51 protein-coding genes and 2 tRNA genes (1 of these 53 running past the window's edge) are annotated in these 52333 nt (G+C 61.1%); 33 read left to right on the forward strand and 20 right to left on the reverse strand.

Annotated elements, in window-relative coordinates; genetic code table 11:
* Positions 1-1477 carry the 5' portion of an isoleucine--tRNA ligase gene (gene ileS / locus HHL24_RS30680; protein WP_169489080.1) on the reverse strand. 1361 nt of this gene lie to the left of the window's left edge, so 1477 of the gene's 2838 nt are visible here — the first part of the coding sequence; the start codon lies at positions 1475-1477; its stop codon lies beyond the left edge, outside the window.
* Between the two features lie 169 nt (positions 1478-1646).
* Positions 1647-2642: a bifunctional riboflavin kinase/FAD synthetase gene (locus tag HHL24_RS30685; protein WP_169489081.1), complete on the reverse strand. Its 996-nt coding sequence runs from the start codon at positions 2640-2642 to the stop codon at positions 1647-1649.
* A 118-nt stretch (positions 2643-2760) separates the two neighbouring features.
* Here HHL24_RS30685 and purN point away from each other — a divergent pair, with 118 nt between their 5' ends.
* The 6 genes from purN (at position 2761) to nadC (ending at position 9681) form a co-directional block, all read left to right on the forward strand.
* Positions 2761-3414 (forward strand): phosphoribosylglycinamide formyltransferase, encoded by a 654-nt coding sequence (gene purN, locus HHL24_RS30690; RefSeq protein ID WP_169489082.1) that lies wholly within the window; start codon positions 2761-2763, stop codon positions 3412-3414.
* Positions 3411-4670, forward strand: coding sequence for an RsmB/NOP family class I SAM-dependent RNA methyltransferase (locus HHL24_RS30695; protein ID WP_169489083.1), 1260 nt, complete (start codon positions 3411-3413; stop codon positions 4668-4670). The genes purN and HHL24_RS30695 overlap by 4 nt, the downstream gene beginning before the upstream one ends.
* A 74-nt stretch (positions 4671-4744) precedes the next feature.
* Complete coding sequence (locus HHL24_RS30700) at positions 4745-6100, forward strand: mechanosensitive ion channel family protein (protein ID WP_169489084.1); 1356 nt, start codon at positions 4745-4747, stop codon at positions 6098-6100.
* A gap of 203 nt (positions 6101-6303) precedes the next feature.
* Positions 6304-7500, forward strand: coding sequence for a DesA family fatty acid desaturase (locus tag HHL24_RS30705; protein WP_169489085.1), 1197 nt, complete (start codon positions 6304-6306; stop codon positions 7498-7500).
* 142 nt (positions 7501-7642) lie between these two features.
* Positions 7643-8782 (forward strand): quinolinate synthase NadA, encoded by a 1140-nt coding sequence (gene nadA, locus HHL24_RS30710; RefSeq protein WP_169489086.1) that lies wholly within the window; start codon positions 7643-7645, stop codon positions 8780-8782.
* Complete coding sequence (gene nadC, locus HHL24_RS30715) at positions 8782-9681, forward strand: carboxylating nicotinate-nucleotide diphosphorylase (protein WP_169489087.1); 900 nt, start codon at positions 8782-8784, stop codon at positions 9679-9681. The genes nadA and nadC overlap by 1 nt, the downstream gene beginning before the upstream one ends.
* Positions 9682-9765: 84 nt before the next feature.
* Here nadC and nadB read toward each other — a convergent pair whose 3' ends face one another.
* The 4 genes from nadB to radC form a co-directional block, all read right to left on the reverse strand.
* Positions 9766-11364, reverse strand: a complete 1599-nt coding sequence (gene nadB / locus HHL24_RS30720) for an L-aspartate oxidase (RefSeq protein ID WP_169489127.1) — start codon at positions 11362-11364, stop codon at positions 9766-9768.
* Positions 11365-11602: 238 nt separating this feature from the next.
* Entirely contained in the window at positions 11603-11770 is a 168-nt protein-coding gene (gene rpmG / locus HHL24_RS30725) for a 50S ribosomal protein L33 (protein ID WP_006050116.1), read from the reverse strand.
* A 10-nt stretch (positions 11771-11780) separates the two neighbouring features.
* Entirely contained in the window at positions 11781-12014 is a 234-nt protein-coding gene (rpmB, locus tag HHL24_RS30730) for a 50S ribosomal protein L28 (protein ID WP_007180631.1), read from the reverse strand.
* Between the two features lie 238 nt (positions 12015-12252).
* Complete coding sequence (radC, locus tag HHL24_RS30735; RefSeq protein WP_169489128.1) at positions 12253-13092, reverse strand: RadC family protein; 840 nt, start codon at positions 13090-13092, stop codon at positions 12253-12255.
* 200 nt (positions 13093-13292) lie between these two features.
* Between radC and HHL24_RS30740 the strand changes: the two genes are divergently transcribed.
* From HHL24_RS30740 to HHL24_RS30770, 7 genes are all read left to right on the forward strand, one after another.
* Complete coding sequence (locus tag HHL24_RS30740) at positions 13293-13748, forward strand: FKBP-type peptidyl-prolyl cis-trans isomerase (protein WP_169489088.1); 456 nt, start codon at positions 13293-13295, stop codon at positions 13746-13748.
* A gap of 2 nt (positions 13749-13750) precedes the next feature.
* A complete protein-coding gene (gene ispH / locus HHL24_RS30745; RefSeq protein WP_169489089.1) occupies positions 13751-14710 on the forward strand; it encodes a 4-hydroxy-3-methylbut-2-enyl diphosphate reductase in 960 nt (319 codons plus the stop codon).
* Positions 14711-15252: 542 nt separating this feature from the next.
* Entirely contained in the window at positions 15253-16452 is a 1200-nt protein-coding gene (locus HHL24_RS30750; protein ID WP_169489090.1) for a branched-chain amino acid ABC transporter substrate-binding protein, read from the forward strand.
* A gap of 230 nt (positions 16453-16682) precedes the next feature.
* Positions 16683-17633, forward strand: coding sequence for a branched-chain amino acid ABC transporter permease (locus tag HHL24_RS30755; RefSeq protein ID WP_074282431.1), 951 nt, complete (start codon positions 16683-16685; stop codon positions 17631-17633).
* A gap of 13 nt (positions 17634-17646) precedes the next feature.
* A complete protein-coding gene (locus HHL24_RS30760; RefSeq protein WP_169489091.1) occupies positions 17647-18816 on the forward strand; it encodes an ABC transporter permease subunit in 1170 nt (389 codons plus the stop codon).
* A 21-nt stretch (positions 18817-18837) separates the two neighbouring features.
* Positions 18838-19638: an ABC transporter ATP-binding protein gene (locus tag HHL24_RS30765; RefSeq protein WP_169489092.1), complete on the forward strand. Its 801-nt coding sequence runs from the start codon at positions 18838-18840 to the stop codon at positions 19636-19638.
* Positions 19638-20354, forward strand: a complete 717-nt coding sequence (locus tag HHL24_RS30770) for an ABC transporter ATP-binding protein (protein ID WP_063497113.1) — start codon at positions 19638-19640, stop codon at positions 20352-20354. Before HHL24_RS30765 ends, HHL24_RS30770 begins: the two co-directional genes overlap by 1 nt.
* Before the next feature lie 100 nt (positions 20355-20454).
* Here the strand turns inward: HHL24_RS30770 and HHL24_RS30775 are convergent, their stop codons facing one another.
* The 3 genes from HHL24_RS30775 to HHL24_RS30785 all read right to left on the reverse strand — a co-directional run bounded on the left by HHL24_RS30775 (position 20455) and on the right by HHL24_RS30785 (position 23533).
* Positions 20455-20922: a GNAT family acetyltransferase gene (locus HHL24_RS30775; RefSeq protein ID WP_169489093.1), complete on the reverse strand. Its 468-nt coding sequence runs from the start codon at positions 20920-20922 to the stop codon at positions 20455-20457.
* 18 nt (positions 20923-20940) lie between these two features.
* Positions 20941-22125: an acetylornithine transaminase gene (locus tag HHL24_RS30780; RefSeq protein WP_169489094.1), complete on the reverse strand. Its 1185-nt coding sequence runs from the start codon at positions 22123-22125 to the stop codon at positions 20941-20943.
* 376 nt (positions 22126-22501) lie between these two features.
* Positions 22502-23533, reverse strand: coding sequence for a CDP-6-deoxy-delta-3,4-glucoseen reductase (locus HHL24_RS30785; protein WP_169489095.1), 1032 nt, complete (start codon positions 23531-23533; stop codon positions 22502-22504).
* A gap of 94 nt (positions 23534-23627) precedes the next feature.
* Between HHL24_RS30785 and HHL24_RS30790 the strand changes: the two genes are divergently transcribed.
* Positions 23628-24662, forward strand: coding sequence for a Rossmann-fold NAD(P)-binding domain-containing protein (locus tag HHL24_RS30790; RefSeq protein ID WP_169489096.1), 1035 nt, complete (start codon positions 23628-23630; stop codon positions 24660-24662).
* Positions 24663-24776: 114 nt separating this feature from the next.
* Here HHL24_RS30790 and HHL24_RS30795 read toward each other — a convergent pair whose 3' ends face one another.
* Both HHL24_RS30795 and HHL24_RS30800 read right to left on the reverse strand, forming a co-directional pair.
* Positions 24777-24965 carry a hypothetical protein gene (locus tag HHL24_RS30795; protein ID WP_169489097.1) on the reverse strand — a complete coding sequence of 63 codons (189 nt, stop codon included), beginning with the start codon at positions 24963-24965 and terminating at the stop codon, positions 24777-24779.
* 168 nt (positions 24966-25133) lie between these two features.
* Complete coding sequence (locus tag HHL24_RS30800; RefSeq protein WP_169489098.1) at positions 25134-25844, reverse strand: pseudouridine synthase; 711 nt, start codon at positions 25842-25844, stop codon at positions 25134-25136.
* Between the two features lie 94 nt (positions 25845-25938).
* Here HHL24_RS30800 and HHL24_RS30805 point away from each other — a divergent pair, with 94 nt between their 5' ends.
* From HHL24_RS30805 to HHL24_RS30845, 9 genes are all read left to right on the forward strand, one after another.
* Positions 25939-27198, forward strand: coding sequence for an MFS transporter (locus HHL24_RS30805; protein WP_169489099.1), 1260 nt, complete (start codon positions 25939-25941; stop codon positions 27196-27198).
* A gap of 163 nt (positions 27199-27361) precedes the next feature.
* Entirely contained in the window at positions 27362-28327 is a 966-nt protein-coding gene (locus tag HHL24_RS30810; RefSeq protein WP_169489100.1) for a MurR/RpiR family transcriptional regulator, read from the forward strand.
* Entirely contained in the window at positions 28324-29316 is a 993-nt protein-coding gene (locus HHL24_RS30815; RefSeq protein ID WP_169489101.1) for an isoaspartyl peptidase/L-asparaginase family protein, read from the forward strand. The genes HHL24_RS30810 and HHL24_RS30815 overlap by 4 nt, the downstream gene beginning before the upstream one ends.
* 87 nt (positions 29317-29403) lie before the next feature.
* Positions 29404-31326 carry a dipeptide ABC transporter ATP-binding protein gene (locus tag HHL24_RS30820; protein ID WP_169489102.1) on the forward strand — a complete coding sequence of 641 codons (1923 nt, stop codon included), beginning with the start codon at positions 29404-29406 and terminating at the stop codon, positions 31324-31326.
* 135 nt (positions 31327-31461) lie between these two features.
* Positions 31462-33024, forward strand: coding sequence for a glutathione ABC transporter substrate-binding protein GsiB (gsiB, locus tag HHL24_RS30825; protein ID WP_169489103.1), 1563 nt, complete (start codon positions 31462-31464; stop codon positions 33022-33024).
* A gap of 115 nt (positions 33025-33139) precedes the next feature.
* Positions 33140-34060, forward strand: a complete 921-nt coding sequence (gene gsiC / locus HHL24_RS30830; protein ID WP_169489104.1) for a glutathione ABC transporter permease GsiC — start codon at positions 33140-33142, stop codon at positions 34058-34060.
* A gap of 7 nt (positions 34061-34067) precedes the next feature.
* Positions 34068-34973 carry a glutathione ABC transporter permease GsiD gene (gsiD, locus tag HHL24_RS30835; protein ID WP_169489105.1) on the forward strand — a complete coding sequence of 302 codons (906 nt, stop codon included), beginning with the start codon at positions 34068-34070 and terminating at the stop codon, positions 34971-34973.
* Positions 34970-36178, forward strand: coding sequence for a DmpA family aminopeptidase (locus tag HHL24_RS30840; protein WP_169489106.1), 1209 nt, complete (start codon positions 34970-34972; stop codon positions 36176-36178). The genes gsiD and HHL24_RS30840 overlap by 4 nt, the downstream gene beginning before the upstream one ends.
* A gap of 9 nt (positions 36179-36187) precedes the next feature.
* Positions 36188-37021: a M55 family metallopeptidase gene (locus tag HHL24_RS30845; RefSeq protein WP_169489107.1), complete on the forward strand. Its 834-nt coding sequence runs from the start codon at positions 36188-36190 to the stop codon at positions 37019-37021.
* A gap of 32 nt (positions 37022-37053) precedes the next feature.
* On the opposite strand, the gene HHL24_RS30850 is transcribed toward HHL24_RS30845, so the two are convergent.
* Positions 37054-38001, reverse strand: a complete 948-nt coding sequence (locus HHL24_RS30850) for an alpha/beta fold hydrolase (protein ID WP_169489108.1) — start codon at positions 37999-38001, stop codon at positions 37054-37056.
* 214 nt (positions 38002-38215) lie between these two features.
* Here HHL24_RS30850 and HHL24_RS30855 point away from each other — a divergent pair, with 214 nt between their 5' ends.
* Entirely contained in the window at positions 38216-39601 is a 1386-nt protein-coding gene (locus tag HHL24_RS30855) for an amino acid permease (protein ID WP_169489109.1), read from the forward strand.
* Positions 39602-39684: 83 nt separating this feature from the next.
* Here HHL24_RS30855 and HHL24_RS30860 read toward each other — a convergent pair whose 3' ends face one another.
* The 3 genes from HHL24_RS30860 to hemN form a co-directional block, all read right to left on the reverse strand.
* Positions 39685-40206, reverse strand: coding sequence for a PH domain-containing protein (locus tag HHL24_RS30860; protein WP_230417633.1), 522 nt, complete (start codon positions 40204-40206; stop codon positions 39685-39687).
* Positions 40207-40312: 106 nt separating this feature from the next.
* A tRNA-Leu gene (locus HHL24_RS30865) sits at positions 40313-40397 on the reverse strand.
* 106 nt (positions 40398-40503) lie between these two features.
* Positions 40504-41889 (reverse strand): oxygen-independent coproporphyrinogen III oxidase, encoded by a 1386-nt coding sequence (gene hemN, locus HHL24_RS30870; RefSeq protein WP_169489111.1) that lies wholly within the window; start codon positions 41887-41889, stop codon positions 40504-40506.
* A 222-nt stretch (positions 41890-42111) separates the two neighbouring features.
* Here hemN and HHL24_RS30875 point away from each other — a divergent pair, with 222 nt between their 5' ends.
* From HHL24_RS30875 to HHL24_RS30885, 3 genes are all read left to right on the forward strand, one after another.
* Positions 42112-42441, forward strand: a complete 330-nt coding sequence (locus tag HHL24_RS30875) for a YkgJ family cysteine cluster protein (protein WP_169489112.1) — start codon at positions 42112-42114, stop codon at positions 42439-42441.
* A 94-nt stretch (positions 42442-42535) separates the two neighbouring features.
* The gene (locus HHL24_RS30880) at positions 42536-43132 is read left to right on the forward strand and encodes a DUF1439 domain-containing protein (protein ID WP_169489113.1); all 597 of its coding nucleotides are present in this window, start codon (positions 42536-42538) and stop codon (positions 43130-43132) included.
* A gap of 81 nt (positions 43133-43213) precedes the next feature.
* On the forward strand, positions 43214-44050 hold the full coding sequence (locus HHL24_RS30885; protein WP_169489114.1) for an undecaprenyl-diphosphate phosphatase: 837 nt from the start codon (positions 43214-43216) through the stop codon (positions 44048-44050).
* A gap of 95 nt (positions 44051-44145) precedes the next feature.
* Here the strand turns inward: HHL24_RS30885 and trmB are convergent, their stop codons facing one another.
* Positions 44146-44946, reverse strand: coding sequence for a tRNA (guanosine(46)-N7)-methyltransferase TrmB (gene trmB / locus HHL24_RS30890; RefSeq protein ID WP_169489115.1), 801 nt, complete (start codon positions 44944-44946; stop codon positions 44146-44148).
* 384 nt (positions 44947-45330) lie between these two features.
* On the opposite strand from trmB, the gene HHL24_RS30895 reads away from it, so the two are divergent.
* Both HHL24_RS30895 and HHL24_RS30900 read left to right on the forward strand, forming a co-directional pair.
* Positions 45331-45714 (forward strand): aggregation-promoting factor C-terminal-like domain-containing protein, encoded by a 384-nt coding sequence (locus tag HHL24_RS30895; protein ID WP_169489116.1) that lies wholly within the window; start codon positions 45331-45333, stop codon positions 45712-45714.
* A gap of 3 nt (positions 45715-45717) precedes the next feature.
* A complete protein-coding gene (locus tag HHL24_RS30900; RefSeq protein WP_169489117.1) occupies positions 45718-46197 on the forward strand; it encodes a hypothetical protein in 480 nt (159 codons plus the stop codon).
* A gap of 174 nt (positions 46198-46371) precedes the next feature.
* Here the strand turns inward: HHL24_RS30900 and HHL24_RS30905 are convergent.
* Positions 46372-46445 (reverse strand) — tRNA-Gly (locus tag HHL24_RS30905).
* A gap of 227 nt (positions 46446-46672) precedes the next feature.
* On the opposite strand from HHL24_RS30905, the gene HHL24_RS30910 reads away from it, so the two are divergent.
* The 4 genes from HHL24_RS30910 (at position 46673) to HHL24_RS30925 (ending at position 50646) form a co-directional block, all read left to right on the forward strand.
* The gene (locus HHL24_RS30910; protein WP_169489118.1) at positions 46673-48136 is read left to right on the forward strand and encodes a hypothetical protein; all 1464 of its coding nucleotides are present in this window, start codon (positions 46673-46675) and stop codon (positions 48134-48136) included.
* Positions 48137-48232: 96 nt separating this feature from the next.
* Positions 48233-49285, forward strand: a complete 1053-nt coding sequence (locus HHL24_RS30915) for a hypothetical protein (RefSeq protein WP_169489119.1) — start codon at positions 48233-48235, stop codon at positions 49283-49285.
* Between the two features lie 106 nt (positions 49286-49391).
* Positions 49392-49880: a hypothetical protein gene (locus tag HHL24_RS30920; protein WP_169489120.1), complete on the forward strand. Its 489-nt coding sequence runs from the start codon at positions 49392-49394 to the stop codon at positions 49878-49880.
* A 100-nt stretch (positions 49881-49980) separates the two neighbouring features.
* Positions 49981-50646: a RipA family octameric membrane protein gene (locus HHL24_RS30925; protein WP_206003090.1), complete on the forward strand. Its 666-nt coding sequence runs from the start codon at positions 49981-49983 to the stop codon at positions 50644-50646.
* 46 nt (positions 50647-50692) lie between these two features.
* Here HHL24_RS30925 and HHL24_RS30930 read toward each other — a convergent pair whose 3' ends face one another.
* From HHL24_RS30930 to HHL24_RS30940, 3 genes are all read right to left on the reverse strand, one after another.
* On the reverse strand, positions 50693-51544 hold the full coding sequence (locus HHL24_RS30930) for a hypothetical protein (protein WP_169489121.1): 852 nt from the start codon (positions 51542-51544) through the stop codon (positions 50693-50695).
* Positions 51545-51746: 202 nt separating this feature from the next.
* The gene (locus HHL24_RS30935) at positions 51747-52076 is read right to left on the reverse strand and encodes a hypothetical protein (protein ID WP_206003091.1); all 330 of its coding nucleotides are present in this window, start codon (positions 52074-52076) and stop codon (positions 51747-51749) included.
* Between the two features lie 32 nt (positions 52077-52108).
* On the reverse strand, positions 52109-52333 hold a 225-nt coding region (locus tag HHL24_RS30940; RefSeq protein ID WP_230417513.1), incomplete at its 5' end, for an ATP-binding protein.

The raw sequence follows: 52333 nt of genomic DNA on the forward strand, positions 1-52333 counted from the left end.
TCGGCACGCCCCATTGACGCTGACGCGACAGCGTCCAGTCCGGGCGATTCGCGATCATGCTGAACAGGCGCTGCTTGCCCCACGACGGATAGAATGCGGTGTTCTCGATGCCTTCGAGCGCGGTTTCGCGCAGCGTCTTGTCGGTGTCGTTCGGCTTCACGTCCATGCCGGCGAACCATTGCGAGGTTGCACGGTAGATGATCGGCGTCTTGTGGCGCCAGCAGTGCATGTAGCTGTGCGTGTACTTCTCGGTGCGCAACAGTGAGCCGGCTGCCTGCAGGGCTTCGACGATCTGCGGGTTGGCCGCCCAGATCGACAGGCCGCCGAACAGCGCGAGCGATTCGATGTAACGGCCGTCGCCCATCACCGGGTTGATGATGTCCGAATCGGCCATGCCGTGCGCCTTGCAGGACACGAAGTCTTCCACGCCGTATGCCGGCGACGAATGGACTACACCTGTACCCGTTTCGGTTGTCACGTAGTCGCCGAGATAAACGGGCGCCGTGCGCTTGTAGGCCGGATGCGCGGATGCGAGCGGATGATTGAAGCGCAGATTGACCAGCTTCTCGCCCGGCGTGGTCGCGACGATCGACCCTTCCAGTCCGTACAGTTTCAGGCACGCTTCAACGCGTTCTTCGGCGAGGATCAGCAAGCCGCGCGGCGTATCGACCAGCGCGTAGACGATTTCCGGATGCAGGTTCAGCGCCTGGTTGGCAGGGACGGTCCACGGCGTGGTGGTCCAGATCACGATGCCGCCTTCGTTGCGCGGCAGCGCATTCAGGCCGAAGGCCTGCGCGGTCTTTTCCGGTTCGGCGAAGCTGAACAGCACGTCGATGGTCGGATCGGTCTTGTCCTTGTATTCAACTTCCGCTTCGGCCAACGCCGAGCCGCAGTCGAAACACCAGTTGACCGGCTTCAGACCGCGGAACACGTAGCCCTTTTCCATGATCTTCGCGAGCGCGCGGATTTCGCCGGCTTCGTTCGTGAAGTTCATCGTCTTGTACGGGTTGTCCCAGTCGCCGAGCACGCCCAGACGGCGGAAGCCGACCTTCTGCTTCTCGATCTGCTCGGTCGCGTAAGCACGCGCCTTCTGCATCACTTCAGCGGCCGGCAGCGACTTGCCGAACTGCTTTTCGATCTGGATTTCGATCGGCATGCCGTGGCAATCCCAGCCCGGCACGTAGACCGCGTCGAAGCCCGCCAGATTGCGCGCCTTGACGATCATGTCCTTGAGGATCTTGTTCACCGCGTGGCCGAGGTGGATGTCGCCGTTCGCATACGGCGGGCCGTCGTGCAGGATGAACTTCTTGCGGCCTTTGCTGGCTGCGCGGATCGTCTCGTAGACCTTGCGTTCCTGCCATTCCTTGACCCATTGCGGCTCGCGCTTGGGCAGGTCGCCACGCATCGGGAACGGCGTGTCGAGCAGGTTGACCGGGTAGCGTGACTGCGGTTTCGAATCGGCTTTCTTGTTGCTCATGATGAGGTCGCGGTGAATTCTTTCTAAGCGCAGCGAAGCTGCGGTATGCGCATGAAGCGCAGGGCGGGGGGCGCGCCCGGCAGGCATGTCGCGTGATTCACGGACGCCCTTCGATGCGCGCAGCGGTGGGTACATGCAGCACTTGGCGCGCTCGCATGTACCGCGGCGGCTATCTAATTCGGTCGGTGGCCGAGGTGGCGAAGCCGGTGGAGCGGCTGCCCGGCGTGCCGGCGCCGACGGCCGCGAACCACGCGCGCGCATTGGCGACGTCGCGCGCGATGGCGGCGGTCAGCGTTTCGAGGTCGACGTATTTTTCCTCGTCGCGCAGCTTTTTCAGGAATTCGACGCGCACGAGTTTGCCATATGCGTCGCCGTGCCAGTCGAGCAGGTGCACTTCGAGCAGCACGCGGCCGGAATCGTCGACGGTGGGACGCAGGCCGAGGCTGGCGACACCAGGCAGCGGTTCGTCCGCGACACCATGCACGCGCACGACGAAAATACCGGACAGCGCCGGACGCTTGTGGGCGATCGCCAGATTGAGCGTGGGGAAACCGAGGTCGCGGCCGAGCTTCATGCCATGCACCACGTGCCCGCTAATCAGATAATCGCGACCCAGCGCGGCACGCGCCGAGTCGAGATCGCCCGCCACCAGCGCGGCGCGTACGCCCGAGCTTGAAATGCGCGCGCCGGACGGATCCGCCACGGTTGCCATCTGCTCGACTTCGAAGCCGTATTGCTCACCCGCAGTCTTGAGCGACGCGAAATCGCCTGCGCGTTTGGCGCCGTAGCGGAAGTCGTCGCCGATCATCACCCAGCGCGCATGCAGGCCGTTGACGATGATCCGCTCGACGAACGCGTCCGGCGACTGGCTCGCGAAAGTGTGATTGAAATGCTCGACCACGACCCGGTCGACGCCGTTGGTGCGCAGCGCCTCGAGCTTGTCGCGCAGCATGGCGATTCGCGGCGGCGCGCCAGCCGGATTGAAGAACTCGCGCGGGTGCGGCTCGAAGGTCATCACGCAGACGGGCAGGCCGCGTGCATCGGCTGCGGCCCGGACATGGGCGAGCAAAGCCTGATGGCCGCGGTGGACACCGTCGAAGTTGCCGATGGTCAGTGCGCAAGGCGCACGGCTTTCAGCATTGGGAAGACCGCGGAAGACTCTCACGATAGCGGGTTTGAGGTAGGGCGGCCGAGATGCCGCAAAACAAACGATTATAAACGCTCAGCGCACGAGACGGCGGCGCGTCGCCGTTTCAGTGTCCCCCGAATGATAAAATCCGCGGATGAAAAAACTCGTCATCCTGATTTCCGGACGGGGAAGCAACATGGAAGCTATCATTCGCGCCTGCGCGGACGAGGGCTGGGCGGCGCAAGTCGCCGCCGTGATTGCCAACCGTCCTGACGCCGCGGGCCTTGCGTTCGCGGCGTCGCACGGCATTGCCACGGCGGTGGTCGACCACCGCCAGTTTCCGGATCGCGACAGCTTCGACGCCGCGCTGGCCAAAGAAATCGACAGCTTCGCGCCTGATCTCGTCGTGCTCGCCGGCTTCATGCGGGTGCTCACGGCCGGTTTCGTCGACCATTACGCCGGGCGCATGCTGAACGTGCACCCGTCGCTGCTGCCGAGCTTTCCGGGCCTGAAAACCCATCAACAGGCACTTGACGCCGGCGTGCGGCTGCACGGCGCGTCGGTGCATTTTGTCACGTCGCAGCTGGATCACGGGCCGATCGTCGCGCAGGCGGCCGTCCCCGTTGAGGCTGGCGACACCCCCGCCACGCTCGCGGAACGCGTGCTGGCAACCGAACACGTTATTTATCCACGCGCGGTGCGCTGGTTCGTCGAAGGGCGTCTTGCTCTCGACGGCTTGCGTGTCACGCTTACGCCGCCGGAGCCGCAATGGCTCTTTGCCGGTCACACCGCCGGAGAGGGCGCATGAGATTACATGGTTTTTTGATTGGACAAACTGAGACTTTGCTGGCTGAAGTCCTGAAACTGAACGGCCCGGCCGACGCCACGACGAGCCGCTTTTTCCGCGCGCACCCGAAGCTCGGACACGGCGAGCGCGGCGTGATCGCCGAGGCGGTCTTCGCGGTGCTGCGCCGCCGGATGGAATTCGCCCACCTGGCCGAAGGCGGCGCGGGCAGCCCGGCCCGCCGTATGGCCTTGCTGGGACTGATGCAGACGGCCGGGCGCACGGCCCTCAAGCCGTTCGTGTCGGAGACCGAGTCGCATTGGCTCGAACACGTCGCGAAGATCGATCCTGAAAACCTGCCGCTGCGGATTCGCCTGAATCTGCCCGACTGGATCTATCAGGCGCTCTCCAAGCGTTTCGAGCCCGCGGAACTGGCGCAACTGGCCGCCGCGCTGAACTACCCGGCGCCGCTGGACCTGCGCTCGAATCCGATCAAGGCAAGCCGCGACGACGTGCTGAACGCACTGTCGAAGGCCGGTATCGAAGGCGGCGCAACGCCTTTCGCGCCGTTCGGCGTGCGGGTGGTCGGCAAGCCGCCGCTCACCAAGCTGGACGCGTTCCAGCACGGCTGGGTCGAAGTCCAGGACGAAGGCAGCCAGTTGCTGTGTTCGCTGGTCGCGCCCAAGCGCGGCGAGATGATCGTCGACTTCTGCGCGGGCGCGGGTGGTAAGACGCTGGCGCTGGGCGCGGCGATGCGCTCCACCGGGCGTCTGTACGCATTCGACATCTCCGAGCGGCGTTTGGCCAAGCTCAAGCCGCGCCTCGCGCGCAGCGGGCTGTCGAACGTGAATCCGGTGCTGATCGACAGCGAACACGACGCGAAGATCAAGCGTCTGGCCGGCAAGATTGACCGCGTGCTGGTCGACGCGCCGTGCAGCGGCCTGGGTACACTGCGCCGCAATCCGGACCTGAAGTGGCGCCAGTCGCCGGAATCGGTCGCCGAACTGGCGCCGAAGCAGGCGTCGATTCTGGCCAGCGCCTCGCGTCTGGTGAAGAAGGGCGGCCGTCTCGTCTACGCAACCTGCTCGATTCTGGAAGAGGAAAACGAAGCCGTCGTCCAGCAGTTCCTCGCCGACCATCCGGACTTCGCCTTGGTGCCGGCGCGCGACGTGCTCGCCGAGCAGCGCATCGACCTGGAAATGGGCGACTATCTGTCGCTGTGGCCGCACCGTCACGCTACTGACGGCTTCTTCGCAGCCGTGCTGGAACGCCAGAGCTAAACGCAACAGCTTGTCTGCCGGCGCGACCGGGTTCGTTTCCTGAACCCGGTCGCGCCGGCGATTTCGGCGACATCATGCAAAACCGCATTTTTCCTCACATGTTCGGCGACCTCGCGCGCGATTTCGGCCAGCCGGTCATGCTGTGGCAGGTCGGCGTGCTGCTGGGGACGCTCGCCATTGCCTGGCTGATCGCGCGCCTGTTGCGCCGGACGCTCGATCTGCGCCGTCAGACGCGGTACCAGACGCTGCGCTTCGGCGCGGAAAGCCTGAACCGCGCGTTCTTTCCGCTGATCGGGGCGGCGCTCGTATGGCTTGCGCAGGCGATCACCGGCCAGTTCATGCACACCGCGCTGCTCGATCTGGCGCTGGTGCCGCTGTTCGGTATTGGCTTGATTTACATCGTGTTTTTCTTCGCGCGGCGGGTCTTCAGTCACGACGGCGCGAATCATCCGTGGCTGTTCCTGGTCGAGAAAGTCGTCTCGCTGGTCGTCTGGATCGGCATGGTGCTCACCGTGATGGGCATTCAGGATGACGTGATCGCGTGGATGGGCAGCGTGCGCTTCAGGGTCGCGAATGCACACATGACGCTGCTTTCGCTCACCACGGGGCTCCTGTGGGTGGGCGTGACGATGATCGTCGCAATGTGGCTCGGCGCCACGTTCGAAGACCGCCTGATGCGCTCAAAGACGCTCGACGCCAACCTGAAAGTGGTGGTGGCGCGGGTCGGGCGTGCTGCATTTGTGCTGGCGGCGGTGCTGATCAGCCTGTCGCTGGTCGGCATCGACATTACCGTGCTGGGGGTGTTCGGCGGCGCGCTGGGTGTGGGGCTTGGGTTCGGGCTGCAGAAGATCGCCAGCAACTACGTCTCGGGGTTCATCATCCTGATCGACCGCTCGCTGCGCATCGGCGACACGATCAATGTCAGCGGCCTGCAGGGCATGGTCACGCAGATCCGCACGCGTTATACGGTGGTGCGCGGCCTGGACGGCATCGAAACGCTGATCCCGAATGAAAAGCTGATCACGGACGTGGTGCAGAACCAGTCCTCCTATCTGACGCGCGGCTACGCGAAGGTGGCTGTGCAGGTCGCCTACTCCTCCGACGTCGAGCAGGCGATGACGTTGCTCGCTCAAGCCGCACAGGGCGTCGCCCGGGTGCTGCAGGAGCCGGCGCCTACGCCTTATCTGGCAAGCTTTGGCTCCGACGGCATCAATCTCGAGCTGGGCTTCTGGATCGAAGACGCGGCGACAGGCACTTCTGGCGTGCGCTCGGCCGTCAATCGCAACATCTGGCGTCTATTCTCCGAGCACGACATCTCGATTCCTTTCGCGCAACGCGAAGTGCGAATCGTCGGCAACATGAGCGACGCGATGCCGCAGGCGGTAACAATGACCGCTCCCGCGGCGAATCAGGCCGACAGCGGCCGCTGACGGGCACTTCGAACCCGCCGGCAGGTCTAAAAAAGACCTTCGGCGTGTTCCCTTCCGTTGATACCGCACAAAAAATCCCTATTTGTTACAAACACTTGGAACGCTTCAAGTAGAATATCGTCCAATCCCGCTGTATGCTTTCACTTTCTTGACACGCGCATTTCGCGTGTGTCTGGCGTCTCTTGTTCCACAGGTAAATTGCCTTGTTGAATTCCTTGCTCGATTTTCTTGCCCACGGTTTGCTCCACTTCTCGTGGTGGCAACTTGTGCTGTACACGCTGGTCGCGACGCACATCACGATCATTGGCGTGACGGTCTATCTGCATCGCTGCCAGGCGCATCGCGCGCTGGAGTTGCATCCGGTCGTCAGTCATTTTTTCCGTTTCTGGTTGTGGATGACCACGGGCATGCTGACCGGCCAATGGGCCGCGATTCACCGTAAGCACCACGCCAAGTGCGAGACCGAAGAAGATCCGCACAGCCCGCAAACGCGCGGCATCTGGAAGGTGCTGCTCGAAGGCGCGGAACTGTATCGTTCCGAAGCCAAGAATGAAGAAACGATGCGCAAATTCAGTCACGGCACGCCGAATGACTGGATGGAGCGCAACGTCTACACCAAGTACCCGATCCTCGGCGTGAGCCTGATGATGGTGCTGAACGTCGCGCTGTTCGGCGTCGTCGGCCTGACCATCTGGGCGGTGCAGATGGTGTGGATTCCGTTCTGGGCCGCTGGTGTGGTCAACGGCCTCGCGCACTGGTGGGGCTACCGCAACTTCAATTCGTCGGATGCCAGCACCAACATCTTCCCGTGGGGCATCATCATCGGCGGTGAAGAGTTGCATAACAATCACCACACATATGCGACGTCGGCCAAGCTGTCGAACAAGTGGTACGAGTTCGACATCGGCTGGATGTACATCCGCATCATGTCGGCTTTCCGTTTGGCCAAGGTGAAGAAGATCGCGCCTACGCCGCGTCTGACCACCGGCAAGCTGGTACTCGATCAGGACACGTTGCAAGCCGTGCTGGCAAACCGCTACGAAGTGATGGCGCGTTACGGCAAGGCGCTCAAGCGTGCTTACCGCCAGGAGCTGGCGCATCTGAAGGAAGTTGGTGCGCGCGAGAAGTATCAGGTGATGCGCGGTGCGCGTAGCTGGTTCCACAAGGAAGAAGCGGGTCTCGATGAGCCGCAGAAGCGCCAGTTGCCGCAAATCTTCGCAAACAGCCAGAAGCTCAAGACCTACATCGACATGCGCAATGAACTGGCGGCGATGTGGGAGCGCTCGAATGCGTCGCGCGATCAACTGCTGATTCAATTGCAGGACTGGTGCCATCGCGCTGAGCAGAGCGGTATTAAAGCGTTGCAAGAGTTCGCGATGCGTCTGCGTCGCTATGCTTGATCGTATGCCTGAGCGCGAAATCCATTAAAATTTCGTTACGTCACAAAACCCCGCGTTGGCGGGGTTTTGCTTTTTGGGCCGCGGCAATTTCAACGACACGCGATTGACAGTCCGCGGCGGCAGAGCGAAGGCAGAGGAGATCATGGATCAGCAGGCGATCAGGACCGTCGAATACGACCGGCCACAGGCACAGGGCACCACCTGCGGGATCGGGCAGGCGTGGGCGAAGGTGCCCGACATGCCGTCGGCGGAACACAAGGTGGCGTTGAAGGAGCGCATCCGCGCATTGCTTAAGCGCGAGAAGGCCGTGCTCGTCGCGCATTACTACGTCGACGCGGAATTGCAGGAGCTCGCCGACGAAACCGGCGGCTGCGTCGCCGACTCGCTGGAGATGGCGCGCTTCGGCCGCGATCACGAGGCACAAACGCTGGTGGTGGCGGGCGTGCGCTTCATGGGCGAGACCGCGAAAATCCTGAGTCCGGGTAAGCGCATTCTGATGCCCGATCTCGACGCGACCTGTTCGCTCGACTTGGGCTGTCCAGTCGATGAATTCTCGGCTTTCTGTGACGCACACCCGGATCGCACGGTGGTCGTGTACGCGAACACTAGCGCGGCCGTCAAGGCTCGTGCGGACTGGATGGTGACGTCGTCGATCGGGCTGGAAATCGTTGCCGATCTGCATGCACGCGGCGAAAAGATCATCTGGGCGCCGGATCGGCACCTCGGCAGTTATATCCAGAGCAAGACCGGCGCGGACATGCTGCTGTGGCAGGGCTCGTGTCTCGTGCATGACGAATTCAAGGGCATCGAGCTCGATCTGCTGCGCGCCGAATATCCGGGCGCGAAAGTGCTGGTGCATCCTGAGTCGCCGGCTAACGTGGTCGCGCAAGCGGACGTGGTTGGTTCGACCACCCAGTTGATCGACGCCGCGCAAAAACTCGACGCGACGCATTTCATCGTGGCGACCGATCTAGGCATTCTGCACAAGATGCAGCTTGCCGCGCCCGGCAAGACGCTGATCGCCGCGCCCACGGCCGGCAACAGCGCGACCTGCAAGAGCTGCGCGCATTGCCCGTGGATGGCGATGAACGGCCTCGCCAATCTGGCGGACGTGCTCGAACGCGGCCATAACGAAATCTTCGTCGACCGAGCGATCGGCGAGCGGGCGCGCCTGCCGATTGACCGGATGCTCGACTTCGCGACGCGTCACAAGAAGCGCGTGCAAGCCAGTGGCGATCTCGCGCGCGACGCGCAACTGTATTCGAACGTGGGAGCAGCGTAATGGGTGCGGTGGAGCGCAATCAGGTCGAGGCGGTGTCGCCGCTGTTCGCAGAGATTCATGTGCAGTACGGTGCCGCATTCGATGCAGCGTTAGCACGTAACGTTGCCGACGCACTGGCCGAAGACGTCGGCGCAGGCGATCAGACTGGCCGCCTTGTCCCCGCAGACGACGTGCGCGATGCACGCATCATCGTGCGCGAAGATGCCGTGCTGTGCGGCGTGCCCTGGTTCAACGCAGTCATGCGCCAGGTCGATCCACGTATCGACGTGCAGTGGCGTTACCGCGAGGGCGATCGGATGACAGTGGATACGCCGGTCTGCGAACTGCGCGGTCCTGTCCGTGCGCTGTTGACTGCTGAACGCAATGCGCTGAATTTCCTGCAACTGCTATCGGGCGTGGCGAGCGCAACGCGCCGCTATGTCGACGCAATTGCCCACACGCAAACGCGCATCCTCGATACGCGTAAGACCTTGCCGGGTTTGCGGCTCGCGCAGAAATACGCCGTGCGCGTGGGCGGCGGGGCGAATCAGCGGCTTGCGTTGTACGACGGCATTCTGATCAAGGAAAACCACATCGCCGCAGCGGGCGGCGTTGGTGCCGCAATGGATGCGGCGCTCGCGCTGAATGCGGGCGTGTCGATCCAGATCGAAGTCGAAACGCTGGCACAATTGGAAACCGCGCTGGCGCATCGCGCGCAATCCATTCTGCTGGACAACTTTTCGTTCGATGCGATGCGCGACGCAGTGCGGATCACGGCAGGACGGGCGGTGCTGGAAGTGTCTGGCGGGGTGAACTTCGAGACCGTGCGGACCATCGCGGAAACGGGAGTCGATCGCGTGTCGATCGGTGCGCTGACCAAAGATGTGCGCGCAACGGATTACTCGATGCGGATCGTCTGAGCCGTGCGCGCTTAAGCGTTCACCGTCAATGAAGAAGCCATCGCCGGTTCCCCCGCGATGGCTTCTTCACTTCAGCTTTAGAAATCACACGTTGCGGTTACGCACATGTTCCGGCGACAGCACCGACGGCAGCGCTTTTGGCAGCGTGGCTGGCCAATCGCGGCTGAAGTGCAGGCCGCGGCTTTCGCGCCGTGAGCGAGCACCTTCGACGATCAGCGACGCCACGTCGACGAGATTGCGCAACTCAAGCAAATCGCGGCTGACCTTGAAGTTCGCGTAATACTCGTGAATCTCGTCACGGAGCAAGGCGAGCCGATGCTTGGCTCGCGCGAGCCGCTTGTCCGTACGCACGATGCCGACGTAGTTCCACATCAGGCGGCGCAGTTCATCCCAGTTGTGCGCGACCACTACTTCTTCGTCCGGGTCGGACACGCGGCTTTCGTCCCAGTCCGGCAGCGGCGCATGGACGGCGGCGCTGAAGCCTTCTTTCTCGATGGCCTGCGCGGCGGAGCGTCCGATCACGAGACACTCGAGCAAGGAATTGCTGGCAAGCCGGTTCGCACCGTGCAGGCCGGTGCATGACGTCTCGCCGACCGCATAGAGGCCCGCGAGATCGGTCCGGCCTGCCAGATCTGTCACGACGCCGCCGCACGTGTAGTGCGCGGCAGGCACAACCGGAATTGGCTCTTTGGTGATGTCGATGCCGAATTCGAGGCAGCGGGCCAGAATCGTCGGAAAGTGTTCGCGCAGGAATTCAGGCGGCTGATGGCTGATGTCGAGATACACGCAATCAATGCCGCGTTTCTTGATCTCGAAGTCGATCGCGCGCGCGACGATGTCGCGCGGCGCGAGTTCGGCGCGTTCATCGTGGTTCGGCATGAAGCGCGTGCCGTCCGGCAGTTTCAGAATGCCGCCTTCGCCGCGCACTGCTTCCGAGATCAGGAACGACTTCGCATAAGGGTGGAACAGGCAAGTCGGATGGAACTGGATGAATTCCATGTTCGACACGCGGCAGCCCGCGCGCCAGGCCATCGCGATACCGTCGCCGGTCGCGGTGTCGGGGTTGGTGGTGTACAGATAGACCTTGCCGGCGCCGCCGGTGGCGAGCACGGTATGCGGCGCTTCGATTGTCACGGTGCGGCCGCTTTGCAGGTCAAGTGCATACAAACCGTGGCAGCGACGGCCAGGCAAGCCGAGACGGTCGGATGTGATCAGGTCAATCGCGTAATGGTCTTCGAACAGGGTGATGTTCGGATGATGGCGTACACGCTCGCTGAGCGTGGCGACCACGGCATGGCCAGTCGCATCCGCAGCATGAATGATCCGGCGATGGCTATGGCCGCCTTCGCGTGTCAAATGAAAGCCGAGTTCGGCGGCGTCGTCTTTGGTGAATGGCACGCCTTGCTCGATCAGCCATTCGATCGCGGCACGCCCATGCTCGACGATAAAGCGTGTCGCCGCCTCGTCGCACAGGCCGCCACCGGCGATCAGTGTGTCGCGCACATGGTTTTCGATGCTGTCCGCCGAATCCAGTACGGCGGCGATCCCGCCTTGCGCCCAATCGCTCGCGCCTTCGGTCATCGATCGCTTGGCGACCACCGCAACCCGCCGGGTCTCCGCGAGATTGAGCGCGACGCTCAAACCTGCCAGACCGCTACCGACAATCGCTACATCGAATTCCATCGCCTGCATCTCCGTCTTTCGTTTTGCCATGACGGCGTGCCGTTCGCACGCCGCTAAAACGAGAAAGGATACGCGCCGCGGCGGATGAGGGAAAGCTGGCCGAACGGGATAAGACTATCCTGCTAGGCAAAGGACAGCTAAACAGTGCGAGATTGGGGCGCAGAAAACAAAAAAGCCTCGCACGAATGCGAGGCTTTTTTTGCAAAACTTTTTGCCTTCGTCAGGCAGGAGCCAAGACTTACTTGATCTTGGTTTCCTTGTAGTCAACGTGCTTACGGACGACCGGATCAAATTTCTTGATCAGCATCTTTTCCGGCATGTTGCGTTTGTTCTTCGTCGTCGTGTAGAAGTGACCCGTGCCTGCGGTCGATTCCAACTTGATCTTGTCGCGTGCGCCTTTTGCCATGATTTACTCCTTAGGCTTCACCGCGTGCGCGCAGATCTGCGAGCACAGCGTCGATACCGTTCTTGTCGATCAGGCGCAGGCCGGCGTTCGAAACGCGCAGACGCACCCAACGGTTTTCGCTTTCCACCCAAATACGGCGGTTTTGCAGGTTCGGCAGGAACCGGCGCTTGGTTTTGTTGTTCGCGTGGGAAACGTTGTTGCCGCTCATCGGCGCTTTCCCAGTTACTTGGCATACGCGTGCCATGAGAGCACTCCTAATACGCTAATTCTGAGTTCGAACGCCGTGAAAGTTTCCCGAAAAGAGCCGCGCTTAAGTTTTTGAACTTCAGTCGCTTTTCCTTTCCGGAACGCCTTGGTGGCTTCGGAACAGGGGGTTGGAAATAGGCAAACCGGAATTATAGCGGAAAAAAAGCCGCAAAATCAAACCTTATTTGCGATGCCGAGCACGGCGCAACGTTGCCGCGACCCTGGTTCAGGCAATCTCACGGCCAGCCGGCGCGGGCGAACGAGTAGGTATTGTCGGCGCCGATCACCAGATGATCGATCAGTCGCACGTCGATCAGCGCAAGGGCGTCGCGCAACGTATGCGTCAATCGGCAGTCGCTCGCGCTTGGCTGGACGGCACCGGAAGGGTGATTATGCGCGACGATCAGGCTGGCGGCATTAAGGCTCAGCGCTCGCCGCACGATCTCGCGCGGATAGACCGCCATGCGTGTCAGCGTGCCGCGTGCGCTTTCTTCACAGCGGATCAACCGATGTCGCGCGTCGAGAAAGAGCGACACGAAGACCTCTTGGGGCCTGCCGCCTATGCGCAGGCGCAGATAGTCTTGCACGGCCTCAGGCGAGTTCATCAGCGAACGGCCGCGCATTTTATCGACCAGCGAGCGCCGCGCCATCTCCATAATGGCGAGCAATTGCGCCTTCTTTGCTGGGCCGATGCCGCGCAGGCCGTCGAAGTCCGAATAGGTTGCGTCGAGCATTTCCCGCAGCGAGCCGAACCGGTCGAGCAGGGTGCGCGCGACATCGAACACATCGTGGCCGGGCAGGCCGGTGCCAAGCACCAGCGCGATCATTTCGGTATCCGACAGCACGCCGGGTCCTTCCTCGATCAGACGTTCGCGCGGCATATCTTTCTTATGCCATTTGCCGCGTACGAGCCATCGGGGCGAGGGTGTGCCGGCATTCGCGGCGGCAACGCCATTACCGGCTGCGGCGCGAGCGCGCGGGGACGCCAGGGCGGGGACTGCGGCGGCGGGCGCGGGAGCCTCCGGCAAGGCCGCTTCGAGTGTCGCTTGGTCTATCGTGCAGGCATAGTCGGCCATAGAAGTATGCATCCTCCAGTTCGGGTTTATGGCGGCGCGGGGTGCCCGGCCGTGCCGCGATGCGCGCGACGGACCCAAGCCGCCGCCCGCTATGTGGCTTACAATAGACGCTTTGCGCACGGCACCCCGACGGTTTGCCACACGCGTCGGCTGCACCCGCGGCGCACGCGTGCAGCGCGCTTCGACTGAGCGAGCATTGCATGAGCATCATCGACATTTCCGAAGTGAAACCCGGTTCACACGTGACGCTTCATTACCGGCTTTCCCTTGCCGATGGCGCCGAAGTCATCAATACGTTTACCGACAGGCCGGCTACGCTGCTGCTGGGTGCGGGTCAACTGGCGCCGCCGCTGGAAGATATTCTGCTGGGTTTGAAGGTGGGCCACCATTCGACCTTTCAGCTAACGCCGGGTCAGGCGTTCGGTCCGCGCAATCCGGAGCTGATCCAGAGAGTCTCGCTGGCCACGCTGCGTGAAAACAGCATGATCGGCGAGGATTTCTCGCCGGGTGACCTGGTCGAATTCAACGCGCCGGGCGGCGGCCGCTACGCGGGTGTCCTGAAGGAAGTCGGCGAAACGTCGGCGTTGTTCGATTTCAACCATCCGCTTGCCGGCCAGGCGCTGGCGTTTGAAGTGAAAATCATCGGGATTCTGTAAACATGAGCATCACGGATACGACTCTTGCCGAAGCCGAGATCCTGCTGGCGCAGCCGCGTGGGTTCTGTGCCGGCGTCGATCGGGCCATTGAAATCGTCGAGCGGGCCATCAAGCTGCACGGCTCGCCGATCTACGTGCGCCACGAAATCGTCCATAACGCCTATGTCGTCGAAGATCTGCGCAAGAAGGGCGCAATCTTTATCGAACAGCTGGAAGAAGTGCCGGCCGGCAATACGGTGATTTTCAGCGCGCATGGCGTGTCGAAGGCGGTGCGCTCCGAAGCCGAATCGCGCGGCCTGCGTGTGTATGACGCCACCTGTCCGCTCGTGACCAAGGTGCATATCGAAGTCGCGAAAATGCGCCAGGACGGCTTCGACATCGTGATGATCGGCCACAAGGGTCACCCTGAAGTCGAGGGCACGATGGGGCAGGCGGGCGAAGGCATGCATCTGGTGGAAGACATCAAAGACGTGCAGGCGCTGCAACTGGCCGATCCCGAGCGGATCGCGTTCGTCACGCAAACCACCTTGTCCGTCGACGATGCAGCCGAGATCATCGGCGCGCTGAAGGCAAAGTATCCGGCGATCCGCGAGCCGAAGAAGCAGGACATCTGCTACGCCACGCAAAACCGCCAGGACGCGGTCAAGTTCATGGCGCCGCAGTGCGATGTCGTGATCGTGGTCGGCAGCCCGAACAGTTCGAACTCGAACCGGTTGCGCGAGCTGGCCGAAAAGCTTGGCGTGCCTTCCTATATGGTGGACTCGCCGGACCAGATCGATCCGGTCTGGGTCGAAGGCAAGCGCCGCATCGGCGTGACGGCCGGCGCCTCGGCGCCGGAAGCGCTGGCGCAGGCGGTGATCGGCCGGTTGCGTGAACTCGGCGTGCGCAACGTGCGCGCGCTTGACGGCATCGAGGAAAACATCGCGTTTCCGCTGCCGCGCGGGCTGGGTCTGCCTGCCTGACAATTAGCCGACGTTTCTGAAAGAAAAGCGCGCCCAAGGGCGCGCTTTTTTTACGTCCGCAGATTCGTGAGCCTGTCTAAAATAAAGTGCCAGAACACCGTGCCGAGCGGTTTTAAGTGTGCTCTCACACAAATTCTTTTGAATTGTGATTTGGCATTTAATCGAATTTTCGATGATGTGACCCCGTTTATCCAGCGCTAAACGCGTTGCATCGATTTTTGACGCACTAAAATAGTGCGTGCCCGTTGATATCAATGGAAACGTAATACTTAACGCGAACCACGGTGCAATCAGGGATCGGGCCATATCGCTGCAACACTTGATGCCATTGGGCGCGACGGTGGTGCAACTGATGCACGAAAAACAATCGCAACCGGGTTGCGCCTTTTATCGAATTACTCTCTCAAAATAAGGTTGCAATGCAGGAAAACCCCACCGGTTCAACAATATTGCGCGTCGCATAATTGGAGTTACAATGCGCGCGTTCTCAAGGCCTCCGGGTCCCGAACAATGGATTTTGCGAGGCGCAGGAGACCTACTTAATGCGAGTCAAGTTTGCTTACGCCGTGTCCGTCGTGACCGCGGTTGCGATGTTGACCGCGTGCGGCAAGAAAGCGGATGGCGAGGCGGGAGCAGGTGCATCGGCTGCCACGGAGGCAGCGGTGCCGGCGAGCGAAGCGACGGTCGTGAAAATTGGTCATGCGGCCCCATTGACGGGACCGATTGCGCATTTGGGTAAAGACAATGAAAACGGCGCGCGTCTGGCGGTCGAGGAAATCAACACACAGGGTTTGACTATCGACGGTCACAAGATCCAGTTGGAGCTCGACGCGCAGGACGATGCCGCGGACCCGAAAACGGGAACGGCGGTCGCTGAAAAATTCGTCGACGATCATGTGGTCGCCGTGGTCGGCCACTTGAATTCGGGCGTCTCGATTCCGGCGTCGAAGATCTATAGCGATGCTGGAATCGTGCAGATCTCGCCGTCTTCGACGAATCCGGGGTATACGCAGCAAGGTTTCAAGACGACTTATCGGGTGGTCGCGACCGATGCCCAGCAGGGGCCGGCGCTTGCCAACTACGCAACGAAAGTGCTTGGCGCGAAACGCATCGCGATCGTTGATGACTCGACCGTCTATGGCAAGGGATTGGCCGACGAGTTTGCGAAGACAGTACAGGCGAGCGGCGCAAAGATCGTCGCGCGCGAAGCCACGAATGACAGGGCTACGGAGTTTCAGTCCGTCCTTAGAAAGATCAAGAGTGTTCAGCCGGACGTGATCATGTTCGGCGGCATGGACGCAACGGGCGGGCCGTTTACCAAACAGGCGGCGGCGCTCGGTATCAGGGCAAAAATCCTTGGCGGCGACGGTGTGTGTACCGACAAGGTGGGTGAGCTGGCGGGAACCGCCGTGCAAAACCTGGTCTGTTCGGAGGCGGGACTTGCGCTTTCGAAAATGGACAAGGGAGCGGACTTCGAAAAGAAGTACGTCGACCGCTTCCACACACCGGTGCAGATTTACGCACCGTTCACGTATGACGCTGTGTACGTGATTGTCGATGCAATGAAGCGCGCTAATTCGATCGAGGCGCCCAAGGTGCTGGCTGCGATGCCGTCCACCGATTACAACGGGGTAATCGGCCACATCGCGTTCGACGACAAGGGTGATTTGAAAGAGAGCGCCATTACGCTTTACGACTTCAAGGACGGCAAGAAAGCGGTTCTCGACGTCGTGAAGATGTGATGACGGGACGTTCAGCCTGACGGCACCGAAACCACCCAACGGTGCCGTTTTTGCATCCGCCATCGGCAAGTCCGCGACTGCATCACAGTCGTAAGACGAACCGGGCAGCGGATAACCCTTACCGGTCTTTTACATCAGTACCCGCAGTGCCGTTGAGATTGGCGTACCGCATCACCGCCCACCGGCTGATGAAGAACGCGAATCCAGTCGCACGGGCTAAGGAGCATTAAATGGATATCTTCATCCAGCAGGTCCTCAACGGGCTGGTGCTTGGCAGCGTTTACGCCATCATCGCACTGGGCTATACGATGGTTTACGGCATCCTGGGCATCATCAACTTCGCTCACGGCGATGTGTTGATGGTGGGCGCGATGGTTGCGCTCTCAGCCATAGGTGTGCTGCAGAACCACTTCCCCGGCCTCGGCAATGTGCCGACGCTCATCATCGCGTTGATCATCGCGGCAGTGGTTTGCTCGCTGGTCGGCTACACGATCGAGCGCGTGGCCTACCGGCCGTTGCGTAAAGCGCCGCGTCTCGCCCCGCTGATCACCGCGATCGGCGTGTCGATCCTGCTGCAAACCCTCGCGATGATGATCTGGTCGCGCAACCCGCTGCCGTTCCCGCAGCTGTTGCCCACCGACCCGATCAACGTGATCAAGGCCACTGACACGACGCCAGGCGCCGTGATCTCGATGACCGAAATCGTGATCATCGTCGTGGCGTTCCTCGTGATGGGCGGTCTGCTGCTGCTGGTTCACAAGACCAAGCTCGGCCGCGCGATGCGTGCGATCGCTGAGAACCCGGGCGTTGCCAGCCTGATGGGCGTGAACCCGAACTTCGTGATTTCGGCGACCTTCATGATCGGCTCGGCGTTGGCCGCCTTGGCCGGCGTGATGATCGCGTCCGAATACGGCAACGCACACTTCTATATGGGCTTCATCCCAGGTCTGAAGGCCTTTACCGCGGCGGTGCTGGGCGGGATCGGCAATCTCGGCGGGGCGATGGTGGGCGGCGTGCTGCTCGGCCTGATCGAACAGTTGGGGGCGGGCTATATCGGCAACCTCACGGGCGGTGTATTCGGCAGTAACTACCAGGACGTGTTCGCATTCATCGTGCTGATCATCGTGCTGGTGTTCCGTCCGTCGGGCCTCTTGGGCGAACGTGTTGCGGATCGAGCATAAGGAGTAGACAGACATGACCTCAATTCAACCGATCGAGCCGTCCACGACGCTCATCCCTGAAAAGAACCTGACGAAGACGCTGACCGTCGGCATCATCACCGCGATCTTCGTGATCGCCGCACCGATGATCATCGGCGCGGCCGGCGGCAACTACTGGGTCCGTGTGCTCGACTTCGCGATGCTGTACGTGATGCTCGCGCTGGGCCTGAACGTGGTGGTCGGCTTCGCCGGCCTGCTGGACTTGGGCTACATCGCGTTCTACGCGATCGGCGCGTACGTCGCGGCTCTGCTGTCTTCGCCGCACCTGACCTCGCAGTTCGAATGGATCGCGCACCTGTTCCCGAACGGCCTCCATACGCCGATCTGGATCATCGTGCCGATCGCGATGGGGCTCGCCGCGACCTTCGGGATCCTGCTCGGCGCGCCGACCCTGCGTCTGCGTGGCGACTACCTCGCGATCGTGACCTTGGGCTTCGGGGAAATCGTGCGGATCTTCATGAACAACCTTGACCGTCCGGTGAATATCACCAATGGTCCGAAGGGGATCACGGGGATCGATCCAGTGTCGGTGGGTGGCTTCAGCCTCGCGCAGACGCATTCGCTGTTCGGCATGCAGTTCCCGTCGGTGTACTTGTACTACTACCTGTTCGTGCTGTGTTCGCTGCTGGTGATCTGGGTCTGTACGCGTTTGCAGCACTCGCGTATCGGCCGTGCATGGGCCGCGATCCGTGAAGACGAAATCGCCGCCAAGGCGATGGGCATCAACACCCGTAACGTGAAGCTGCTGGCCTTCGCGATGGGTGCGTCGTTCGGCGGTTTGTCGGGCGCGATGTTCGGCTCGTTTCAGGGCTTCGTGTCGCCGGAATCGTTCACGTTCTGGGAATCGGTCGTGGTGCTGGCGTGCGTGGTGCTCGGCGGCATGGGCCATATCCCGGGTGTGATTCTCGGTGCGGTGCTGCTTTCGGTGTTCCCGGAATTCCTGCGCTCGACGATGGGTCCGCTGCAGAACGCGATCTTCGGCCACGAAATCGTCGATACGGAAGTGATCCGTCAGTTGCTGTACGGCCTCGCGATGGTCGTGATCATGCTGTACCGCTCGGAAGGCCTGTGGCCGGCGCCGAAGCACGAAGACAAGATTGCGAAACTGGCGAAGCGCGCTGGCAAGAAGCCGGTGCGCGCCTGAGGCCCCCGTTGGAGAAATCATATGAGCGATAACGTAAACAACAGCGTGGGCAGCGATCAGATCCGCTTGTCGGTGAAGGGCGTGAACAAGCGCTTCGGCGGCCTGCAGGCATTGTCCGACGTCGGCCTGCAGATCAAGTCGGGCCAGATTTACGGCCTGATCGGTCCGAACGGCGCCGGCAAGACGACTTTCTTCAATGTGATCACGGGTCTGTACACGCCCGATTCGGGCGAGTTCAAGCTCGACAATGTGGAATACACGCCGACCGCCGTCTATCAGGTGGCGAAGGCGGGGATTGCCCGCACGTTCCAGAACATCCGTTTGTTCGGCGGCATGACCGCGTTGGAAAACGTGATGGTCGGCCGTCACGTGCGCACGAAGCATGGCCTGATCGGCGCGGTGTTTCAGACGCCGGCCGAGCGCAAGGAAGAGCGCGAGATCAAGGAACGCGCAATCGAGCTGCTGGAATACGTCGGCATTGCGCAGTACGCGGACTACACGTCGCGCAATCTGTCGTACGGTCACCAGCGCCGTCTGGAAATCGCCCGCGCGCTGGCAACGGATCCGAAGCTGCTCGCACTGGATGAACCGGCTGCCGGCATGAACGCAACGGAAAAGGTCGAGCTGACCAAGCTGCTCGACAAGATCCGCAGCGACGGCAAGACGATCCTGCTGATCGAGCACGACGTGAAACTGGTGATGGGTCTGTGCAACCAGATGACGGTGCTCGACTACGGCAAGGTGATTGCGCAAGGTCTGCCGTCGGACGTGCAGAAGGATCCGAAGGTGATCGAAGCTTATCTGGGTGCGGGGGTCCACTAATGGCAACGGCAATGTTGAAAATCAAGGGCCTGCAGGTCAATTACGGCGGCATCCAGGCAGTCAAGGGTATCGACCTCGAAGTCGCGCAGGGCGAACTGGTCACGCTGATCGGCGCGAACGGCGCGGGCAAGACCACGACGATGAAGGCGATCACGGGTCTGAAGCCGTATTCGGCAGGCGACATCGAGTACATGGGGCAGTCGATCAAGGGCATCCCGGCGCACGAACTGCTCAAGCGCGGTCTGGCGATGGTGCCGGAAGGCCGTGGCATTTTCTCGCGCATGTCGATCGTCGAAAATATGCAGATGGGTGCTTATCTGCGTAATGACACGGACGCCATCAAGGCGGACGTCGATCGCATGTTCGGCTTCTTCCCGCGCCTGAAAGAACGCGCGACGCAATACGCGGGCACGCTCTCGGGCGGCGAACAGCAGATGCTGGCGATGGCGCGCGCGATCATCAGCAAGCCGAAGCTGTTGTTGCTGGATGAGCCGTCAATGGGTCTGTCGCCGATCATGGTCGAGAAGATCTTCGAAGTGGTGCGGGCGATTTCGGCCGAAGGCATGACCGTGCTGCTGGTCGAGCAGAACGCGCGTCTCGCGTTGCAGGCGGCGAACCGCGGCTACGTGATGGACTCGGGTCTGGTGACGATGTCCGGCGACGCGAAGCAGATGCTGGATGACCCGAAGGTTCGGGCGGCTTATCTGGGCGAATAATCCGGGTGACTAACCAGGATTAAGTTTGCTTTGGCCGTAAAAAAGGCAGCATGCGTAAATTCCGCATGCTGCCTTTTTCTATTCAAGCTGCTGCCTGCGCCTAAGCAATTGGCGTTTCCGCCAGTTCCCCCAGCCGCTTGCCGAGACTGATCACTGCATCCGCGCGATAACCGAGCGCCTCATAGAACGCGCGCACGTCGGCCTTCGCGGACAGCACCTGCAAGTTCAGTTTCGGGCATCCACGTTCGGTCAACGCGTTTTCGACATGCGCGACCAGCCGCGTGCCGATGCCATGACGACGCAACGATTCATCCACCGCGAGCGAATAGAGCCAGCCTCGGTGCCCGTCATATCCACCCATCACCGTGCCGACAATACGCTCGCCGAACACCGCGACAAAGAACAGTTCCGGTTGCGTCGCCAGCTTGTTGGCGATCGACAGATGCGGATTGCGCTGCGGCCTCGTCACGTCCCGATATTCGGGGAACGCTTCCAGCCACAGCGCGACCACGGCATCGGTGTCGCTTGCTTCGAAGCAGCGGATCGATAGCGTTGCGGTCGTTGTCATACGCGCTTTCCTGTGTGATTACAGCGTGTCGAGAATCGAACGCAGCATCGACATCATCTGGTCGATTTCTTCGTTCGTGACGTTCAGCGCCGGCATGAAGCGCAGCAGGTTCGGACGGGCCGCGTTCAGCAGCAAGCCGTCGGGTTGCATCACGCGAGCCTTCTCGACGATCTGATTGCCGATGTCCTTGCCGAGCAACAGGGCGCGCAGCAGACCTTCACCGCGTTCACCTTCGAAACCGCGTTCTTCCGACAGTTCGAGCAACCTGGCGCGCAGATATTCGCCGCGCGCGCGCACACCCTCGAGGAAGCCCGGCGCGGTCAGTTGCGAGATCACCGAGTAGCCGACCGCGGTCATCAACGGATTGCCGTTGTACGTACCACCCTGGTCGCCCGGTTCGAAAACGGCGATTTCGGCCTTAGCGAGCAGTGCCGCGAGCGGCACGCCGCCGCCGATACCCTTGCCAAGCGTCATGATGTCCGGCTCGATGCCCGACAGTTCGTAGGCGAACAGCGTACCGGCACGACCGCACCCGCTCTGCACTTCGTCGACGATCAGCAGCAGGTTGTGTTTTTTGGTCAGCGCGCGCAGCTGCTGCATGAACTCGCGTGTGGCGGGAATCACGCCGCCTTCGCCCTGAATCGGCTCGAGCATCACCGCGACGGTCTTCGCGTTGATCAGCTTTTCGACCGACGCGATGTCGTTCAGATCCGCCTTCGGGAAGCCCGGCACTTGCGGTGCGTAGATCGTGTCCCAGCCCGGCTTGCCGCTTGCGGACATGGTGGCGAGCGTGCGGCCGTGGAAGCTGTGATCGAACGTGATGATTTCGAATGCGCCGTCCTTGAACTTCTTGCCCCACTTGCGCGCGAGCTTGATTGCGCCTTCGTTCGCTTCGGCGCCGCTGTTCGCGAAGAACACCTTGTCGAAACAGCTGTGCTGCGTGAGCAGGCCCGCGAGTTGAGCCATCGGGCCGTTGTAGAAGGCCGGCGACGGATTGAGCAGCAGTTGCGCCTGCTTGTTCAGTGCTTCGATCATGCCGTCATTGCAATGGCCGAGGCTGTTGACCGCCCAGCCCTGGATGAAGTCCAGATATCGCTTGCCGTTATTGTCGTAGAGCCACGAGCCCTTGCCGTGCGTGAAAACGATTTCGGGCCGGTTCGTGATGTACATCAGCGACTCGATCGGGTACTCATTGAAATTCATGACGGCAGGCTCCAGACAGCGGGGTAAAGGGTTGACGAAACGGGTGGCCAGATATGAAACAGGGGCCGGAGGAAACAAAAAAAGCAAACAAAAAAGCCACGGCATGCCGTGGCTTTCATGATTCGAACTGCTTGCGCCTTTGTGCGGCGCGAATCCGTGACGAAGCCAGCGGCGTCCCTAAGGGAGCGGCGAGCGGCGACGTCGGAGTTCGGACTGGATGCGGTTCATGCGCGAAAGAATACGACAAGGAAAGCGCTGGTGTAAACCATGAATTTGCACAAATCCGCGCCAGGTGCGGATTTGTGCAAGTCTGCCAGCTTGCTGATTTCGATTTGATGAATAGCCCGATCGTCACCCGATCAAGCCATTCACCTCGTCAAACCGCGTTCACCAGATCCGCCGCGCTCGTGAAGGAATCCGCGTAGAACTCGTCTTCCGGCAGCCCATGATGCTGGGTGAAATCGCGCTGTGCCGACTCGACCATCACCGGTGCGCCGCACGCGTACACCTGATATGGCGACAGGTCCGGCAGATCCTCGATCACCGCGCGATGCACGAAGCCGACACGGCCCGTCCACGCATCGCCCGCGTCCGGTTCCGACAGCACTGGCACGAACTTGAAGTTCGGAATCTCGCGAGCCCATTGTTCGGCGAGATCAAGCAGGTATAGGTCCTTCTTGCGTCGCGCGCCCCAGTACAGCGTCATCGGACGGTTGAGGTTCTTGAACACCGCATGTTCGACGATCGCCTTCAGCGGCGCGAAGCCCGTGCCCGAGGCCAGCAGCACGATCGGCTTGTCCGAATCTTCACGCAGGAAAAAGGTGCCGAGCGGAGCTTCGAAGCGCAGGATGTCGCGCTCTTTCATCGTGTTGAAGACGTGATCGGTGAACGCGCCACCGGGCATGTGCCGGATGTGCAATTCGATCGGGCCTTCCGCGTGCGGCGCGTTCGCCATCGAATAGCTGCGGCGCTTGCCGTCCTTCAGAATGAACTCGAGGTACTGGCCGGCCAGATATTGCAGACGTTCGTTGGCGGGCAGTTGCAGCTTCAGCACGACGACGTCGTCGGCCTTGCGCTCGATGGCATTCACGCGGCACGGCAGTTTCTTGACCTGCACGTCGCCCACGCCGGCCACTTCGCGAATATCCACTTCGAGATCGGAGCATGCCGTCGCGCAGCAGAAGAGGGCCATTCCACGCGTCTTTTCGTCGTTCGACAAGGCCGATGACGAATGCTGACGCTGTTCGATCTGACCGCTGACCACGGTGCCTTTGCACGAGCCGCAGGCGCCGTTCTTGCAGCCGTACGGCAGGCCAATGCCTTGCCGCAGGGCTGCGATCAGGACCGGTTCGTCCTGTTCTACCTGAAACTGCCGGCCGCTTTGCCGGAGCGTGACGTTAAATGCCATAGAGTGTTCGAAATCGAAGAGTCGGTAATCGTTATCGGACCCGCAGTACAACTGTGCGGTACCTGCCGCGCTTGACGGCTACAATGCGTCCACCATGAAAGCGACACGAAATTTACGCCGGCCGCGCGTTTTGATAGTTGGCTGCGGTGACGTCGGCATGCGCTGCGTGCCCTTGTTGCGGCCACACGCGCATGTCTTCGCACTCACCAGCCACGCCGAACGCAGCGCCGAATTGCGCGCTGCTGGCGTTACACCGCTGGTCGGCGACCTCGACGCGCGCCGTAGCCTGAAACGGCTTGCCGGCCTCGCACCGACAGTGCTGCATCTCGCACCGCCGCAAAAGACCGGCGATGACGACCGCCGCACCCGTGCTTTGCTTGCCACGCTGAGCGCGCGCCGCGATCGGGCGCTGCGTGCCGCGCGCGGCGCGGTGGCGCCGGTCGGGCGGCTGCGCCGCGGGTTGCGCAACATGAGTGCCTCGTGGGCGGAATCTGAAGCAGCCAATATTGTACCCGACAGGGTGCGCTGGACCGCCGCTCCGCAGGCGCCTGTGAAGTTGGTGTACGCGAGCACGACAGGTGTCTACGGCGATTGCGGCGGTGCCTGGATCGACGAGACGCGCGCGTCGCAGCCGGCCAATGCGCGTGCCAAACGCCGCGTATCGGCCGAGCGGCAATTACGGCGCGCCACCGCGCGAGGCGTGGTCGCCGCAAGCATTGCGCGGATTCCGGGCATCTACGCGAGCAACCGTCTACCGCTCGCGCGGCTGGCAAAGCGCACCCCGGCCTTGATCGACGCCGACGACGTCTACACCAACCATATCCACGCCGACGACCTAGCCGCGATCCTCGTGCGCCTCGCCACGCATGGGCGGCCGGCGCGCGCAATCCACGCGTCCGACGATACGTCGCTGAAAATGGGGGCGTACTTCGACGTGGTGGCCGATGCGTTCGGCCTCGAGCGCGCACCGCGCATTACACGCGCGCAGGCAGAACTGGAGATCGAGCCGACCCTGCTGTCCTTCATGCGTGAATCGAGGCGGCTTTTGAATCGGCGCCTCAAAGAGGAGTTGCGGGTGCGCTTGCGGTATCCGAGTGTCGAGGACTTTTTCGCGAAGCGTGAAAATTGAAAATGCGCCGACAGTCGGCGCGTTTTCGAGGTATTCGGCTGTGGACAAATGCCCGCCGCGCCAGGCATCTGCCGGCAGATCCCACTCGCGTTCGCGGCACCCGGCCTCGCTCGCTTACGTCAATGCAGGCAACGCTTCGAGTAGTAGGAAGCACAGCATTGCGCCGATCAGTGCGCCGATCAGGTTCGGATGATAGTTGTGCCGCAGCCGCATCATGACCAGCAGTCCGCCGATCAGAACCAGGCCGAGGCACACGAAAGCGATCATCACATGCGAGATCGCGATGGTGTCGTGGATGACCATGGCGCCCCTCCTTGAACTCTTTGTAGTCTTTGTTTAAACGAGTATAGAGCGAGTTGTAAGGAAGAGCATGCTGCGACGCAGCGTGTAATCAGGGGTCCCCGAGGGCTTGGGTGCGGGCGCGCACACGATTCTCCTGACGCATCAAGGCTTTAAAAGGGTCCTACCGGTTTACCCGCTCCGTAAAGATCCGAGGTCGGTTTCGTCGAGCCATTGCCACGCGCCAACGGCCAGCGTCGCAGGCAACGCGAGTCCGCCGATCCGCTCGCGATGCAGCGCTTCACAACGGTTGCCTGCAGCCGCGATCATCCGCTTGACCTGGTGATACTTGCCCTCCATGACGGTGAGCGCCAGCGCGTGCTCGCCGCGCGCCTGGGCGTCGACCGCGGCGATCGGTTTGGGCTCGCCGTGCAGCAAGACACCGTCGCGCAAGGCATTCAACTGGGCGTCGTCGATCGGATGGCGGGTGGTCGCGATGTACAGCTTTGGCACTTTGCGTTTCGGCGACGTGAACATATGGACGAACTTGCCGTCGTCGGAGAGCAGCAGCAGGCCAGTTGTGTCCTGATCGAGGCGGCCCACGCATTGCACGCCGCGTTCGGCGAACTGCGGCGGCAGCAGGCTGAACACGCTCAGATGATGCTGCGGGTCGCGCGAACATTCGTAGCCGGCGGGCTTGTTCAGCAGCAGATAGGCGTGCTCGCGATACGGCCAGGCGACCCCGTCCACGCTGAAGCAGAGCGTGCTGTCGTCGGTCGGGAAATCGGCGTCGGCATCGGCGCAGACTGAGCCGCCGATGCTCACGCGGCCGTCGCCGATCAGTGCCCGGCATTGGCGGCGCGAGCCGAAACCTTGAGTGAAGAGGATGCTTTCGAGATTCATGGCGAGCGAAGAATAACACCGCAAGAAGCGGAGCGCCGCGCAGCGCCATAGCGGCCACGATGGTCTCCCGACATTCCGTCGCAGGAGTCCATCAATGCATGCCACGTCCTCTTCATCGTCATCATCCGCGATTCGTCTGCCGGCCGCCTTCCAGCGGCTCGCATGGTCGAATCTGGTCGCACAATCCGCTGAGCAGATCAGCCTTGCCGCCGCGCCGCTCGTCGCCGTGTTCGCGCTCGGCGCCGGCGCGCGCGAGACCGGCCTGCTGCAAACCGCGCAGACGCTGCCGTTCCTGTTGTTGTCGATTCCGCTCGGCGTATGGGCCGACCGCCGTTCGCGCCGCACGCTGATGACGCTCGCCGAAAGCGTGCGCGTGGTCGCGATGCTGTGCGTGCTGCTGCTTGTGATGACGCATTCGTTGAGCCTGCCGCTGCTCGCCGTGCTCGGCTTCATTGCCGCGACGGGCACCGTTGCCTACAACGTCGCAGCGCCTTCGCTGGTGCCCTCGATCGTGCCGCGCGAGGCGTACGCCCAGGCGAACGGCCGGCTCGAACTGGCACGCAGCGTCGCGTATTCGGCGGGGCCGGCGCTCGGCGGGCTGCTGGTCGGCTGGATCGGCGCGGGATGGGCGTATGGTTGCGCCGCCGGGCTATCGGCGCTGGCTGTCGCGTTGCTCGCGGGGCTGCGTGAACCGCCGCGAGCGGCCCCTCCCCAGCGTCATTTCCTGCTGGAACTGCGCGACGGTACGCGCTTCGTGCTGCGCGACGCGCTGCTGCGTCCGATGTTCGCCACCGCGATCTTCTTCAACCTCGGTTTCTTCGTGCTGCAAGCGGTGTATGTGCCGTACGCCGTGCATCGTTTGGGATTGAGCGCGTCGATGGTCGGTGTGACGCTCGGTGCCTACGGCGTCGGCATGGTGTGCGGCGCGCTTGCCGCACCGGCCATTGCGCGGCGCCTCGCGTTTGGCCGCGTGCTGATCATCGGACCGTCATGCGGTTTGCTCGCCTCGCTCCTCATGGTAGCGACGATCGTCACGCCGTCGTTCTGGCTGGCGATGCTGAGCTTCTTCCTGCTCGGCGCCGGGCCGATTCTGTGGGTGGTCGGCTCCACCACGCTGCGTCAGGCGATCACGCCTGAACGGATGATGGGCCGTGTCTCGGCGCTCAACAGCACCGCGACCTATGGCGCGCGGCCGCTGGGCGCGTTGCTCGGTGCGGCGATCAGCGCGCGCTGGGGGATGGACGCGTGTCTGGTCGCGGCTGCAGCGGCGTTCCTCGTGCAGGCGCTGATCATCGTCATGTCGCCAGCGGCGCGGCTTGCGAATATTCCCGAGGGCGCAGCAGCCGCGCAATGAAAACCGGTTTTCATCGGACGGCAGCGTTGCGTGCCGACGCGCCTGCGGGTGTCCGTGAAAACCCTCGAAAATGAAAATGAATTTTTTTCTGTGAGATTTCTATGTAAATATACTTTCATTCATTTTGATTACAGTCGCCGGACCATCGCGTCGGCTCGCCCGCATGATTCATCACTCGTCCGTTGCTTCGAACCCCGCCGAGCAGGCCATCGCTGCGCGCATCGCCGCAGCGATGCCGACCCTCACGCCGATCCATCGGCGCATGGGCGAATACGTGCTGGCGAATCTGTTCCGCGCCGCAACCATGCGGATCGACGAACTGGCAAGCGTGGTCGGTGCGTCGGTGGCAACGGCGAATCGCTTCGCTCGCGCGCTTGGCTTCGACGGTTATCCGCAGTTTCGCGAAGCGCTCGTACGCGGCTTCGAAGCGACGCTCGCGCCAGTCGAGCGGCTGCGTAGCGCGCAGGAATCGCTCGCTTCCGGCGACGATCTGATTGACGCGTCGCTCGAACAGGCCGCAACCAATCTGCAATCCACTCGCCTAGCGATCGACAGCGCCGCAGCCGAGGCCGCCGTGGAAGCGATCATTTCCGCGCGTCGCGTCTTTGTGCTCGGCGCGGGTTCGAGCGCGTTCCTCGCGGGCCTGATGGAGCACGGCCTGATGCCGTATCACGACAACGTGCAGTCGCTCGCGTTTGTCGGCGGACCGTCGCATGCCGCGCGGCGTCTGTTCGCTTCGAATGAAGGCGATCTGGTGATCGGGATCGCGTTTCCCCGTTATGTCGAAGACACGATCGAACTCGCGCGGCGCGCGGCAAGTCGCGGGGCACGCGTGCTTGCGCTGACCGACGGCCCGCGTTCGCCGCTCGCACAATTCGCCGATCTCTCGCTCTATATCCGCTCCGAGCGGCGGCTCGCGGCCAATGCCGATTCGGCCGTGCTGGCCGTTATCGAAGCGCTGTGCGACGCGGTCGCCTACCGGGCGAAACGCTCGGTGAAGGCTGCCGCCGAGGTCACCGAATTCTTGCTGCCGTGGCTCACCGATCCGCAAGCCGCAGCCGTTGGCACAAGCGAACAGTCCGTGAGCGCGCCTACCCGTACCACCCGTACTACCAAAGCCAAAAAATGAACTCCAATGCAGTCATCGCCATTCACGGCGGGGCAGGCACGATCCTGCGCGCGTCGATGTCGGCCAGCGCCGAAGCCGACTATCACGCGGCCTTGCATGCCGTGCTGAGCGCCGGCCAGCGCGTCCTCGCCGACGGCGGCAGCGCGCTCGACGCCGTCAGCGAAGCCGTGCGCCTGCTCGAAGACTGCCCGCTCTTCAACGCGGGCCGTGGCGCGGTTTACACGGCGGCCGGCACGCATGAACTCGACGCGGCCATCATGGACGGCAGCACGCTCGACGCCGGCGCGGTCTGCTGCGTGACGCGCGTACGCAATCCGATTCTGGCGGCACGCCGCGTACTCGAACGCAGCGAACATGTGCTGTTCACGGGCGAAGGCGCGGAAGCCTTCGCGGCCGCGCAAGGACTCGAATTCGTCGAGCCCGAGTATTTCCATACCGAAGCGCGTCATCGCCAATGGCAACTCGCGCGCGCTCAGCAGCGCGCCATGCTCGATCACGACGGCGCGACGCTGGCCGCCGCGCCATCTTCGACCGACGACGATCCCACGCCGCACGAGCCGATCGATCCGAATCGCAAGTTCGGCACCGTGGGCGCCGTGGCGCTCGATCAGCATGGCCACGTGGCGGCGGCAACCTCGACGGGCGGTGTCACCAACAAGCAGGTCGGCCGGGTCGGCGATACCCCGCTGATCGGCGCGGGCTGCTATGCGGACGACGCTACCTGCGCGGTCTCGACCACCGGCTCCGGCGAGATGTTCATGCGCATGGTGGCTGCGTACGACGTCGCGGCGCAGATGGCGTACCGCAACGTCTCGCTCGAAGAAGCGGCGCACGACGTGGTGATGAACCGTTTGCCGAAGATCGACGGACGCGGCGGTCTAGTCGCCGTCGATGCGCGCGGCAACGTCACGCTGCCGTTCAATACCGAGGGCATGTATCGCGGCTTCGCGCGCATTGGCGAAACGCCGGTGACGGCTATCTATCGCTAATGCTGTCTTGCTGCGCCGTCGCTTGAACTGCCGCTCGAATTTTCGGTTGAATCACCATTAGCCGCGTCCGAATCCAAAGGAACCATCGTGCCGACTTCATCGCACACCGCCCGCCCGCTTATCGAAACCTTGCCGCCGCAACGCGTGCTTGCAGTCGACGATCTGTCGGTCGCATTTCGCAGCGGCGACAAGACCTTCAACGCGGTGCGCAATCTCTCGCTGACTGTTGAGCGTGGCGAGACGCTGGCGATTGTCGGCGAATCGGGTTCGGGAAAATCGGTGACATCGCTTGCTTTGATGCGGCTGATCGAGCACGGCGGTGGGCGCCTTGCCGGCGGCAGCATCGCATTCCGGCGCCGCGACGGCAGCGTGCTCGACCTCGCGAAAGCGTCGTCCGGCACGATGCGTTCGATTCGCGGCGCCGACATCGCGATGATCTTCCAGGAGCCGATGACCTCGCTCAATCCGGTGTTCACAGTCGGCGATCAGATCAGCGAAGCGATTGCCTTGCATCAGGGGAAGAGCCGGTCTGCCGCGCATGCCGAAACGCTGCGTCTGCTCGAACTCGTGCGTATTCCGGAAGCGCGCCGGGTAGCGGCACGTTTTCCGCATCAACTATCTGGCGGTATGCGCCAACGCGTGATGATCGCGATGGCGCTGTCGTGCAAGCCAGCATTGCTGATCGCCGACGAGCCGACCACCGCGCTCGACGTAACGATCCAGGCGCAGATCCTGCAATTGATTCGCGGCCTGCAGGACGAGATGAACATGGGCGTGATCTTCATCACGCACGACATGGGTGTGGTGGCCGAAGTGGCCGATCGCGTGCTGGTGATGTATCGCGGCGAGAAAGTGGAGGAGGGTGCGTCGGATGCGCTGTTTGCCGCGCCTTCGCATCCTTATACGAAGGCATTGCTCGCTGCGGTTCCGCGCCTTGGCGCAATGCAGGGCACCGATCAGCCCGCCAAGTTTCCGATCCTGACTGTCGAGCAGGCGGCACTCACCGGCATCGACGAACCCGTTCGTCCCGCAGCCGCTGTCGCGCAGGAAACTCAGCCGGTGATCCACGACAGCACGCCGCCGATTCTGCGCGTGCGCGATCTGGTCACGCGCTTTCCAGTCAAGAGCGGTGTGTTCGGACGCTTGACGGGCCGCGTGCACGCGGTCGAGAAAGTCAGCTTCGATCTGCGTCCGGGTGAAACGCTTGCGTTGGTCGGCGAATCGGGTTGCGGCAAATCGACCACCGGCCGTTCACTACTGCGTCTGGTCGAAAGTCAGAGCGGCTCGATCGAATTCGACGGCAAGGAGATCAGCTCGCTCACGGGCCCCGCGTTGCAAGCGCTCCGCCGCAATATCCAGTTTATTTTCCAGGACCCGTTCGCTTCGCTGAATCCGCGCTTGACGGTCGGCTTCTCGATCATGGAACCGCTGCTCGTGCATGGCGTCGCTCAAGGCGCGGAAGCCCAGGCGCGCGTTGCGTGGCTACTCGAAAAGGTCGGCTTGCCGCGCGAGGCAGCAGGCCGCTATCCGCACGAATTTTCAGGTGGGCAACGGCAACGCATCGCGATCGCGCGTGCTCTGGCGTTGAATCCTAAGGTTGTGATCGCCGACGAATCCGTCTCCGCACTGGACGTCTCGGTGCAGGCGCAGATCGTCAACCTGATGCTCGATCTGCAGCGCGAGCTCGGTGTTGCGTATCTGTTCATTTCGCATGACATGGCGGTGGTGGAGCGCGTCAGCCATCGCGTGGCGGTGATGTATCTCGGCCAGATCGTCGAGATCGGTCCGCGCCGCGCGGTGTTCGAAGCGCCGCAGCATCCCTATACGAAGAAGCTGATGGGCGCGGTGCCGGTCGCTGATCCGTCACGCCGTCACGCGAAGCGCATGCTGGCCGCCGATGAGATTCCGAGCCCGATTCGCTCGCTGAACGACGAACCGATCGTGGCGCCGCTGGTTGCGGTGGGACCGGATCATTTCGTGGCACAGCATCGGGTCGGCGGCGCTTACTAGACGCGAACGTAAGCCTGGACGTAAGCCCGAACCTAAGCCGCGAACGCGGACCTGAACGAAGCGCTAAACCTGACGCAAAGCAACTTCTCTCGCAGCACATAACCCTGTTTCAATTCGCAGCCTGGAGCCAACCTCATGAACCTGCTGGTCCCGTCTTCTCCGTTTCGTTTGCGCGCGCTGGTCAGCGGCGGCGCGGTGGTGTTCGCGATGCTCGCGGGCAATGTGGCGCACGCCGACACGACGGCCGTGATGGCCGTTGCGTCGACCTTCACGACGCTCGATCCGTACGACGCTAACGACACGCTGTCGCAAGCCGTGGCCAAGTCGTTCTATCAAGGCCTGTTCGGGTTCGACAAGGACATGAAACTGGTCAACGTGCTGGCCGACAGCTACGAAGCGAGCCCGGATGCCAAGGTCTACACGTTCAAGCTGCGCCACGGCGTGAAGTTCCAGGACGGTACCGACTTCAACGCCGCCGCGGTGAAAGCGAATTTCGACCGCGTGACCGATCCGGCGAACAAGCTCAAGCGCTACAACATGTTCAACCGTATCGAGAAGACCGAAGTGGTCGATCCGTACACGGTGAAGATCACCCTGAAGGCGCCGTTCTCGGCGTTCGTCAACGTGCTGGCGCATCCGTCGGCGGTGATGATTTCGCCTGACGCGCTGAAGAAGTACGGCAAGGACATCGCGTTCCATCCGGTGGGCACCGGTCCGTTCGAACTGGTGAAGTGGGACCCGGCTGGCGACCTGACGGTGAAGAAATTCGCCGGCTACTGGAAGAAGGGCTACCCGAAGGTCGACGCGATCGACTGGAAGCCGGTGGTCGACAACAACACGCGCGCTGCGTTGATGCGCACCGGCGAAGCGGACTTCGCGTTCCAGGTGCCGTTCGAACAGGCGGCGCAATTGCAGTCGAGCCCGAAGGTTGATTTGATCGCGTCGCCATCGATCATCCAGCGCTATATCAGCATGAACGTCAACCAGAAGCCGTTCGACAACCCGAAGGTGCGTGAAGCGCTGAACTATGCGGTCAATAAGGATGCGTTGATCAAAGTCGCGTTTGCCGGGTACGCGACGCCGGCTGAGGGCGTGGTGCCGCAAGGCGTCGAGTACGCGACGAAGCTCGGCCCCTGGCCGTACGATCCGGTGAAGGCGCGTGAGTTGCTGAAGGAAGCGGGTTATCCGAACGGTTTCGAAACGACGCTGTGGTCCGCATATAACTACTCGACCGCGCAGAAGGTGATTCAGTTCGTGCAGCAACAACTCGCGCAAGTCGGCATCAAGGCGCAGGTCGAAGCACTCGAAGCGGGTCAACGCGTCGCCAAGGTGGAAAGCGCGCAGGACCCGGCGACCGCGCCGGTGCGGATGTACTACGCGGGCTGGTCGTCGTCGACGGGTGAAGCGGACTGGGCGATTACGCCGCTGCTCGGGTCGGTCTCGTTCCCGCCGAAGATGGTCAACACCGCGTACTACAAGAACGATGCCGTCGACAGCGATCTGAAGCAGGCGCTCGAAACCACCGACCGCACGCAGAAGGCCGCGCTCTACACCGACGCGCAAAAACGCATCTGGGCCGACGCGCCGTGGATCTTCCTCGTCAAGGAAAAGGTCGTATACGCGCGCAGCAAGCGTTTGTCGGGTGCGTATGTCGCGCCGGACGGCTCGTTCAATTTCGACGAGATCGCGATCAAGTGATGAGCTGACCAGCTGACCGTGCGGTACGGCGTGTTCTTCACAAACGCGCTGGCCGGACGGCCGCGTACTGCTCTGAAAGATCTTTCGTTGCCCGCATCATTGCCGGATTGGTTTCATGCTGAACTTCCTCGTCAAACGTATCTTTGGCCTGCTGCCGACGCTCTTCATCGTCGCCGTGCTGGTGTTCCTGTTCGTGCATCTGTTGCCCGGCGATCCGGCGCGTCTCGCGGCCGGTCCCGAAGCGGATGAGGCGACCGTTGCGCTGGTGCGTGCCGATCTCGGGCTGGATAAGCCGATGCCGCAGCAATTCGCTAACTTCTTCGTGAAGATCGCGCATGGCGACTTCGGCACGTCCACGCGCAGCAAGCGGCCGGTCAGCCAGGAAATCGGCGAGCGCTTCATGCCGACGCTTTTGCTTACGCTCGCGAGCATGGTGTGGGCGGTGGTGCTCGGCATGGGCATCGGCATCGTCTCGGCGGTGTGGCGCAATCGCTGGCCGGACCGGCTCGGCATGACACTCGCGGTGTCGGGCATTTCGTTTCCCGCCTTCGCGCTTGGCATGCTGCTGATGGAAATCTTTTCGGTGAAGCTCGGCTGGCTGCCGATCGTCGGCGACGGTTCGTGGAAGAGTTACGTGCTGCCGTCGCTCACGCTCGGCGCGGCCGTGGCGGCGGTGATGGCGCGCTTCACGCGGGCTTCGTTCGTCGAAGTCATGAATGAAGATTATGTGCGTACCGCGCGCGCGAAGGGTGTGCCCGAACGGCTCGTGATCGTCAAACACTGCCTGCGCAACGCGATGATCCCCGTCATCACGATGATGGGGCTGCAATTCGGCTTTCTGCTGGGCGGCTCGATCGTGGTCGAAGTGGTGTTCAATTGGCCGGGGCTCGGACGCCTGCTGGTGGATGCCGTGGCGATGCGCGACTATCCGGTGATTCAGGCCGAAGTGCTGTTGTTCTCGCTTGAATTCATCATCATCAACCTAGTTGTGGACGTGCTGTACGCCGTCATCAACCCGACCATCCGTTTCAAGTGAGGCCCGCATGAGCATCTCAGCCACCGAGGCGAATGCGGCCAAGGCCGCCCTCGTAGAAAGCGCGATCCGCACACCGTGGAGTGAATTCTGGCGCAAATTCCGTAAGCAGCATGTGGCGCTCGGCGCCGGTATTTTCGTGCTGCTGCTGGTCGTGGTTGCGATTCTCGCGCCGCATATCGTGCCGTACGATCCGGAGAATTTCTTCGACTACGACGCGTTGAACGCGGGGCCCTCGGCCGCGCACTGGTTCGGCGTCGATTCGCTGGGCCGTGATATTTTCAGCCGCATTCTGGCGGGATCGCGTATTTCGCTCGAGGCCGGTTTTCTATCGGTGGCGATCGGCGCGGTGATCGGTACGTTCTTCGGTTTGCTGGCCGGTTACTACGAAGGCTGGTGGGACCGCATCACGATGCGTGTCGCCGATGTGCTGTTCGCCTTCCCCGGCATTCTGCTGGCGATCGGTGTGGTTGCGATTCTCGGCAACGGCATGATCAATGTGATCTGTGCGGTAGCGATTTTCAGCATCCCGGCGTTTGCGCGGCTCGTGCGCGGCAATACGCTGATGCTCAAGCAACTCACGTATATCGAAGCGGCGCGCAGCATCGGCGCTTCGGACTGGACCATCATCGTGCGGCATATTCTGCCGGGGACGATTTCGTCGATCGTGGTGTACTTCACGATGCGGATCGGTACGTCGATCATCACGGCGGCAAGCCTGTCGTTTCTCGGGCTCGGCGCGCAACCGCCGACGCCGGAGTGGGGCGCGATGCTCAACGAAGCGCGTGCCGATATGGTCACCGCGCCGCATATTGCGCTGTTTCCGAGTCTGGCAATTTTCCTCACCGTGCTGGCATTCAATCTGCTCGGCGACGGTTTGCGCGATGCGCTCGATCCGAAGCTCGACCGGCCATGAGTTTTACTGAAACTGCAGGTGGAAGCGCACCGCATATCGGTGTGTTGCCGAGCGGCCCGCGTGGAACGATTGCCGACGTAGATGGCGTGACGGTCGGACATTGCACGCTGGATGAGGGCGCTGTGCAAACCGGCGTGACCGTGATTCGTCCACATCCCGGCGATCCGTTTCTCGCGAAGGTGCCAGCGGCTGCTTCAGTGATCAACGGTTTCGGCAAAAGTATCGGGCTCGTGCAAGTCGAAGAACTCGGCGTGCTGGAAACGCCGATTGCGTTGACCAATATCTTCGGCGTCGCTGCGGTCGCACAAGCGCAGATTCGTGCCGCAATTCATGCCAATCCGCAAATCGGACGCGAATGGTCCACGGTCAATCCGTTGGTGTTCGAATGTAATGACGGATACCTGAACGATATTCAGGCTTTGGCGGTAAGCGAACGGCACTACAACGATGCGTGTGAAGCGGCAAGCGTTGACGTCGCGAGCGGTTCGGTCGGCGCAGGCCGCGGCATGTCCTGCTTCGATCTGAAAGGCGGAATCGGCAACGCATCGCGCGTGGTCGAGGTAGCAGGGCAGCGCTATACCGTCGGTGCACTCGTGTTGGCGAACTTCGGCCGCTTGCCGATGTTGACGATCGACGGCACGCCGCTCGGTCGCGAGCTCGCCGAACGCGCGGCCAAAGCGGTCGCCGTTGGCGCGGCGACCTTAGCAACATCAGCGACTTCGGCGAGCGTAGAGATCTCGCGGCGCTCAGCGGCCTCTTCGGTCTCGGCCACATCAGTGACCTCCGCGGTCTCAGCGAGCCCAGCGGCTTCGGCGACATCAGCGACCACTCCAAAACCCGAGCAAGGCTCGATCATCATGATCGTCGCCACCGACGCACCGCTCGACGCTCGCCAGCTCAAGCGCCTTTCATTGCGCGCCGCGGCGGGTCTCGCACGAACCGGTTCGGTGTACGGCCACGGCAGCGGCGATATAGCGTTGGCATTTTCAACGGCCTACACCGTGCCGCACGAATCCGACTTCGTAGCACTGCCGCCAGTGCTCGCCGATGCACGTCTCGATCCACTATTCCGTGCCTGCGCGGACGGCGTCGAGCAAGCGATCGTCGACGCGCTATGGAGTGCGACGTCCGTCACGGGCCGCGACGGCCATCGTCGCCTATCGCTGCACGATACCGCTCCCGACCTCGCTCAACTTCTCAAGTAACCATCCCTGATGAAAGTCCTGATTTCCGCCGACATCGAAGGCGTAGCCGGCGTGTTCCATCCCGAGCAAACGCGCGCGGGCAACGGCGAATACGAAGCCGCGCGCCGCTGGATGACACTCGAAGCCAACGCCGCAATCGAAGGCGCGTTCGCAGGTGGCGCGACCCACGTGTGGGTCAACGATTCGCACGGCGGTTTCCGCAATCTGCTGCCCGATCTGCTCGATACGCGTGCCCAGGTGGTGCTCGGCAAACCGCGTACGCTCGGCATGATGGCCGGCCTCGAATACGGCGCGGCGCTGGTGTTCATGATCGGCTACCACGCCAGATCGCAAACGCACGGCATTCTCTCGCATACGATCAACAGCTTCGCGTTCGCGCGCGTCTCGCTGAACGGCGTCGAAGTCGGCGAGGCAGGATTGTATGGAGCGCTGGCGGAAGAATATGGCGCACAGGTAGCACTTTTATCCGGCGACGATGTATTCGCCGAGGAAACCGCGCCGCGTTTTCCCGGCGCGCGTTTTGTTGTCACCAAGAGCGCGACGGGGCATGCAAGCGGCGTCACGCAAACACCGGCAAGCGCTCGCGATGCAATCGAAAGCGCCGCGCGCGAAGTGGTGCGGCATTACATCGACAAGGGTCATGCGCCGCAGGCCACGCGCGCTACTGCGAAGCCCGTCGAATGCGAGTTGCGCGTGCAAACGACCGCGCTTGCCGATCTGTTCTGCCAATGGCCGACGCTCACGCGCGTCGACGCCGTCACGTTGCGCTTTAGCGCGGAGTCGGCGGAACATGCGGTGCGCATGCTGAACTGCCTGTCGGCGATGTCGTTCATGCTGCGCTGAGCCGTGTGACGGAGGGCGTGACCGGCCACCGCTTACTGTTGCCGGCTCAACTCGCGCGCTGCGCGATCGATCACATCCGCAACAGCACCCGCATGCGACACCGGCACGAGATGGCTCGATGAGATGGGCACGATCTTCGCGCCCATCCTGTTGGCCATGAACTGTTCGACTTGGGGCGATATCGCGCGGTCCTTCGTCGTCACGATGTACCACGACGGCTTTTCTCTCCACGCCACCTGATTCACCGTTTCGCTGAAAGCCGTTGCGGCGATCGGCTGTTGGGCGGCGGAGAGCACGCGCGTCAGATTCTCGGGCACGTCGGCGGCGAAGTCGGCGTGGTATTTGCTGCGGTCGAGCCAAAGAAAGCCTGTGGAATCCGCAGTGATGCCTTGATTCGCCGGCGCCGGCGCCACGCGGTTCATCAGGTCCATTGTTGATTCGTGCAGGTCTGGTGCAATGGCCGCCACATAGACGAGACCGGCGACATTCGGTGCGTTCGCACCGGCTTCCGTGATCACGACGCCGCCCCATGAGTGGCCCACCAGGATGGTCGGGCCATCCTGGCGCGCGAGGACGCGGCGGGTGGCCGCGACATCGTCGGCGAGCGACGTGAGCGGGTTCTGCACCGAACTCACGTGATAACCCTTCTGCTGCAACTTCGCGACGACACCGTTCCAGCTCGAGCCGTCGACGAATGCGCCATGAACCAGTACGACGTTGCGCACGGGGCCGCTCATCGGTGCTGCGGTTGGTTTGGGGGCAGTTGCCGTTGGCGTAGCGGGTGCTGCGGGCGTGGGGGCGGTGGCGGCCGGTGTTGCGGGTGGAGGGGGCGGTGCTTCAGGTGCGCTCGACTCCGCGCCAGGCATGTCGGCCGGTTCGGCGGCGGGTTCTGCCGTGGGCGCCGCGGTTTGCGCGAGGGCGCCCGCTCCAGCGAAGCAGAGACACAAAGCAGCGGCGCAAAGCAGACGTTTGGGCGACATGTTGAATCTCCGAAGGCTGAAACCTCGACTAGGGCACCATACAGAAGCCCCACGCTAGTGACAATCACTATCCTCGCCGTTAGGTGCGGCGCAGAACCAAGCGCGGGTTGCTCCCAGTATTTAGCTAATATCGGCCACGGTAAAATTTCAGGTTCTGCCGGGGCAGACCATAAGTCTGATCGGGTGATCGATATCCATACACTGGGGCGCAATTTTGAATAGTGCACAGCAGCAAGACGGCCTGAAGCGCGGGCTTAAGAATCGCCATATCCAGCTGATCGCGCTGGGCGGGGCAATCGGCACCGGCTTGTTTCTCGGCTCCGCCAGCGTGTTGAAGGCAGCCGGCCCGTCAATGATTCTCGGCTACGCGATCGGCGGCATCATCGCCTTCATGATCATGCGGCAGCTCGGCGAAATGGTCGCGCAAGAACCGGTTGCCGGTTCGTTCAGCCACTTCGCGTACAAGTATTGGGGCGACTTTCCCGGCTTTCTGTCCGGCTGGAACTACTGGGTGCTGTACGTGCTCGTGAGCATGGCCGAGCTGACCGCGGTCGGCACCTACGTGCATTACTGGTGGCCTGGGGTGCCCACGTGGGTCTCTGCGCTGGTGTGCTTCGCCGTCATCAACGCAATCAATCTCGCCAACGTCAAAGCGTACGGCGAAACCGAATTCTGGTTTGCGATCATCAAGGTGGTGGCCGTGATCGGCATGATCCTGTTCGGCGGCTATCTGCTGATCAGCGGCCATGGTGGGCCGCAAGCCTCGATCACCAATCTCTGGGCCGACGGCGGCTTTTTCCCGCACGGTTTTCATGGCCTGTTCATGATGCTCGCGGTCATCATGTTTTCGTTCGGCGGACTCGAGTTAATCGGCATTACGGCCGCTGAAGCGGCCGACCCGCAAAAGAGCATTCCGAAGGCCGTGAATCAGGTGATCTACCGGATTCTGATTTTCTACATCTGCTCGCTGGCCGTGCTGCTCTCGTTGTATCCGTGGAATCAGGTCGCGGCCGGCGGCAGCCCGTTCGTGATGATCTTCTCGCAGATCGGCTCGACGCTGACCGCGAACATCCTCAACGTGGTGGTGCTGACCGCGGCGCTGTCGGTGTACAACAGCGGTGTGTATGCGAATAGCCGCATGCTCTACGGTCTCGCGGAACAGGGCAACGCACCGCGTGCGCTGATGAAGGTCGACCGGCGTGGCGTGCCCTACATGGCAATCGGTTTGTCGGCGCTCGCCACGTTCACCTGCGTGATCATCAACTATCTGATTCCGGCCGAAGCACTCGGCTTGCTGATGGCGCTGGTGGTGGCCGCGCTGGTGTTGAACTGGGCGCTGATCAGCCTGACGCATCTGAAATCGCGCAAGGCGATGGTGGCGGCGGGCGAGACGCTCGTGTTCAAGTCGTTCTGGTTCCCGGTCAGCAACTGGATCTGCCTCGCCTTCATGGCGCTGATCCTCGTGATTCTGGCGATGACACCGGGCCTGTCGGTCTCGGTGTGGCTTGTGCCCGCGTGGCTGGTCGTGATGTGGGCTGGCTATGTGTTCAAACGCCGGCGTGCAGCGATGCACGGCGGCGCTCGGGTGGCGAGGCAGTAGAACCGGAAACAACAAACTCCGCAGCCGGCGTCTGCGACGCAGCGCTGGCCGGCAACGTCAATTTATGAACTGACGCCACCTGTTCAAATACTGTGCGCCTGAGAGTAACCAGGGGCGTTCGGATCATGCGTGTTTGCGGAAATAGACCGCTTCTGAAGCATCGCTACCGCCTCGTCGATCTTCTTGCGGAGCTGGTCCGCGCCCCTGATGCCAGGCAAACGCCGTACGGGATGAGCCAGATCGGTGGTCGTCAGGATGATCGAACCAACGCCGAATAGACGCTGCCACCAGGGGTGGATCGACGTGGTGCCCTGAATTCGGGAGAGCTTCAGACTCGACACACGGCGATGCAGAATGCCTTGCGTCCAGGTAATTTGCTCGGTATCGATGACGATCCGGGTGAACGCGGTTTTGACGAACGGCACACCGACGCCGATCAATACCGCGCCTGCTTGTGCAAGCAGCACATGCCACTGAAGCGGGAAGGCGTTCGACGTGCAGACGTGTATAGCGCCAATCACCGTCATGACTGCACAGCCCTTCAGGATCGCTGGAAGGTTGCAGACTTGCGACGGTGCGCCGCTGAAGATCACCTGATTGGCCATAGATGACAATAGATGATCTCGGCTCCCGTGGGAAGCAAAAAAACCCGCAAAGCTTTTAGCTCGTTGCGGGTTTGAGGAATTTACCGGAACTTGCCGGAATGCTACGTGGTGCCCAGGGCCGGAATCGAACCGGCACGCCTTGCGGCGGGGGATTTTGAGTCCCCTGCGTCTACCAATTTCACCACCTGGGCAGGTCTTCTAGCGCACGCGTCAGGATATGGCGCGCGGCGAAGACGCAGATTATGGCCGAAAATTCGCCGACGGGCAAGCCGGTCGCTTTTGTCGCGTTCAGCGTGTTCAAACCGTGCGAGAAAATCGTTCGAGCGTTTGCTGGTCCAGATAGCGGTCGAACACCATTGCGATGTTGCGCACGAGCATGCGCCCGGCCATCTGCACTTCGAGCTTGCTGCCGCTTACCGACACCAGGCCGTCCTGCTCGAAGCCACGTAAGCGCTCCAGTTCCGGCTCGAACGTATCGGCGAAGTGGATGCCGTATGCGGCTTCGAATTCATCGAAGCGCAGTGCCAGATTGCACATCAATTGCGTGATGACATCGCGACGCAGACGGTCGTCAGCCGTGAGGCGCACGCCACGCGTGATCGCGAGTTTGCCTGCATCGATTGCTGCGGCATAGCCGGGCAGGTCCTTGACGTTCTGCGCGTACACGTCGCCGACCTTGCCGATCGACGACGCGCCGAAGCCGATCAGATCGCATTCCGCGCGCGTGCTGTACCCCTGGAAATTCCGATGCAACGTACGCTGCGCCTGGGCGCGCGCGAGTTCGTCGGTGGGCAGCGCGAAGTGGTCCATGCCGATGTAGACATAGCCCGCGCCAGTGAGCCGCTCGACTACCCGTTGCAGGATTGCGAGGCGTACGGCAGGCGAGGGCAGCGTGGTTGCGTCCATCTGCCGTTGCATCTTGAAGAGCTGCGGCATGTGCGCATACGCGAACACCGAAAGGCGATCGGGCGCGAGCTCGATCATCGTGTCGAGCGTGCGGCTGAAGCTATCGACCGTTTGATGCGGCAGCCCATAAATCAGGTCGACGCCGATCGAGTGAAAGCCCGTATCGCGCGCGGCTTGCATGACCGACGCGGTCATCTCGAGCGGCTGAATGCGATTGATCGCCTGCTGCACCACCGGATCGAAGTCCTGCACGCCGAGACTGAGCCGGTTGAAGCCCAGCGTGCGCAAATGCGCAATGGTCTCGGGCGACGCCTCGCGCGGATCGACTTCGATCGAATATTCGCCTTCGGTATCGGGCAGCAACGTGAAGTGCTCGCGTGCCGCTGCCATCAGTTCCGCCATTTCATCGTGCGACAGGAACGTGGGCGTGCCGCCGCCCCAATGCAATTGCGACACGGGGCGCCGCGTGTCGAAACACGCTGCCTGCAAAGCCATTTCGCGCTTCAGGTGCTCAACGTAAGGACGCGCGTGCGCGCGGTTTTTCGTGGCGACCTTGTTGCAACCGCAGTAGAAGCACACGGTGTCGCAAAAGGGGATGTGGAAGTACAGGGAAAGATCGGTGGCGCCAGCGCCTGGATCGGCGGCGGCGCGCAAATAGTCGGCGGGATCGAACGCGTCGCGGAACTGCAAGGCGGTCGGATAGGACGTATACCGTGGACCGTTCGCGTTGTATTTGGCGAGCAGGTCGGGGCGGAATAGCGTGTTGGCGGTGGTCATGGGGCGCTCGGGTCTGACAGCCACCCTTGAAGAGGCAAGAGCCGGCGAGTTCTCGGGACCGGTTCGGATAGCGCAAAAACGCCTCTTGAGCGTGGCCTTTCGTATCCATCAAGTCTACGTGAGCGACCCGCTGCCGGATTGTGTAAAAAGGTCGCACGGGATGCGATGGCACAATGCGGGTCTGGTATGGCGTTGTATGTTTTCGAGTTCAGGAAAAATGTCGTGAGTGAAGTGCCGAACAGCGTTGTGAAGCGCGAGTCCCCGTTCAATGTGGCCGGTCATGCGTGCCGCCCCGATTGCGGCGCATGCTGTATCGCGCCGTCGATTTCGAGTCCGATCCCGGGCATGCCGAATGGCAAACCGGCGGGCGTGCGCTGCGTGCAACTCGGCGACGATCTGCGCTGCGCGATCTTTGGTCAGCCGGAGCGGCCGGCGTGTTGTTCCGGTTTGCAGCCGCAGACGGACATGTGCGGCGCGAGCCGCAGCGAAGCGATCGCGTGGCTCACCCAGCTGGAAACGCAGACCCAACCGCAACCGGCGGTGCGCCGATAGCGCACGTGCGCGAACCGCCACGTCATCCATTGATTCGAATCAGAACAACTCAACGTAACCGCATGCTCGAGAAGGTTTCCACAGGAGATTTCGCATGACTCGACCCGCTGCGCCGACCCGGCGCCGCTTCCTGCTTGCAACGCTGACAGGTTGCACCGCGCTCGGCATCACCGTGTCACTGGTAGCGTGCGCGGCGACACCGATATTTCCGTTCATTCCCTCGCATTACACGTTCTCGCAGCAACAGGTGCAGGACGCGGTGCAGCGCAAATTCCCGTATCAACGCACGGTTTCGCAAGTGTTCGATGTCGCGCTGACCAATCCAGTGGTCGGTTTCCTGCCGGACGCGAACCGCGTCTCGGTGAAGCTCGATGCGCGGTTCGTGAGCCCATTCATGCCGCAACCGGTCGACGGTGTATTCACACTGTCTAGCGAACTGGCCTACGATGCCGCCAGCAAATCGGTCGTGCTGAAGTCGCCGAACGTCGACAACGTCAGTGTGAGCGGACAGGCGCAGGCCTACACGCAGCAGATCAATGCCGCGGCAGCCGTGCTCGCCACGCAGTTGCTGACCAACTATCCGATCTACACCTTCAAGCCCGAACAGCTGCAATTCGCCGGGGTGAATTACGAACCCGGTACAATCACCATCCTTACAAACGGCATACGCATACAAATCGTCGAGAAATGACGCTGTGCGCGGCCGGCAGGGCCGCGCGCGCACCGTGCTGACCCTGTTCGTTTCGACTATCTACAGCGATGAGGGTCACGGATGGACTGGCTAATGGCTTGCAAGGCGCTGATTCTGGGCGTCGTCGAAGGGTTGACGGAATTTTTGCCGGTGTCGAGCACCGGCCATCTGATCGTCGCGGGTAGTCTGCTCAATTTCACGGACGACCACGCGAAAACCTTCGATGTCGTGATCCAGCTCGGCGCGATTCTGGCCGTGTGCTGGGAGTTTCGGCGCCGCATCGGCAGCGTGGTGGTGGGCTTGCCCAACCGCCCTGACGCCAGGCGCTTCACGCTGAACGTGATCATCGCGACAATTCCGGCGGTCGTACTCGGCTTGCTGTTCGAGAAGGCCATCAAGGCGGCGCTGTTTTCGCCGGTGCCGGTCGCGTTCGCGCTGGTGGCGGGCGGCGTGGTGATCCTGTGGGCGGAAGCGCGCCAGCGCGCGCGAGGCGACGCGGCGGCGCGCGTTCAGAACGTCGACAATTTGAGCCCGCTGGATGCGTTGAAAGTCGGCCTTGCTCAATGTTTCGCGCTGATCCCGGGCATGTCGCGTTCGGGTTCGACGATCATCGGCGGGATGCTATTTGGTCTCGAACGGCGTGTCGCGACGGAGTTTTCTTTCTTCCTCGCGATTCCGATCATCTTCGGCGCGACGGCTTACGAGCTCTATAAAGACTGGCATTTGCTGTCCGCCGACGCGCTTGGCAGTTTCGCGCTCGGCTTCGTTGCCGCCTTCATCAGCGCCTTCGCCTGCGTGCGCTGGCTGCTGCGCTATATCTCCGCGCACGATTTCACCGTGTTCGCGTGGTACCGGATCGGTTTCGGTCTGTTGATCCTGCTGGTGGGCTATAGCGGCGCATTGAGTTGGGCGGACTGAGTCTCCGCTGTCTTCACCGCTGTCTTTCGAGAGTCATGAAAAAGGTCCGCAACGCGGACCTTTTCCTTATGGCGAGCCAGTTGTAACGGGCGGTTTTACGCCGCGCCGCGCTTCCTGAACACCAGATCCCACACGCCATGCCCAAGCCGTAGCCCGCGCCGTTCGAACTTCGTCACCGGACGATATTCGGGACGCGGCGCGTAGCCGTCGGCGGTATTTTCCAGCGCGGGATCGGCGCCCAGTACTTCGAGCATCTGCTCGGCGTAGTTTTGCCAGTCGGTCGCGCAATGCAGATACGCACCCGGCTTCAGACGCGAAACCAGCAACGCGACGAACTTCGGCTGGATCAGCCGGCGCTTATGGTGGCGCGCCTTGTGCCAAGGGTCCGGAAAGAAGATATGAACGCCGTCGAGGCTGTCCGGCGCAATCATCTGTTCGAGCACTTCGACCGCATCGTGCTGAATGATGCGGATGTTCGACAGTTCTTGCTCGCCCATCAGCTTGAGCAGCGCGCCGACGCCTGGCTCATGCACTTCGACGCCGAGGAAGTCGTCGTCGGGACGATGCGAGGCGATCTCCGCGGTGGTCGCGCCCATCCCGAAGCCGATTTCCAGCACACGCGGCGCTGCACGGCCGAACACGCTATTCCAGTCGGGTTGCTGTGGGGTGAAGGGCACGACGAAACGCGGTCCGAGTTCGTCCATCGCGCGGCGCTGGCCGGTCGACACGCGACCGGCACGCGTGACAAAGCTGCGGATGCGGCGTCGATGCAAGGCTTCTTCTTGCGGGGCGTCGGAGCCGGCATCGGCTGGTTGGCCTTCAGCTTCGGCTTCGGCTTCGGTGGAAGCTGGCGGGAATTCGTCCGGCAGGCCGGCGTCGTTTGGATCGTGGATCATTGTCGATGCTGCTACAAGGGTGAGGGCTTGGCGGCTTGCATGGCGTGTTGCGAGGCGCCGTTTGCGCATGCGCGGCATGGGCCGCAGTTCGCCGGCGCGGTTCGCTCGAATCGCTGTGCCTCGCCGCTGCCACTACAAAAAAGCCGCCTTCATGGGAGGCGGCTCGTGCTGGATTCTGCTGACGGCTTAGCAGGAAGGTGGAGCGGGCGTTGCAAGTGCGCGTAAGGTAGCACACCCGAAAAGGGTGCGTCCAGACGGTGGACGGGGTGACGGGGTCCCGAAATCGGCATCAGGATTACGTTTTCATAACCGTGACAGCAATTCGTATGATTTAATCGCGTTGTAAGCCGTCTGTTGCAACGATTATCAAAACGAAAATCCACTATGGGCAAATACGCACACAATCATCGTCAGGCAAAAGCCGCCAAAACGGGTTGGGTCGCTATCGATCCGACTGCGGTACCGACTACCTCACAGAATGCACTTCGCAAAGCAATGGGCATTGAAGGCGTTCCGCTCACGCAATTCAACGATTTACTGTGGCTCATGGCGCAGGAGTCGAGCGGCGTGGTGGACGTGCGCAACGGCAAGTCGTCCGCGCGTGGGCTTTATCAGTTGCTGCGGACTCAATATGAATTGAATCCGAATGGTGAAAAATCTTTCGGTAATCCAGTCGAGGAATGTCAGGGCGGGATTCGCTATGTTCTCGGGCGATATCACACCGCTGCATCAGCACGACTGTTCTGGGAAAAACATCACTGGTATTGAGCAATGAAAAAGTTTCTATTGATGGGATTTGTTTCGGCTATGTGCTGGTTGGGTGTAGCGCAAGCCGCTGATGTCGGCGCGCCGCGCTTCGAAGATTTCGCGGTCACTGACACATTCGTGGGCAAAGCGGCGAAAGTGCGGCTCGTATCCGCGGACGACAAGGAATATGCGACGCGTATCCGCGAAGCCAGCCGGCAGAAGCCGAACTTTGCCGGGCATTACGTGCTGGCAAGCTGGGGCTGCGGGGCGTCCTGCGTGTCCAGCGTGGCGATCGATGCGAAGACCGGCCGCGTCACGTGGTTGCCTTTTACGGTGTGCTGCTGGGATGTGGATGTGCAGGAGCCGATCGAATTCCGGCGCGACAGCCGCCTGCTGGTGGTTCACGGCAGCAGAAATGAAGCGGGCAATGGGACGTACTACTACGTGCTGGAGAAAGACGATTTCAAGCTGGTCAAGGCGGTCGAGAAGGCTGCGAAGAACTAGTGGCAATTCGCGCAATGGTGCCTTGAACCTCGCTTGGGTTCATCGCGCCTTTGTGCGACTTCCTGGATGACAGGCGGGGACTATGCAGCGGGTGGGAAAGGCGGCAGAAATGAGGCAGATTCAGATCCCTTCGCGAAGCCGCCTGATCAATCCACAGGCTGGCTGAAAAGAATCTGGAGCGGGCGATGGGAATCGAACCCACGGCTCTAGCTTGGGAAGCTAGGGTATTACCATTATACGACGCCCGCAGAACCCGCTATTTTACAGGGGTTTCGGCGATTTGGGGAGGCGGAATCGTGTGAAGTGGCGTGAAAAGTGTATCCACTTCGGGATTTTTCGCTGGCATCGCTGCGTCGCAACGAAATCAGGGTTGTTCCCTGACCTCACACGCGGCCGCCAAGTGGCTCGTGCGAGCGGGACAGCTGTCAAACCCCGGCGTATCATCATTCGACCCACGATCATGGACTATTAAACAATGGCGTCGACCGGTATTCCGTTCCAAATATCAAGCCACGCGCAATCGGAAATCGATCGATTTATGGCCATCGCCGAGCATTGGACCAACGCGGCGCGGCACGTCATCATTTCGTATCTGGTCGTGGAGGTCGCGGGGACGACGTGGCTTCACTGGGCTATCGTTCGCCACATTTACGAGACGGTTCGGCCAAGCTTGCTCGAACCGTCGGTCGTGTCGATCGACGGGGTGATGGTTGGGCGGTTTGCGATCGATCTGGCAAAAGAAAACTTCGATCTAGATCGATTCGTACAGTCCGGCCAGATCGAACTCAGCGGACAGATATATTCGCTTCCGCAGATTGATGGCCCTTCGCTAAACGCAACATTCTTCGCTGACAGCCATCCTCAGCTTCAACCTGGTCAAGCACGATCACCAACGCTGATTTTGTCCGGCGGGCGATCGCCAAATATTGATGGACGGATGCTCGCCGATCTAGAACATAGGCTGCGATCGCTCGATACGCCCTACGATGGCCTCGCCGACTTGTTAAGTGAGCACCTTTTACCCACCGCGATCTTGCAGCGGCCGGACACTGCAATTGAAATTCTGCTAGAACGGCCGGCCGAGACGATAGTGGCTGATTCGACGATCAGCGATCGCGCGCTCTCGGCCAAGATAGTCGCAAGTCCGCGCATCGATCCATCCTTGCTCAAGATCGGCGTGAAAGTCGCGCCGGACGGTCAGAAAGCATCTCGGTCATCGATAGGCGGGGGAACGCTTAGCTGGACCGCTCAGGACGACGGCCTTATAGCCGCACGAGTCGAGCAAGATGTCGGTGATACTCCGGTCTGCCAAGTCTTTCTCAGCTATGCGGGACACCATATCTCGCGCTGGTGGGTGGGTGATCCCACCCGGCTGCCGAGTCAGCGCGCAGCGTTCCTTGCGCAATTTGACAAAGACCTCGCGAAGTTGCGCGAAGAACTGTTATCCCGTGAGTCGCGCGGGCACCCATTCGAACGAGTTCTCGCCATAGTTCTGGAGGAGATCGGCTTCGACTGTATGTATTTAGGGGAGGTGTCACATTTACAAGAGGCACCTGACATCTACTGTGAGACGCCGAGTCGGCGAGTCGCGGTGATTGAATGCGCAGCGGCCGTTACCAACTCATCGGAAAAACTCTCCAAGCTTCAGCAACGCGTTTTGCGTATCAAGGAGAGTTTTGCATCACAACGGCTCGGGCACGTGCAGATCATCGGTGTTCTTGTGACGAAACATAGCGACGCAGAGATCGAACCCTTCGCCGAAGAAGCCTCAAGATTTGGATTGAGTATCGTTGGCATTGCGGCGTTGACCCGCCTTGCTGATGGTTTGCGTTTTCGAGTTCAGCCTGACGAATTGTACGACCGGCTATTAAACACAGCGAGTCAGCAATCTGCCGATTTGTTCCCGCCCGTGGGCACAAACCCGATATCGCAGGTTTGATCGAAAGATTGACCTAGCGCGGCCAACTACTTGGATTAGTAGTTAGGAGCGCCTCTTAGCGGGGCGCGAGCCGGACCACATCTCATAGAAAAAATCATGCACCGTATTCCTCGGGACCCAGAAAAATTTGGTCCGCTCGAACTTGCCGATTGCATTGGGGTCGCCAGAAACATCGACCTCGCCGAGGTTAGCGAAACCATCTCATTTTCGGATTTGCTAGGCGCTAGCCGAAGCAACGATAGATTGATCCACGGGAAGCGGGTGGAGAATATGTTTGAGTACGTGGTCGCGTCCCTAGGCAAGGCGCTCATCATAAAGAGGGAGGACGCCGGTGATATCACCTGCTTGAATGCGTCGGTGCAGCCTCCCGACTACCGCGTCGTGTTTAGGGACGGCTCGGAGTACCTCATCGAGGTTAAGAACTGCCACAATAAGAGTTTTGATCAGCCGTTTTCGATGTCGAAGAAATATTTAGACCGGCTTCGGGCATACGCCGAGTTGTTCAGAAAACCTCTTCTCCTTGCGATATATTGGTCCAACCTACGCATGTGGACGGTTGTAAGACCAGAGGAGATTTTGACGCGTAGGGGCGCGATTCAGTTGAAGTTCGCGGACGCCATGATGCACAACTGGTCCGCCCTTCTCGGAGACTTGATGCTGTCGACGATCCCGCCGTTGACTTGTAGAATTTGGGCAGACAGGAATAAGCCTCGGGCGTTGCAACCTGACAGCACTGTGCGCTTCGTCATATCCGCCATCACCTTCTATGCGGCGGGAAATGAGATTCTCAGTGAGGAGGAGAAAATATGGGCTTGGTATTTCATGCTGCATTCGCGATGGACAGAGACGAAAGCCGAACCTGTGTTGAATGATGGTCAGCTCGAATACATCGAATACGAGTCAGCTCCGCGCGACGATACGCCGGAACACGACTTCCAGCATCTCGGGACGCTAAGTGGGATGGTGTCAAGCTACTACAATTACTTGACGGTTTCAGAAGACGGGCGAGTGACTCGACTGACGCCTTCCGTTGGGCCAGCTGCCTTAAGCATAGGTCTCCGCCGAGGATTCTACGGTGATGTGTTAAAGCTTTGGATGTTCGAAGTGTGGCCGAGGTCAAAGCCAGAGCGTGACTTGATCGAAGCTTAAGGGGACAGCATGCGCTCAGCGTAGGGAGCCATTACCTTCTCGATTTGAGCGGTTGTTTTGACGTTGAATGTTGCTCTGCGCCTTTCGTGGAAACTGGAGACACCTCATGGAACGCGAGAAGTTGATAAGAGACTTCCGGACTGCGCTTTCCTCAATAGTCGAGCCACGACTTTTCGAAACAGAACGCGGTTTCCAAGGGGCGCTTCTCGCTGAGATGCACCGGCTTGTTCCTCTACCAGTCGGGACCGTGATCGAGCAGGAATATCAGAAGCGCTTGCGGCAGCACGGTTTGTCGCAGCGACCGGATATCATCATTCACGAACCGTTTGACCCGACCCGACATCGAACCCCGGCCGACGGCAATCACGCCGTGGTTGAACTCAAGCTAAGAGCGACAGCGGCTCACGCTATTGTCGATTTCGACAAACTGAGCCTCATTAGAGACGTTCTAGAATATCCACTCGCGATATTCGTCAACATTGGATCTGCGATAACTCATGCTAATGTAGCGCCGCCCTCATTGCATGGGTTTCTAGTTTGCTTCGCTGTATATAGAGACGGGGTGAGCGTCGGTGTGATCGAGGATCGGACATAGAGTGGCGTGAGACCCCACGCGCCCTATGCACGTCACTCCAGCTCGCGGGTGACGATGGTAGGATGCAGGACATATCGAAAACACAGGTCGGGGGGAGTGCGTGGACGAGGCAGAATACAAGAAGGCGTTCAATCTTACAGGGTCGCCGCAGAAACCTGATCTGGGTCTGCTCCTTCAGTACGCGTTGGACATCCGGAAGTTTGAGATCGAACTTTACTGGAAGAGGGCAACGTACTTTTGGGTACTAATTGCTGCTGCTTTCACAGGGCATTTCGTCATTCTGGGTGCCGACGAGAAGCATTTTCCGGATAAACAGTATCTCGCCTATATCGTTGCGTGCTTAGGGCTTGTGCTCACCTTTGCTTGGTACCAAGCAAACAAGGGAAGCAAATACTGGCAGGAAAATTGGGAGAATCACGTTGATTCGATCGAGGATTCTGTCATCGGGCCACTGTACAAAACGATCCTTGCTAGACCACCGAGCGCTAACCTTGTTGAGCGACTTGTCGGACCTGCGCCTGTCTCGGTGTCAAAGATCAATCAATGGGTGAACATCTTTACGTTATTTGTTTGGGGATGTCTTGTGTATAACACTTTGGCGCCGTTTGACTTGCGCGCACCGTTGAGTGTTAAACACGTCGTGGTGGGATTCGCCACCGGATTGTGTTGCGTCGTGTTGTTGTGCTTGGCGCGAACCCATCGAGGAGGGCATGAGCATATCGCTACGACGCGTGTGACGGCTATTTCCCGTGGACGACAACCGTGATTTGCTCGGTTGTCGAGCACGTGTTCGATACCGATAATCACTGGTGTCATTCGCCCGATACGCGTTGTACCACCTCGTTCATCGCGTAGTGAACGAACTGTTTGCCTAGCTCGGTTAGCACATATTGCTTGCTGCCATCGAACGCTGATTCGACCGTCCCGTTGGCTGGTCCGGGCGACTTCCGTACTGTCTGCTTGCGCAGGAATTGCCCATCGGCATTAGTGTCACGTGCTTGCCGGATGACACCACCTGTACTCAGGTCACGGATCAGCAGCTTGTATAGGTCAGCTTCCGCCGAGTCCTCGCGAACGAGGTTGCCGTAAATCGCGGTCCAGATATCAAATCGCGTTGAGCCGGGATTACTATAGATCTCGCGGATTACAGCCAGGTGCGATTCGTGATAAGTGTCCAGCCAGTCGATGAAGAGCCGAACAACGTCATCGGAGCATAGTCGTGTTCCAGCGGCATTCGTTACGAGGTTTGCGACGTAGCGGCGCTTTTCTTCGGTGTCGGCCTTGTCCCAGGCGCGAAAGGCTTTCCGCACGATGTCCAGATATTCGTCGCTCGCGAGCCGCTCATCGATCTCATCGCCAATTGCCTCGAATCGCCGACCGATATCTTGCATGGTCGCACTCAGGGTTTCCATCTTGGCTTGATGTTCTTCGAGCCATTGCGTCTGGAGGGACGATGCATGCAGACCGGCCTCTTCGGTCTTCATGCTCGCGAGCGCGCTGATGAATCCGCCGACCCATGGAATGCTTCCGAGCGCCGCCAAAGCAAACTTTTCGAGAATGCGGCGTTTCGTGCTCGGGTTAAGCCGCTCGAGTTGAGTTCTAATCCGATCGACGGTCGAATCCGTTGGAACGATCGTGTTAGCTGTGCTGTCATCCGAATTCATCCGGCCTCCACGCATTGCGCTTTAGGGCGCAGACAATTCTACAGCACAGGTTCTTGGATTTTTGCGTAGACCGAGCGAAAGCAGGTGTCGGCAACCGCCCGTAGCCAGTGTGTTGGCGGTGTCGGGCAGTGCGAAAAACACTCGCGCTTCGCAGTAGGAGAGACGCGTAGCGTATGACGGAAGCAGACCTTCGGCTGAGTGTTTATTCAGCACCGGTACCCGTTGCAAAGATGTCGGGAAATTCGTCTCCGCATAGATTCAGAAGGGCGTCATGGATCGCGCTATCTTGTTCTGCGCTGTCCGAATGAGCACACAAAGCAAGATAAACGTTCTTTTGCTCCTGCACTCCAAAGATCAACCACTCACCGGTCAATTTTCGATTGGCAGCGCGATCCTGGTAGCCTTCCATCACGAGTTCGTGAATCAACCTTCCTTGCCAGCCAACAGCGGACGGATTTTCGCTTTCCTCAACTGCGACGCGAGCACATAACTGGATAACGTCAAGCAGGATGGCCGGTTTACCGACAATCATTTTGGCCGGTCGACCGGGTTGATTGTCGGTGGTTATTCGGCCATGTTTGTCGCTCCTTCCTTGTGATTGTCGCTGGATGATTGTCGGCGCCGGCTGTTCTGTTTGTCGCTGGCGGTGCGACGACGGTAGCTTTCGACATTCATCTCGAAGATCGTCGAATGATGGACGAGCCGGTCAATTGCAGCGACGGTCATGCCGGGATCGGGGAACACGTCGTTCCAGCCCGAGAACGGCTGGTTGGCCGTGATCAGAAGGCT

It is taken from the genome of Paraburkholderia polaris (genome assembly GCF_012927345.1).
Lineage (GTDB): Bacteria > Pseudomonadota > Gammaproteobacteria > Burkholderiales > Burkholderiaceae > Paraburkholderia > Paraburkholderia polaris.

Coding starts and splice junctions, on each gene's coding strand:
- purN (WP_169489082.1), top strand. CDS start 2,761: ATGAAAAAACTCGTCATCCTGATTTCCGGACGGGGAAGCAACATGGAA.
- HHL24_RS30695 (WP_169489083.1), top strand. CDS start 3,411: ATGAGATTACATGGTTTTTTGATTGGACAAACTGAGACTTTGCTGGCT.
- HHL24_RS30700 (WP_169489084.1), top strand. CDS start 4,745: ATGCAAAACCGCATTTTTCCTCACATGTTCGGCGACCTCGCGCGCGAT.
- nadA (WP_169489086.1), top strand. CDS start 7,643: ATGGATCAGCAGGCGATCAGGACCGTCGAATACGACCGGCCACAGGCA.
- nadC (WP_169489087.1), top strand. CDS start 8,782: ATGGGTGCGGTGGAGCGCAATCAGGTCGAGGCGGTGTCGCCGCTGTTC.
- nadB (WP_169489127.1), bottom strand. CDS start 11,364: ATGGAATTCGATGTAGCGATTGTCGGTAGCGGTCTGGCAGGTTTGAGC.
- rpmG (WP_006050116.1), bottom strand. CDS start 11,770: ATGGCAAAAGGCGCACGCGACAAGATCAAGTTGGAATCGACCGCAGGC.
- rpmB (WP_007180631.1), bottom strand. CDS start 12,014: ATGGCACGCGTATGCCAAGTAACTGGGAAAGCGCCGATGAGCGGCAAC.
- radC (WP_169489128.1), bottom strand. CDS start 13,092: ATGGCCGACTATGCCTGCACGATAGACCAAGCGACACTCGAAGCGGCC.
- HHL24_RS30740 (WP_169489088.1), top strand. CDS start 13,293: ATGAGCATCATCGACATTTCCGAAGTGAAACCCGGTTCACACGTGACG.
- ispH (WP_169489089.1), top strand. CDS start 13,751: ATGAGCATCACGGATACGACTCTTGCCGAAGCCGAGATCCTGCTGGCG.
- HHL24_RS30750 (WP_169489090.1), top strand. CDS start 15,253: ATGCGAGTCAAGTTTGCTTACGCCGTGTCCGTCGTGACCGCGGTTGCG.
- HHL24_RS30755 (WP_074282431.1), top strand. CDS start 16,683: ATGGATATCTTCATCCAGCAGGTCCTCAACGGGCTGGTGCTTGGCAGC.
- HHL24_RS30760 (WP_169489091.1), top strand. CDS start 17,647: ATGACCTCAATTCAACCGATCGAGCCGTCCACGACGCTCATCCCTGAA.
- HHL24_RS30765 (WP_169489092.1), top strand. CDS start 18,838: ATGAGCGATAACGTAAACAACAGCGTGGGCAGCGATCAGATCCGCTTG.
- HHL24_RS30770 (WP_063497113.1), top strand. CDS start 19,638: ATGGCAACGGCAATGTTGAAAATCAAGGGCCTGCAGGTCAATTACGGC.
- HHL24_RS30775 (WP_169489093.1), bottom strand. CDS start 20,922: ATGACAACGACCGCAACGCTATCGATCCGCTGCTTCGAAGCAAGCGAC.
- HHL24_RS30780 (WP_169489094.1), bottom strand. CDS start 22,125: ATGAATTTCAATGAGTACCCGATCGAGTCGCTGATGTACATCACGAAC.
- HHL24_RS30785 (WP_169489095.1), bottom strand. CDS start 23,533: ATGGCATTTAACGTCACGCTCCGGCAAAGCGGCCGGCAGTTTCAGGTA.
- HHL24_RS30790 (WP_169489096.1), top strand. CDS start 23,628: ATGAAAGCGACACGAAATTTACGCCGGCCGCGCGTTTTGATAGTTGGC.
- HHL24_RS30795 (WP_169489097.1), bottom strand. CDS start 24,965: ATGGTCATCCACGACACCATCGCGATCTCGCATGTGATGATCGCTTTC.
- HHL24_RS30800 (WP_169489098.1), bottom strand. CDS start 25,844: ATGAATCTCGAAAGCATCCTCTTCACTCAAGGTTTCGGCTCGCGCCGC.
- HHL24_RS30805 (WP_169489099.1), top strand. CDS start 25,939: ATGCATGCCACGTCCTCTTCATCGTCATCATCCGCGATTCGTCTGCCG.
- HHL24_RS30810 (WP_169489100.1), top strand. CDS start 27,362: ATGATTCATCACTCGTCCGTTGCTTCGAACCCCGCCGAGCAGGCCATC.
- HHL24_RS30815 (WP_169489101.1), top strand. CDS start 28,324: ATGAACTCCAATGCAGTCATCGCCATTCACGGCGGGGCAGGCACGATC.
- gsiB (WP_169489103.1), top strand. CDS start 31,462: ATGAACCTGCTGGTCCCGTCTTCTCCGTTTCGTTTGCGCGCGCTGGTC.
- gsiC (WP_169489104.1), top strand. CDS start 33,140: ATGCTGAACTTCCTCGTCAAACGTATCTTTGGCCTGCTGCCGACGCTC.
- gsiD (WP_169489105.1), top strand. CDS start 34,068: ATGAGCATCTCAGCCACCGAGGCGAATGCGGCCAAGGCCGCCCTCGTA.
- HHL24_RS30840 (WP_169489106.1), top strand. CDS start 34,970: ATGAGTTTTACTGAAACTGCAGGTGGAAGCGCACCGCATATCGGTGTG.
- HHL24_RS30845 (WP_169489107.1), top strand. CDS start 36,188: ATGAAAGTCCTGATTTCCGCCGACATCGAAGGCGTAGCCGGCGTGTTC.
- HHL24_RS30850 (WP_169489108.1), bottom strand. CDS start 38,001: ATGTCGCCCAAACGTCTGCTTTGCGCCGCTGCTTTGTGTCTCTGCTTC.
- HHL24_RS30860 (WP_230417633.1), bottom strand. CDS start 40,206: ATGGCCAATCAGGTGATCTTCAGCGGCGCACCGTCGCAAGTCTGCAAC.
- hemN (WP_169489111.1), bottom strand. CDS start 41,889: ATGACCACCGCCAACACGCTATTCCGCCCCGACCTGCTCGCCAAATAC.
- HHL24_RS30880 (WP_169489113.1), top strand. CDS start 42,536: ATGACTCGACCCGCTGCGCCGACCCGGCGCCGCTTCCTGCTTGCAACG.
- HHL24_RS30885 (WP_169489114.1), top strand. CDS start 43,214: ATGGACTGGCTAATGGCTTGCAAGGCGCTGATTCTGGGCGTCGTCGAA.
- trmB (WP_169489115.1), bottom strand. CDS start 44,946: ATGATCCACGATCCAAACGACGCCGGCCTGCCGGACGAATTCCCGCCA.
- HHL24_RS30895 (WP_169489116.1), top strand. CDS start 45,331: ATGGGCAAATACGCACACAATCATCGTCAGGCAAAAGCCGCCAAAACG.
- HHL24_RS30900 (WP_169489117.1), top strand. CDS start 45,718: ATGAAAAAGTTTCTATTGATGGGATTTGTTTCGGCTATGTGCTGGTTG.
- HHL24_RS30910 (WP_169489118.1), top strand. CDS start 46,673: ATGGCGTCGACCGGTATTCCGTTCCAAATATCAAGCCACGCGCAATCG.
- HHL24_RS30915 (WP_169489119.1), top strand. CDS start 48,233: ATGCACCGTATTCCTCGGGACCCAGAAAAATTTGGTCCGCTCGAACTT.
- HHL24_RS30920 (WP_169489120.1), top strand. CDS start 49,392: ATGGAACGCGAGAAGTTGATAAGAGACTTCCGGACTGCGCTTTCCTCA.
- HHL24_RS30930 (WP_169489121.1), bottom strand. CDS start 51,544: ATGAATTCGGATGACAGCACAGCTAACACGATCGTTCCAACGGATTCG.
- HHL24_RS30935 (WP_206003091.1), bottom strand. CDS start 52,076: ATGATTGTCGGTAAACCGGCCATCCTGCTTGACGTTATCCAGTTATGT.